The 56,973-nt window shown below is 74.0% G+C and carries 46 protein-coding genes, 5 tRNA genes, 1 other RNA gene and 4 pseudogenes (1 of these 56 only partly in view); 28 read left to right on the forward strand and 28 right to left on the reverse strand.

Features of this window, described 5'->3' with window-relative positions; all coding sequences use genetic code 11:
* Both QK440_RS01905 and ffs read right to left on the reverse strand, forming a co-directional pair.
* On the reverse strand, positions 1-1,338 hold a 1,338-nt coding region (locus QK440_RS01905; RefSeq protein ID WP_282791153.1), incomplete at its 3' end, for a DNA polymerase III subunit gamma and tau.
* A 73-nt stretch (positions 1,339-1,411) separates the two neighbouring features.
* An RNA gene (ffs, locus tag QK440_RS01910) (signal recognition particle sRNA small type) lies at positions 1,412-1,510 on the reverse strand.
* A 73-nt stretch (positions 1,511-1,583) separates the two neighbouring features.
* On the opposite strand from ffs, the gene QK440_RS01915 reads away from it, so the two are divergent.
* Positions 1,584-1,671: transfer RNA gene (locus tag QK440_RS01915), tRNA-Ser, on the forward strand.
* 273 nt (positions 1,672-1,944) lie between these two features.
* A complete protein-coding gene (locus QK440_RS01920) occupies positions 1,945-2,658 on the forward strand; it encodes a sensor domain-containing protein (RefSeq protein WP_282791154.1) in 714 nt (237 codons plus the stop codon).
* On the opposite strand, the gene QK440_RS01925 is transcribed toward QK440_RS01920, so the two are convergent.
* Positions 2,600-3,559 (reverse strand): DMT family transporter, encoded by a 960-nt coding sequence (locus tag QK440_RS01925; RefSeq protein ID WP_282791155.1) that lies wholly within the window; start codon positions 3,557-3,559, stop codon positions 2,600-2,602. The genes QK440_RS01920 and QK440_RS01925 overlap by 59 nt on opposite strands.
* A 248-nt stretch (positions 3,560-3,807) precedes the next feature.
* Between QK440_RS01925 and QK440_RS01930 the strand changes: the two genes are divergently transcribed.
* Complete coding sequence (locus QK440_RS01930) at positions 3,808-4,725, forward strand: LysR family transcriptional regulator (protein WP_282791156.1); 918 nt, start codon at positions 3,808-3,810, stop codon at positions 4,723-4,725.
* 54 nt (positions 4,726-4,779) lie between these two features.
* Here QK440_RS01930 and QK440_RS01935 read toward each other — a convergent pair whose 3' ends face one another.
* Positions 4,780-6,381: an ABC-F family ATP-binding cassette domain-containing protein gene (locus QK440_RS01935; protein ID WP_282791157.1), complete on the reverse strand. Its 1,602-nt coding sequence runs from the start codon at positions 6,379-6,381 to the stop codon at positions 4,780-4,782.
* A gap of 448 nt (positions 6,382-6,829) precedes the next feature.
* Here QK440_RS01935 and QK440_RS01940 point away from each other — a divergent pair, with 448 nt between their 5' ends.
* Positions 6,830-7,420 (forward strand): HhH-GPD-type base excision DNA repair protein, encoded by a 591-nt coding sequence (locus QK440_RS01940; protein WP_282791158.1) that lies wholly within the window; start codon positions 6,830-6,832, stop codon positions 7,418-7,420.
* Positions 7,421-7,546: 126 nt separating this feature from the next.
* Here QK440_RS01940 and QK440_RS01945 read toward each other — a convergent pair whose 3' ends face one another.
* Positions 7,547-9,097 carry a helicase HerA-like domain-containing protein gene (locus tag QK440_RS01945; RefSeq protein ID WP_282791269.1) on the reverse strand — a complete coding sequence of 517 codons (1,551 nt, stop codon included), beginning with the start codon at positions 9,095-9,097 and terminating at the stop codon, positions 7,547-7,549.
* 216 nt (positions 9,098-9,313) lie between these two features.
* Here QK440_RS01945 and QK440_RS01950 point away from each other — a divergent pair, with 216 nt between their 5' ends.
* Entirely contained in the window at positions 9,314-9,610 is a 297-nt protein-coding gene (locus tag QK440_RS01950; RefSeq protein WP_003999914.1) for a type II toxin-antitoxin system VapB family antitoxin, read from the forward strand.
* Between the two features lie 111 nt (positions 9,611-9,721).
* Positions 9,722-10,375 (forward strand): LytR C-terminal domain-containing protein, encoded by a 654-nt coding sequence (locus QK440_RS01955; protein ID WP_282791159.1) that lies wholly within the window; start codon positions 9,722-9,724, stop codon positions 10,373-10,375.
* Positions 10,376-10,495: 120 nt separating this feature from the next.
* Here the strand turns inward: QK440_RS01955 and upp are convergent, their stop codons facing one another.
* Positions 10,496-11,131, reverse strand: a complete 636-nt coding sequence (upp, locus tag QK440_RS01960; protein ID WP_282791160.1) for a uracil phosphoribosyltransferase — start codon at positions 11,129-11,131, stop codon at positions 10,496-10,498.
* Positions 11,132-11,329: 198 nt separating this feature from the next.
* On the opposite strand from upp, the gene QK440_RS01965 reads away from it, so the two are divergent.
* The 8 genes from QK440_RS01965 to QK440_RS02000 all read left to right on the forward strand — a co-directional run bounded on the left by QK440_RS01965 (position 11,330) and on the right by QK440_RS02000 (position 16,326).
* Positions 11,330-11,497, forward strand: a complete 168-nt coding sequence (locus QK440_RS01965; protein ID WP_282791161.1) for a hypothetical protein — start codon at positions 11,330-11,332, stop codon at positions 11,495-11,497.
* A gap of 214 nt (positions 11,498-11,711) precedes the next feature.
* The gene (locus QK440_RS01970; protein ID WP_282791270.1) at positions 11,712-12,263 is read left to right on the forward strand and encodes a hypothetical protein; all 552 of its coding nucleotides are present in this window, start codon (positions 11,712-11,714) and stop codon (positions 12,261-12,263) included.
* Positions 12,264-12,341: 78 nt separating this feature from the next.
* Positions 12,342-12,773, forward strand: a complete 432-nt coding sequence (tadA, locus tag QK440_RS01975; RefSeq protein ID WP_282791271.1) for a tRNA adenosine(34) deaminase TadA — start codon at positions 12,342-12,344, stop codon at positions 12,771-12,773.
* A gap of 105 nt (positions 12,774-12,878) precedes the next feature.
* Positions 12,879-12,963 (forward strand) — tRNA-Ser (locus tag QK440_RS01980).
* Positions 12,964-13,505: 542 nt separating this feature from the next.
* A complete protein-coding gene (locus tag QK440_RS01985; RefSeq protein ID WP_282791162.1) occupies positions 13,506-13,685 on the forward strand; it encodes a hypothetical protein in 180 nt (59 codons plus the stop codon).
* Positions 13,686-13,693: 8 nt separating this feature from the next.
* Complete coding sequence (locus QK440_RS01990; RefSeq protein WP_282791163.1) at positions 13,694-13,987, forward strand: Dabb family protein; 294 nt, start codon at positions 13,694-13,696, stop codon at positions 13,985-13,987.
* A 233-nt stretch (positions 13,988-14,220) separates the two neighbouring features.
* Positions 14,221-15,048 (forward strand): RNA polymerase sigma factor SigF, encoded by an 828-nt coding sequence (locus tag QK440_RS01995; protein WP_282791164.1) that lies wholly within the window; start codon positions 14,221-14,223, stop codon positions 15,046-15,048.
* A 243-nt stretch (positions 15,049-15,291) separates the two neighbouring features.
* The gene (locus QK440_RS02000; RefSeq protein WP_282791165.1) at positions 15,292-16,326 is read left to right on the forward strand and encodes an RNA polymerase sigma factor SigF; all 1,035 of its coding nucleotides are present in this window, start codon (positions 15,292-15,294) and stop codon (positions 16,324-16,326) included.
* A 466-nt stretch (positions 16,327-16,792) separates the two neighbouring features.
* On the opposite strand, the gene QK440_RS02005 is transcribed toward QK440_RS02000, so the two are convergent.
* Positions 16,793-16,993 carry a hypothetical protein gene (locus QK440_RS02005; RefSeq protein WP_282791166.1) on the reverse strand — a complete coding sequence of 67 codons (201 nt, stop codon included), beginning with the start codon at positions 16,991-16,993 and terminating at the stop codon, positions 16,793-16,795.
* Positions 16,994-17,166: 173 nt separating this feature from the next.
* Here QK440_RS02005 and QK440_RS02010 point away from each other — a divergent pair, with 173 nt between their 5' ends.
* From QK440_RS02010 to QK440_RS02020, 3 genes are all read left to right on the forward strand, one after another.
* Complete coding sequence (locus tag QK440_RS02010) at positions 17,167-17,631, forward strand: MarR family transcriptional regulator (protein WP_282791167.1); 465 nt, start codon at positions 17,167-17,169, stop codon at positions 17,629-17,631.
* A gap of 20 nt (positions 17,632-17,651) precedes the next feature.
* Complete coding sequence (locus QK440_RS02015; RefSeq protein WP_282791168.1) at positions 17,652-20,165, forward strand: MFS transporter; 2,514 nt, start codon at positions 17,652-17,654, stop codon at positions 20,163-20,165.
* Positions 20,166-20,385: 220 nt separating this feature from the next.
* Complete coding sequence (locus QK440_RS02020; RefSeq protein ID WP_282791169.1) at positions 20,386-21,204, forward strand: YceI family protein; 819 nt, start codon at positions 20,386-20,388, stop codon at positions 21,202-21,204.
* A gap of 148 nt (positions 21,205-21,352) precedes the next feature.
* Here the strand turns inward: QK440_RS02020 and QK440_RS02025 are convergent, their stop codons facing one another.
* The 7 genes from QK440_RS02025 to QK440_RS02055 form a co-directional block, all read right to left on the reverse strand.
* Positions 21,353-22,126, reverse strand: coding sequence for a TetR/AcrR family transcriptional regulator (locus tag QK440_RS02025; RefSeq protein ID WP_282791170.1), 774 nt, complete (start codon positions 22,124-22,126; stop codon positions 21,353-21,355).
* An 82-nt stretch (positions 22,127-22,208) separates the two neighbouring features.
* Positions 22,209-23,783 carry an MFS transporter gene (locus QK440_RS02030; protein ID WP_282791171.1) on the reverse strand — a complete coding sequence of 525 codons (1,575 nt, stop codon included), beginning with the start codon at positions 23,781-23,783 and terminating at the stop codon, positions 22,209-22,211.
* 207 nt (positions 23,784-23,990) lie between these two features.
* Positions 23,991-24,740 carry a response regulator transcription factor gene (locus QK440_RS02035; protein ID WP_282791172.1) on the reverse strand — a complete coding sequence of 250 codons (750 nt, stop codon included), beginning with the start codon at positions 24,738-24,740 and terminating at the stop codon, positions 23,991-23,993.
* A 439-nt stretch (positions 24,741-25,179) separates the two neighbouring features.
* A complete protein-coding gene (locus tag QK440_RS02040) occupies positions 25,180-25,557 on the reverse strand; it encodes an antibiotic biosynthesis monooxygenase (RefSeq protein ID WP_282791173.1) in 378 nt (125 codons plus the stop codon).
* Between the two features lie 196 nt (positions 25,558-25,753).
* Entirely contained in the window at positions 25,754-26,653 is a 900-nt protein-coding gene (locus tag QK440_RS02045; RefSeq protein WP_282791174.1) for a DUF2797 domain-containing protein, read from the reverse strand.
* A gap of 289 nt (positions 26,654-26,942) precedes the next feature.
* A tRNA-Arg gene (locus QK440_RS02050) sits at positions 26,943-27,015 on the reverse strand.
* Between the two features lie 282 nt (positions 27,016-27,297).
* Positions 27,298-27,388 (reverse strand) — tRNA-Ser (locus QK440_RS02055).
* A 405-nt stretch (positions 27,389-27,793) separates the two neighbouring features.
* Here QK440_RS02055 and QK440_RS02060 point away from each other — a divergent pair.
* Both QK440_RS02060 and QK440_RS02065 read left to right on the forward strand, forming a co-directional pair.
* Positions 27,794-28,249, forward strand: a complete 456-nt coding sequence (locus QK440_RS02060; protein ID WP_282791272.1) for an SSI family serine proteinase inhibitor — start codon at positions 27,794-27,796, stop codon at positions 28,247-28,249.
* 455 nt (positions 28,250-28,704) lie between these two features.
* Entirely contained in the window at positions 28,705-33,471 is a 4,767-nt protein-coding gene (locus tag QK440_RS02065; protein ID WP_282791175.1) for a PAS domain-containing protein, read from the forward strand.
* Positions 33,472-33,556: 85 nt separating this feature from the next.
* Here QK440_RS02065 and QK440_RS02070 read toward each other — a convergent pair whose 3' ends face one another.
* The 7 genes from QK440_RS02070 to QK440_RS02100 all read right to left on the reverse strand — a co-directional run bounded on the left by QK440_RS02070 (position 33,557) and on the right by QK440_RS02100 (position 41,138).
* Entirely contained in the window at positions 33,557-35,206 is a 1,650-nt protein-coding gene (locus QK440_RS02070) for a long-chain fatty acid--CoA ligase (protein WP_282791176.1), read from the reverse strand.
* Positions 35,207-35,568: 362 nt separating this feature from the next.
* Positions 35,569-36,120, reverse strand: coding sequence for a SigE family RNA polymerase sigma factor (locus tag QK440_RS02075; protein ID WP_190140154.1), 552 nt, complete (start codon positions 36,118-36,120; stop codon positions 35,569-35,571).
* Between the two features lie 194 nt (positions 36,121-36,314).
* The gene (locus QK440_RS02080) at positions 36,315-37,220 is read right to left on the reverse strand and encodes a DUF1906 domain-containing protein (RefSeq protein WP_282791177.1); all 906 of its coding nucleotides are present in this window, start codon (positions 37,218-37,220) and stop codon (positions 36,315-36,317) included.
* A gap of 52 nt (positions 37,221-37,272) precedes the next feature.
* Complete coding sequence (locus QK440_RS02085) at positions 37,273-38,439, reverse strand: lipid-transfer protein (RefSeq protein ID WP_282791178.1); 1,167 nt, start codon at positions 38,437-38,439, stop codon at positions 37,273-37,275.
* Positions 38,436-38,876, reverse strand: a complete 441-nt coding sequence (locus tag QK440_RS02090; protein WP_282791179.1) for a MaoC/PaaZ C-terminal domain-containing protein — start codon at positions 38,874-38,876, stop codon at positions 38,436-38,438. The genes QK440_RS02085 and QK440_RS02090 overlap by 4 nt, the downstream gene beginning before the upstream one ends.
* 377 nt (positions 38,877-39,253) lie before the next feature.
* Complete coding sequence (locus tag QK440_RS02095) at positions 39,254-40,270, reverse strand: OB-fold domain-containing protein (protein WP_282791273.1); 1,017 nt, start codon at positions 40,268-40,270, stop codon at positions 39,254-39,256.
* Positions 40,271-40,826: 556 nt separating this feature from the next.
* Complete coding sequence (locus QK440_RS02100) at positions 40,827-41,138, reverse strand: hypothetical protein (protein WP_282791180.1); 312 nt, start codon at positions 41,136-41,138, stop codon at positions 40,827-40,829.
* A gap of 604 nt (positions 41,139-41,742) precedes the next feature.
* Here QK440_RS02100 and QK440_RS02105 point away from each other — a divergent pair.
* Positions 41,743-42,756 carry a bifunctional DNA primase/polymerase gene (locus QK440_RS02105; RefSeq protein ID WP_282791181.1) on the forward strand — a complete coding sequence of 338 codons (1,014 nt, stop codon included), beginning with the start codon at positions 41,743-41,745 and terminating at the stop codon, positions 42,754-42,756.
* On the opposite strand, the pseudogene QK440_RS02110 reads toward QK440_RS02105, so the two are convergent.
* Positions 42,727-43,049, reverse strand: a pseudogene (locus QK440_RS02110) (hypothetical protein); the annotation flags it as partial. The gene QK440_RS02105 and the pseudogene QK440_RS02110 sit on opposite strands and share 30 nt — an antisense overlap.
* Here QK440_RS02110 and QK440_RS02115 point away from each other — a divergent pair.
* Both QK440_RS02115 and QK440_RS02120 read left to right on the forward strand, forming a co-directional pair.
* A pseudogene (locus QK440_RS02115) lies at positions 43,050-43,285 on the forward strand (UTRA domain-containing protein); the annotation flags it as partial.
* Between the two features lie 37 nt (positions 43,286-43,322).
* The gene (locus QK440_RS02120; RefSeq protein WP_349239259.1) at positions 43,323-43,670 is read left to right on the forward strand and encodes a hypothetical protein; all 348 of its coding nucleotides are present in this window, start codon (positions 43,323-43,325) and stop codon (positions 43,668-43,670) included.
* A 153-nt stretch (positions 43,671-43,823) separates the two neighbouring features.
* On the opposite strand, the gene QK440_RS02125 is transcribed toward QK440_RS02120, so the two are convergent.
* Together QK440_RS02125 and QK440_RS02130 are read right to left on the reverse strand one after the other, a co-directional pair.
* Positions 43,824-43,908: transfer RNA gene (locus tag QK440_RS02125), tRNA-Ser, on the reverse strand.
* 53 nt (positions 43,909-43,961) lie between these two features.
* On the reverse strand, positions 43,962-45,608 hold the full coding sequence (locus QK440_RS02130; RefSeq protein WP_282791183.1) for a trypsin-like peptidase domain-containing protein: 1,647 nt from the start codon (positions 45,606-45,608) through the stop codon (positions 43,962-43,964).
* A gap of 501 nt (positions 45,609-46,109) precedes the next feature.
* Between QK440_RS02130 and QK440_RS02135 the strand changes: the two genes are divergently transcribed.
* From QK440_RS02135 to QK440_RS02145, 3 genes are all read left to right on the forward strand, one after another.
* The gene (locus QK440_RS02135) at positions 46,110-46,970 is read left to right on the forward strand and encodes a glycerophosphodiester phosphodiesterase (RefSeq protein WP_282791184.1); all 861 of its coding nucleotides are present in this window, start codon (positions 46,110-46,112) and stop codon (positions 46,968-46,970) included.
* A gap of 53 nt (positions 46,971-47,023) precedes the next feature.
* Positions 47,024-47,668 carry an ATP-binding protein gene (locus tag QK440_RS02140; RefSeq protein ID WP_282791185.1) on the forward strand — a complete coding sequence of 215 codons (645 nt, stop codon included), beginning with the start codon at positions 47,024-47,026 and terminating at the stop codon, positions 47,666-47,668.
* 246 nt (positions 47,669-47,914) lie between these two features.
* Entirely contained in the window at positions 47,915-48,880 is a 966-nt protein-coding gene (locus QK440_RS02145; protein ID WP_282791186.1) for a DUF5926 family protein, read from the forward strand.
* A gap of 565 nt (positions 48,881-49,445) precedes the next feature.
* Here the strand turns inward: QK440_RS02145 and QK440_RS02150 are convergent.
* The 3 genes and pseudogenes from QK440_RS02150 to QK440_RS02160 all read right to left on the reverse strand — a co-directional run.
* Positions 49,446-50,267, reverse strand: coding sequence for a hypothetical protein (locus QK440_RS02150; RefSeq protein ID WP_282791187.1), 822 nt, complete (start codon positions 50,265-50,267; stop codon positions 49,446-49,448).
* Positions 50,268-50,321: 54 nt separating this feature from the next.
* Positions 50,322-50,906: pseudogene (locus tag QK440_RS02155) on the reverse strand (bifunctional DNA primase/polymerase); the annotation flags it as partial.
* 411 nt (positions 50,907-51,317) lie between these two features.
* Positions 51,318-51,452, reverse strand: a pseudogene (locus QK440_RS02160) (DNA primase); the annotation flags it as partial.
* Between the two features lie 616 nt (positions 51,453-52,068).
* Between QK440_RS02160 and QK440_RS02165 the strand changes: the two are divergent.
* From QK440_RS02165 to QK440_RS02175, 3 genes are all read left to right on the forward strand, one after another.
* Positions 52,069-53,598 (forward strand): PP2C family protein-serine/threonine phosphatase, encoded by a 1,530-nt coding sequence (locus tag QK440_RS02165; protein ID WP_282791188.1) that lies wholly within the window; start codon positions 52,069-52,071, stop codon positions 53,596-53,598.
* A 144-nt stretch (positions 53,599-53,742) separates the two neighbouring features.
* Positions 53,743-55,239: an aminopeptidase P family protein gene (locus QK440_RS02170; RefSeq protein ID WP_282791189.1), complete on the forward strand. Its 1,497-nt coding sequence runs from the start codon at positions 53,743-53,745 to the stop codon at positions 55,237-55,239.
* A 231-nt stretch (positions 55,240-55,470) separates the two neighbouring features.
* A complete protein-coding gene (locus tag QK440_RS02175) occupies positions 55,471-56,706 on the forward strand; it encodes an MFS transporter (RefSeq protein WP_282791190.1) in 1,236 nt (411 codons plus the stop codon).
* A 22-nt stretch (positions 56,707-56,728) separates the two neighbouring features.
* Here the strand turns inward: QK440_RS02175 and QK440_RS02180 are convergent, their stop codons facing one another.
* A protein-coding gene (locus tag QK440_RS02180) for a carboxymuconolactone decarboxylase family protein (RefSeq protein WP_282791191.1) crosses the window boundary here: on the reverse strand, positions 56,729-56,973 show its 3' portion. 352 nt of this gene lie beyond the right edge of the window; 245 of the gene's 597 nt are visible here — the last part of the coding sequence; its start codon lies beyond the right edge, outside the window; the stop codon is at positions 56,729-56,731.

A 56,973-nucleotide genomic window follows, 5' to 3' on the forward strand; every position in this document is an offset into this window, starting at 1 on the left:
GGGGCGAGCGGCGCGCACCGCGGCCCGCGCGGCGGCGGCACCGCCCCCGGGCGGGATCGGCGGCCCCACGGGCCCCGGCGGCGGGGCGCCGACGCCGGGCTGCTGCACCCCGGCGTGCGCCTCGGGCCCGGGGACGTACCCCATGGGGGGCGTCGAAGCGGGTCCCTGGGCCATGAAGTGCCCGCCCCGCTCCAGCCGGTCGAGCCGGGCCATGACGGAGCGCTCGTCGTCGTACGCGGCGGGCAGCAGCACGCGCGCGCAGATCAGCTCGAGCTGCAGCCGCGGCGAGGTGGCACCGCGCATCTCCGTGAGGCCCTCGTTGACGATGTCGGCGGCGCGGCTGAGCTCGGCGGCGCCGAAGACGCCGGCCTGGGCCTGCATCCGCTCCACGACGTCGGCGGGGGCGTCGATGAGCCCCTTCTCGGCCGCGTCGGGCACGGCGGCGAGGATCACCAGGTCCCGCAACCGCTCCAGCAGGTCGGCGACGAACCGGCGCGGGTCGTTGCCCCCCTCGATGACCCGGTCCACGATCTCGAAGGCGGCACCCCCGTCCCCCGAGGCGAAGGCCTCGACGACCGAGTCGAGCAGCGAACCGTCCGTGTACCCGAGCAGCCCGGTCGCCATGGCGTACGTCACACCGTCCTCGCGCGCGCCGGCGAGGAGCTGGTCCATCACGGACATGGAGTCACGCACGGACCCGGCACCCGCGCGCACCACGAGCGGCAGCACGCCGTCCTCGATGGCGATGCCCTCGTGCCCGCACACCTCGGCCAGGTACTCCCGCAGGGTGCCGGGGGGCACGAGCCGGAACGGGTAGTGGTGCGTACGCGACCGGATGGTGCCGATGACCTTCTCGGGCTCGGTCGTGGCGAAGATGAACTTCAGGTGCTCCGGGGGCTCCTCGACGACCTTCAGGAGCGCGTTGAACCCCGCCGACGTGACCATGTGGGCCTCGTCGATGATGTAGATCTTGTACCGGCTGCTGGCGGGCCCGAAGAAGGCCTTCTCGCGCAGGTCACGGGCGTCGTCCACGCCACCGTGCGAGGCCGCGTCGATCTCGATGACGTCGATCGACCCCGGTCCGTTCCGCGCGAGGTCGCGGCAGGACTGGCACTCGCCGCAGGGCGTCGGAGTGGGACCCTGCTCACAGTTCAGGCACCGGGCGAGGATGCGCGCGCTCGTCGTCTTGCCGCAGCCGCGCGGGCCGCTGAACAGGTACGCGTGATTGACCCGGTTGTTCCGCAGCGCCTGCTGCAGCGGGTCGGTTACATGCTCCTGCCCGATGACCTCGGCGAACGACTCCGGGCGATAGCGGCGGTACAGCGCGAGAGACGACACGCCTACGAGGTTAATGGCGCCCACTGACAACCCGGACCGCCCGAGGAGCCCGCGCCCCACCACGCGGCCGGGGAACGCAAACGCCCCCCACGCACCCGCCAGAGCCGACCTACCCTTGCTGCCTTCCGGCCCTGGGGGAGTTCAGTCAGATAGCGCCACGTGAGGGGCTGCCCCCCACCCTAGCGGATCCCCGCCCCCGGGAACGAGTTCGCTAGCACTCCTCAACGTCTTGTATTGTTTGCGGCGGAGGATTCGCCTAGAGGCCTAGGGCGCACGCTTGGAAAGCGTGTTGGGGGCAACCCCTCACGAGTTCGAATCTCGTATCCTCCGCCAGTGCCTCACCGGGCACGATGTCGAAGGGCCCCGCTGCTTGCAGCGGGGCCCTTCGTCGTTCTCCGCCCCAGTTCCCGGCCGCGTCCGGCCGCACAGGGGGGCTAGGTACACCCCAGGACGCCACCTCGCCCCATGCCCGGGCGGGCACCGGCGCAGGAGAGTGGAGTCGTCAGCACGGCGCGTCCCCCGCGGAGGCGTCAGCGCGGTCCGCCTTCGCGGACGCGTCAGCACGGCCCGTCCCCGCCGCCGAAGTACACGAAGCAGAGGCCCGTCATGTCCCTCAGCACCCTTTCCGCCTCCCCGGCCGCTCCGGGAGCCGTCGCCCGCCGGGTGGAGCCGCGGCCCGGCTTCTGGCGGGCGCCCGTCTCCCGTGTCACCTTCCGCGAGTTCGGCTACGCGCTCACCTCCCTGCCCTTCGCGATCGCCGGTTTCGTCTTCGCCGTCACGCTGTTCTCGCTGGGCACGGGGCTCGCCGTGACGCTGCTGGGGCTCCCTGTGTACGCGGCCATGCTGGCCGGGGCGCGGGGCCTCGGCGCGGTCGAGCGGCGGCGGGCGCGGGAGCGGCTCGGGCTGGAGGTCGCGGAGCCCGGGGCGGTGCGGGGGCCGGCGGCGGGCGGCGCGTGGGCCGGGGTGCGGGCGCGGCTCGCGGACGCGGCCGGGTGGAAGGCGCTGCTGTTCCAGCTCGTGATGTTCCCGTGGCGGGTGCTGAGCTTCGTGCTCGCGCTCACCCTGTGGCTGACGGGCTGGGCGGTCGCGCTGTTCCCCACGTACTCCTGGGTGTTCTCGCACTACCTGGACTGGCCGGGCTACCGCGTCTTCGACTTCACGACGTCCGGCGGCGAGCACCACGCGTACTACATCGAGTCGCCGCTCCAGGTCGCGGGCGTCAGCGCGCTCGGGGTCGTGCTCGTCCTGCTCACGCCCCTTGTCATCCGCGCGCTGAACAGCGTGGACCGGTCGGCGGTGCGCTCGCTGCTCGGGCGCTGAGGCACCGCGCGGACCCGTCGGCCCCCTCCGCGTCGTGCACGGCCCCGGGGGTGGCCGCCCGCCGGCTGAGCGCCACCCCGGCCAGCACCACGGCCATGCCCGCCACCACCCGGGCGCTCAGCCCCTCCCCGAGGACGAGGGCCCCGAGCGCGACCGAGACCACCGGCAGCAGGTAGCCGACGGTCGCGGCCGCGGTGGGGCCCTCGTCGGCGATGAGGCGGGAGTTGAGGTGGAAGGTCAGGCCGGTGCCGAAGACGCCGAGGACCACGACGGCGACCACGCCGGTGACCGTGGGCGAGGAGGCCTCGTGCGGGGCGGCGGGCAGGCCGAGCCCGGTCAGGCCGGTGGCCACGAGGAGCTGTGCCGCGGACAGGGCGAGCGGCGGGGTGCCGCGGTCGATGAGGTGGCGGGCCATGTACGCGAAGGCGACGGCGTAGCTGACGGCGGCGGCGAGCAGGAGCAGGGCCCCGGTGCTCGCGAGCCCCGTCTCGTGCCAGGGCGCGAAGATCAGCAGCGTACCGAGGAAGCCCAGGGCGAGCCCGGCGATCCGCCACGGTCCGAGACGCCGTTCGGTACCGAGGAGCAGCCCGATCACCAGCGACCACAGGGGCGTGGTGGCGTTCATGACCCCGGCGACGCCGGAGCCGACCGTCTGCTCGCCGATGCTGAAGAACAGGAACGGCAGGGCGTTGCAGAACAGGGCCGCCACGACCAGGTGGGCCCAGGTGCGGCGGTCGCGCGGCAGCCGCTGGCGGGCGGCGCCCGCGAGCCCGAGTAGCACGGCGGCGCCGAGCGCGCACCGGACGACGGTGACGTGCAGCGGGGCGAGACCGCCGTCGAGGGCGAGCTTGATCCACAGAAAGCTCGACCCCCACAGCAGGGCGAGGACGGCGATGCGCACGAGGACTCCCGTCGGTCGTCAGGTGATACGGCGATACGCCCCCCGGCCGCGCCCCCAGCCGCTCCCCCAGCCGTGCCACTCGGGGCGACCCGGCAGACGCAGCGCCTACAGCGCGCCCGACAAGGACGTGTACGCGGACGGGTTCGTAGGCGTACGAGTCGACGGTGCCGCCACCCGAGCTGTAAGACAAGCGAAAAGATGACGAGGCAGGGTTAAGCCCAGCTTCATTCGCCGCCTACGCTGGCGGCATGCTCGACACGCGGCGCATGCAGATCCTGCGGTCGGTCGTCACCAGCGGTTCGGTCACCGCGGCGGCCCGAAACCTGGGTTACACGCCCTCGGCGGTCAGCCAGCAGATGGCGGCCCTCGAGAGGGAGGCGGGCGTCCCCCTCCTGGAGCGGACGGGGCGCGGGGTGCGGCCCACGGACGCCGGGCGGCTGCTCGCGGAGTGCGCCGCGGCGGTCGGGCGGCACGTCGCCGAGGCCGAGACCGCGCTCGCGGATCTGCGCGCCGGGCGCACGGGCCGTATCTCCGTGCGCTACTTCGCCACGGCGGGCGCCCGGCTCGTCGCGCCCGCCCTCGCCCGGCTGCGGCACGAGCACCCGGGCGTCCACACGGAGCTGCGGCTCGCCGAGGACCCGCTGCCGGACGTGAAGGCGGGCCGCGCGGACCTGGGGCTCGTGGTGCGGCGGCACGACGCCCCACCGGTGGACGGCGTCCGGTTCGTCCACCTCCTGGACGACCGCTACCGCGCGGTGCTGCCCCGGGGCCACCGCCTGGCCGGACGGCGGGTGCTCGACCTCGCCGACCTGGCCGACGAGCCCTGGGTGGGCAGCGAGCTCCCCGGCCCCTGCCTGGACGCGGTGCTCGACGCCTGCGGGGCGGCCGGCTTCACCCCGGACTTCGTCGTGGACAGCGGCGACTACGCGACGGCCCGGGGCTTCGCGGCGGCCGGCGTGGGCGTGACGCTGGTGCCGGAGCTGGGGCTGCCCGCGTACGACACCGCCCCCGAGGCGGCCGAGGTGGTCGTGCGCCAGGTCACCAACCCCGAACCCGTGCGCGCGATCTGGGCGGCGGTGCGGGCGACGGCGCCGCCGAGCCCCCTCCTGACGGCGTACCTCGCGGCCCTGCGCGAAACGGCGGAGCGGGGCGCGCGCCCGCGCTGAGGCCCGTACACCCGCGCGTACGGGCCTCATGTGCGCCGTTCACGTCATGCGCGCCTAGTCGAGGGCCACCAGCTCGCGGTACTCCGCGCTCCACAGGTCCTCGGTGCCGTCCGGGAGCAGCAGGACGCGGTCGGGCCGCAGCGCGTCGATCGCGCCCTCGTCGTGCGTGACCATGACGATCGCCCCGGGGTACGTGCCCACGGCGGCGAGCACCTCGTCCCGGGAGGCGGGGTCGAGGTTGTTGGTCGGCTCGTCCAGGAGCAGCACGTTGGCACCGGAGTGCACGAGTCCGGCGAGGGCGAGCCGGGTCTTCTCGCCGCCGGAGAGCACCCCGGCCGGCTTGTCGGCGTCGTCGCCGCGGAACAGGAACGACCCGAGGACGCCGCGGACCTCCCCGTCGGTGAGGCCGGGCGCGGCGGCGGCGAGGTTCTCGCGCACGGTCGCCCCGCCGTCCAGGGTGTCGTGTTCCTGGGCGAAGTACCCGAGCCGCAGCCCGTGCCCGCGCACCACGCGCCCGGAGTCGGGCCGCTCCCGCCCGGCGAGCAGCCGCAGCAGGGTGGTCTTCCCGGCGCCGTTGTACCCGAGGACGACGAGCCTGCTCCCCCGGTCGACGGCGAGGTCGACGCCCTTGAGCACGGTCAGGTCCCCGTACGCCTTCGCCAGGCTCACGGCGCCGAGCGGCGTACGGCCGCACGGCGCGGGTTCGGGCAGCCGGATGCGGGCGACCTTCTCGGCGCGGCGCACCGGCTCGGTGGTGGCGAGCATGCGCTCGGCGCGCCGGTCCATGTTCCTGGCGGCGGTCGCGGTCGCGACGCGGGCCCGCATCTTGTCGGCCTGGGCGCGCAGGGCGGTGGCCTTGCGCTCGGCGTTGGCGCGCTCGCGGGCGCGGCGCCGGTCGGCGGCGGCGCGCTGCTCCAGGTAGGCGGCCCAGGTGGTGTTGTGGACGTCGAGGGCGGCGCGGCCCGGGTCCAGGTGGAAGACGCGGTTGACGACGTCGGCGAGCAGCCCGGTGTCGTGGCTGATCAGCACGAACCCGCCCTGGTACGAGGCGAGGTAGCCGCGCAGCCAGTCCACGGAGTCGCGGTCGAGGTGGTTCGTGGGCTCGTCGAGCAGCAGGACGTCGTGGCGGGCGAACAGCACGCGGGCGAGTTCCACGCGCCGCCGCTGCCCGCCGGACAACTCGCCCACCGGCTGCTCCAGGGCCCGCTCGGGCAGCCCGAGCCCCGCCGCGACGCGGGCGGCCTCGGCCTGCGCCGCGTAGCCGTCGCGGGCCTGGAACACGTCGTCCGCGCGGGCGTACGCCGCCAGCGCCGCACGCTCCGCGCGCGGGTCGGGCGCCGTCGCCAGGGCGGTCTCGGCGGCCCGCAGCGCCCGCACGGCCTCGTCGAGGCCGCGGGCGGCCAGGATCCGGTCGGTGACGGTGACCACCGGGTCGGCGGCGGCCGGGTCCTGCGCGAGGTAGCCCACCGAGCCGGTCCGCGTCACCGAGCCCGCGCCGTACGGGGCCTGCCCGGCGAGGGCTCTCAGCAGGGTGGTCTTGCCGGCGCCGTTGCGCCCGACGAGCCCGACGCGGTCGCCCGGGCCGATGTGGAAGGAGACTCCGGACAGCAGCGTCCGGGCTCCGACGTGAAGGTCGACATCACGTACAGAAATCATGGGATAACGCTCCGCACTGGCGAAAGGACACACGGGTGACGTGAAGGCGTGTGTCCTGGCTAGGAGATGCGGGGCGTCGACATGCGGCCAGGGTAGGCCGGGGGCGGCGTCCGGCGCACAGGATTTTCGGCGGGGCCCCTGGCCAGGGCGGCACGGCCCGGCGCGGCAGGTTCGCGCGCCACCGGACGGGCCCGGCCCGGGGCAGCGGACCAGGCGCGATGGATTAGGCGCAGCGGACCAGGCGCAGGGAGCCAAGGCACGCCGCGCGCCCTCGGCACTCCCATCCCGGCGCGAGGCCCCCGGCCACGCTCCCACCCCGGCGCACAAAGGCCGGACGACCCGGCACCGCTCCCGCCCGGCGCAAGGGCCAGCGCGGCGCCCACCCCCGCCCCGGCGCCCGGCGCTCCCCCGGCAGGCGCAGCACCACCGCCCGGGGGATCATCGCCCCATGGACAAGGACGTCACCCTGCGCCTCGCGCAGCAGGAAGAGGCCGACGCGCTGCTCAGCCGCAGCCCGCTCGCCGCGCTCGTCGGGATGCTCCTGGACCAGCAGGTGCCCATGGAGTGGGCGTTCGCGGGGCCGTACACCATCGCCCGGCGGATGGGCGCGGACGACCTGGACGCGCACGACATCGCCGCGTACGACCCCGAGGAGTTCGCCGCGCTGCTCGCCGAGAAGCCCGCCGTCCACCGCTACCCGGGCTCCATGGCCGGGCGCGTCCAGAAGCTGTGCCAGTACCTCGTGGAGCGGTACGACGGCGACGCGGCCCGCGTCTGGCAGGGCGTCCGCACCGGCGCGGAACTCCTCACCCGCCTCACCGACCTGCCCGGCTTCGGCAAGCAGAAGGCCCAGATCTTCCTCGCCCTCCTCGGCAAGCAGCTCGGCGTGCGCCCCACCGGGTGGCGGGAGGCCGCCGGGGCGTACGGCGAGGCGGAGGTGTACCGGTCGGCGGCGGACATCACCGGCCCGGAGACGCTGCACAAGGTCCGCGCCTACAAGCAGGAGCAGAAGGCCGCCGCCAAGCGCGCCAAGGAGTGACCCCACCGCCCGCAGACCGCCACCACGCCCGCCGAGCAGTGACCCCACCGCCCGCAGGCCGGGGCACGCTCGCAGGCCGGGGCACCGCGGCCGGACCGTACCCCCGCCGCGTGAGCGGACCGAGCGCTACCGCCGGCGCCGTGCCGTCCCGAAGACCGAGCGCGTGATCTCGCGGCCGAGCTGGGTCCCCACCGACCGCAGCAGGGACCTGAACATCCCGCTGCCCACCACCTGCTCCACGACGGAGCCCCCACCGGCCTCTTCCGTGGACGCCTTCCTCCTGGATGCCTTCCCCGTGGACACCTTCCCGGAGGCCCCCTCGGGCGCCGTCGCCTCGGTCGAGGCCGCGGGCGCCGCCTCCCGGGACGCGGCCAGGCGTTCGTACGCGGACTCCCTGTCCACCGCCTGCGCGTACCGAGCGTACAGCGGCGACTCCCGCACCACCCGCTCCAGCTCCTCCCGGGCCACCGGCCCCATCAGGGACTGCGGCGCCCGCAGCCGCGTGACCGCCACCGGTGTCGGCGCGCCCGTCTCGCCGAGCACGGTGACCACGGCCTCGCCGGTGCCGATCCCGGTCAGCGTCTCCTCCAGGTCGTACGCGGACCGCGGGAAGGTCCGCACCGTGGCCTTGAGGGCCTTCTCGTCCTCGGGCGTGAAGGCGCGCAGCGCGTGCTGCACGCGGCTGCCGAGCTGGGCGAGGACGTCGGCGGGCACGTCCTTGGGCGTCTGGGTGACGAAGAAGACGCCGATCCCCTTGGAGCGGATGAGCCGCACGGTCTGGGTGATCGACTCCAGGAACGCCTTGGAGGCGCCCTTGAACAGCAGGTGCGCCTCGTCGAAGAAGAAGACGAGCTTCGGCCTCTCCAGGTCGCCGACCTCGGGCAGGTCGTGGTGGAGGTCGGCGAGCAGCCACATCAGGAAGGTGGAGAAGAGGACGGGCTTGTCCTGGACGCCCGGCAGCTCCAGGACCGACACCAGCCCCTGCCCGTCGTCGGCCGTCCGCAGGAACTCGCCCGTGTCGAACTCCGGCTCCCCGAAGAAGTCCGCCATGCCCTGCGCCTCGAACGCGGTGAGCGCCCGCAGGATGACCCCGGCGGTGGCGGCCGACAGGCCGCCGACACCCTTCAGCTCGGCCCTGCCCTCGTCGGAGGTGAGGAAGGCGACGACGGCCCGCAGGTCCTTGAGGTCGACGAGTTCCAGGCCCTTGCTGTCGGCGTAGTGGAAGACCAGGTCGAGGGACTGCTCCTGGGTCCGGTTGAGCTGGAGCACCTTGGCGAGGAGCAGCGGGCCGAAGCTGGTCACCGTGGCCCGCACGGGGATGCCCGTACCGATGCCGCCGAGGGCGTAGAACGCGCAGGGGAAGCCGCGCGGCTGCCACTCCTGGCCGACGTCCCGGGCCCGCGCGGTGACCTTGCCGCCCGGCTCGCCGGGCGCGGCGATGCCGGAGACGTCGCCCTTGACGTCCGCGAGGAAGACGGGCACCCCTTGGGCCGCCAGTTGCTCGGCGACGAGCTGGAGGGTCTTGGTCTTGCCGGTGCCGGTGGCCCCGGCGACGAGCCCGTGCCGGTTGAGCGCGGAGAGCGGTACGCGCACCCGCGCGTCCGGGTGGCACCGCCCCTCCCACAGGAGCGCGCCGAGGTCGAGCGCGGGCCCTTCGAAGGCGTACCCGGCGGCGATCTCCGCGGCCCCGGCGGGCGCCGGGGAGGCGGCTCCGGACCCGTTCGGGCGGTTTCCGCCATCGGGTGTGGACGGCGTCGCTCGGCTCTCGCTCACTTCGCCCCCTGCTCCCGGCTGGAGAGTTCCCGGTTTGCCCTGCTTTGCTGCGGCATTTCCCAGGGTCGCACTCGGCCGCCGAGGCTGCGCCCGGAGAGTCTTGACCGGTAGGCTTTCCGTGTGATCTTCAAGCGCATCGGAAACGGCCGGCCGTACCCCGACCACGGCCGGGAAAGCACCCGGCAGTGGGCGGACGTCGCGCCGCGCCCGGTCCGCCTCGATCAGCTCGTGACGACCAAGGGCCAGCTCGACCTGGAGACGCTGCTCGCCGAGGACTCCACGTTCTACGGCGACCTCTTCGCGCACGTGGTGAAGTGGCAGGGCGATCTGTACCTGGAGGACGGCCTGCACCGCGCCGTCCGCGCCGCGCTCCAGCAGCGCCAGGTCCTGCACGCCCGCGTCCTCGAACTGGACTGACGCCACCCGCCGCGCGGGCCCGCGTGGACGCGTTGGCCCTTTCGGCTGGACTGCGCGTCCGGCAATGATCATCTAGTAGGCATCGCAGCCGGGCGGCACTACGCTGCGCCCATGAGCATGCTCACTCCCCCCGGCATGGGCGGCAAGTACCGCATCACGGGGGACAAGTACCCGCGTATGCGCCGCCCGAGCGGCCGCCGCAGGCTCGTGCTCGCGGCCGTCGCGGCCCTCGCCGCGGTCGGCCTCATCGGCTGGGGCACCCTGCAGCTCATCGACGTCTTCACCGGCGGCGAGGCGTCCGCGGCCGGGACGGCCACGGGCGCCGCGAAGGCCGGGGACTGCGCCGGACGCCCGGAGAAGAAGGCCCCGCCGCTGCCCGAGCCGCGCCGGATCACCGTGAACGTCCTCAACGCCACCCCGCGCGGCGGCCTCGCCAAGGAGACCGCCGACGAGCTGAAGAAGCGGGGCTTCACCATCGACAAGGTCGCCAACGCCCCCAAGGCGTACGACAAGAAGGTGCGGGGCCCCGGGATGGTGCTCGGCCCCAGGTCCGCCGCCGACACCGCCCTGCCGGTGCTCGCCGCGCAGCTCGCGGGCGCGGAGCAGCGCACCGACGCCCGCAAGGGCACCACGGTCGACCTGATCATCGGCAACCAGTTCAAGGCCCTGGCCGGACAGCGCGACGCCGCCCGGTCCCTGGCCGCGCTGGCCACGTCCCGGACGGCGTCCGCGAAGCCGTCGTCGGCCGACGGCAAGCACTGCTGAGGCGGCCCGCACCCGAGGGGGGCCGCACCCGCGGAAATACCCGGGGGTCCCGGGCACGGAGAGGCCGCGCCCGCGGAGCCACCCGGCGGTCCCGTACGCGGAGGGACCGCGGCCGCGGTCCTACTCGGCGGTCCCGTACATGCGGTCGCCCGCGTCGCCCAGGCCGGGCACGATGTAGCCGCTCTCGTTCAGCCGCTCGTCCACCGCGGCCGTCACCACCGTCACCGGCGTGCCCGCCAGCTCCCGCTCCATGACCTCGACGCCCTCGGGGGCCGCGAGCAGCACCACGGCCGTCACGTCGTCCGCGCCGCGCTTGATCAGCTCCTGGATGGCCGCGACCAACGTGCCGCCCGTGGCGAGCATCGGGTCGAGGACGTACACCTGGCGGCCCGAGAGGTCCTCCGGCATGCGCGTCGCGTAGGTGGACGCCTCCAGCGTCTCCTCGTTGCGGATCATGCCGAGGAAACCGACCTCGGCGGTCGGCAGCAGCCGCACCATGCCGTCGAGCATGCCCAGACCGGCCCGCAGGATCGGCACCACCAGCGGCTTCGGGCTCGACAGCTTCACCCCGGTCGTCCGCGTGACCGGCGTGTCGATGTCGACCTGCTCGGTGCGCACGTCCCGGGTCGCCTCGTACGCGAGCAGGGTGACCAGCTCGTCGGCCAGGCGCCGGAAGGTCGGGGAGTCGGTGCGCTTGTCGCGCAGCGTGGTGAGTTTGTGCGCCACCAGCGGGTGGTCGACGACGTGGATCCGCATTGTTCAACAGTAACCGGGCGAAGCGCCCCCTCCGTCCCCGCGGCCCGCCCCGCCCAGGGGGTTCCGCCGCGCTCCTCCCGGGTGCCCCGTGGGTCCCTCACGCCCCTCGCGTCCCGCACGGGGCCTCGTCCGCCATCCGCCCGCATCAACCGCCCCGCCCGGGGGAAGGTGATCGTACGAACTGGGGTGGTGTGGCCGATGCCCGAGCGGGAACCGCGTGAGTCCGACGCCGAGCGCCGACGGCGCCGTGCCCAGTTCCTGCGCGAGCTGACCGAGGCGCGCGAGCTGCGGGAGCGGGTGACTCCGCGCCGCGCCCGGGCGGCCCGGCTGCGACAGGCGATGCGCATGCGTACGTTCCGTTGGTAGCGGCCGAGGGGTGCCACGCGTCGGCACGGCCGGGAACAGCGCGGAAACAGCATGTGATTCGCAACGCGACGCGGACACAGCGGCCCGAAGACCTCTCCTGAAGCCGTTGTTTCTGCCACGATTCCGAGTGGGCGGGGCTCGGCACAGCACTCCCGCCCCCGACGTCCGCCGGGGGGATCCCCAACCGGCGCCTATGAACAGTGGGAGAGTCACGGTGTACTTCGCCGCACTGCTCGCGCGCACCGAAGACGGGTGGGAAGCGAGCGACACGGAGCTCGACGATGTGGAGACCCTGTCGGATCTGACCGACCTGGCCCGCGAGGCCGCCGCCGAGTCGGGCGGTGCCGACGACGAAACAGTGCTCGTCTTCATCGAGCAGGAGGACGCGTGGTTCGGCGTCGTCCGCGTGGACGGCGAGGACGACCCGCGCATCTACGTCTCGGACGCGGCCGCCGCCGCCCGCAGCGCCTACGGCGAGATCCTGCTCACCGACGAGATGCTGGGGCGCGACCCGGACGACGCCCCGGACGACCTGGACGCACTCGACCTCGACGGCACGGAGGACGGCGACGACGGCGACAGCCAGGAGGAGGACGAGACGGCCGTCGGGGGCGAGACCCTGCCCGCCGGACCGCTCGGCGACCGGGGCATCCTGAGCGACCTCGGGGTGCCGGAGAAGGATCTGCTCGCCCTGGAGAGCGGCGACGCCCTCAACGAGATCGCCGACATCCTCGGCGCCGCGGAGGTCCTCGAAGCCGTCCGGTGATCACCCGCGCGCGGGGTCGGTTAGGTTCGCCGTGTGACACATCTCCCCGATCCGGTACGGGACCGCTGGCGGGCGCCCATGCGGCTCGCCCTGGACGAGGCCGAACAGGCCGTCCGGGGCGGTGACGTGCCCGTCGGCGCCGTCGTGCTGTCCCCGGACGGCGAGACGGTGCTCGCCCGCGGCCACAACGAGCGCGAGGCGGCCGGCGACCCGACCGCCCACGCCGAGGTCCTCGCCCTGCGCCGCGCCGCCGCCGCGCTCGGCTCCTGGCGGCTGCCCGGCTGCACGCTCGTCGTCACCCTGGAGCCGTGCGTGATGTGCGCGGGGGCACTCGTGCAGTCCCGCGTCGACCGCGTCGTCTACGGCGCTCGCGACGAGAAGGCCGGCGCCACGGGCTCCCTCTGGGACCTCGTGCGCGACCGGCGGCTCAACCACCGCCCCGAGGTCGTCGAGGGCGTGCTCGCCGACGACTGCGCGCGGCTGCTCACCGCCTTCTTCCGGGACCGCTGACCGGGGCCGCCGACCGGGGTCCGGCGGAGCCCGGCCGGGGCCGGTGCGGAACCCGGCCGGAATCGGATTTCGGAGCACGGCCCACCTTGGGCTAGGATCTCTCCCGGTAGCGTGTCCGAGCGGCCGAAGGAGCTCGCCTCGAAAGCGAGTGTGGCGCAAGTCACCGAGGGTTCAAATCCCTCCGCTACCGCTCTTCGCACGAAGGCCCCGTCCATGCGGACGGGGCCTTCGTCGTGTACCGGGCTGGTCGTCGCGTGCCGTATTCGTGGTCGCGTGCCGTAGTCGTGTGCCGCGTGTGCCGTACTCGTACTCGGACTCGCACGCGGACAGGGAAGCGCCCCGGCGCCGCCACGCGCGCGGGGGCGTCCAAGAGGCCGGGGGAAGCGGCCACGGGGGTCGGCCGCCTCCCCCGATGAGGGCCGGCACTCCCAAGTCCGCGCCGCCACCGGGGGAAGAGGCGGCCGGACTCCGCAGTGGAGACCGGTCCCGGGCCCGTGGGCTCCTGCCAGATCCCCCGGGCTCACCCCCCATCCTCCGCCCGGAGCGGGCGCGCGGCCGCGGGCGAAGGACCCGCCCGCCGGGGCCGTTGGTCCTCAAAAAATCCGATCAGTCAGCACCGCGTTAGACTCGCCCGGCAACAGGCGGCACCCGCGCGGCCGCCGGGGGCGGCGCCGGCGCGCGGACACGGCACGACGGGGGGAGCGGGATGAGCCGGCACGGGGAGGGCACAGCGTGAAGGACCCAAAGAAGCTCCTTCTCTTCGTCGTTGTGGTGTTCGTCCTGTACGTGATCATCACGGACCCGGCCAAGGCCGCCGACTACGTACAAGTGGGCTTCGAGGGCATCTCGAACGCCGCCAAGGCCATCGGCGACTTCATGACCTGGGTCGCCAACGGGGGCAAGGACGACTAGGAGCACCTGTGATCCGCCATCTGGTCCTGTTCAAGCTGAACGACGGCGTCGAGCGCGACGACCCGCGCGTCGTCGCGGGCGCCAAGGCCTTCGAGGAGCTCGGCGGCCTCGTCCCGGAGCTGGAGTTCTGGGAGTGCGCCTGGAACATCTCCGAGCGCCCCATCGCGTACGACTACGCCATCAACTCCGCCGTCGCCGACCAGGACGCGCTCCGCCGCTACCTGGAGCACCCGGCCCACCAGGCGGGTGTCGCGCTCTGGCGCGAGTTCTCCACCTGGGTCGTCGCCGACTACGAGTTCTGACCCCCGCGCACCCCTGCGCTCCCCCCGCGCGTCGCGTCTCCAGCGGCCCCGCACCGTCGAGGTGCGGGGCCGCTCGGCGTCGTGCCGCCGCCCTGTCCCCGGGCGGCCCGCACCCTCGCGGCGTCCAACACGGAGTTATCAGGTGCTTGCACACAGTGCACATGTCTTGTGATGCTATGACCGCTTTTGACGGATGAGTTGACCGAGTTGATCGGGTTGACCGATGCGAAGGGGTGGCGTTGACCTTGCCGGCCAGTTCCGTGCCCGAAGCGCCGCCCGCGAAGGGGCCTGCGAGCACCCGGGGCGCCGACACACGGGCCCTCACCCAGGTCCTGTTCGCCGAGTTGAAGGACCTGCAGCCGGGCACCCCCGAGCACTCCCGGGTGCGCGCCGCGCTCATCGAGGCCAACCTGCCGCTGGTGCGGTACGCGGCCGCGCGCTTCCGCAGCCGCAACGAGCCGATGGAGGACGTGATCCAGGTCGGCACCATCGGGCTGATCAACGCCATCGACCGGTTCGACCCGGACCGGGGCGTGCAGTTCCCCACGTTCGCCATGCCGACCGTCGTCGGCGAGATCAAGCGGTACTTCCGCGACAACGTGCGCACCGTGCACGTGCCCCGGCGGCTGCACGAACTGTGGGTGCAGGTCACCGGTGCCACGGAGGACCTGACGACGTCCTTCGGCCGGTCCCCCACGACCGCCGAGATCGCCGAGCGGCTGCGGATCAGCGAGGAGGAGGTCCTCGCCTGCATCGAGGCCGGCCGGTCGTACCACGCCACGTCCCTGGAGGCCGCGCAGGAGGGCGACGGGCTGCCGGGGCTGCTGGACCGGCTCGGGTACGAGGACCCCGCCCTCGACGGCGTCGAGCACCGCGACCTCGTCCGCCATCTGCTCGTACAGTTGCCCGAGCGGGAACAGCGCATCCTGCTGCTGCGGTACTACAGCAACCTGACCCAGTCGCAGATCAGCGCCGAACTCGGGGTCTCCCAGATGCACGTGTCAAGGCTGCTCGCGCGGAGCTTCGCGCGGCTTCGATCCGCAAATCGGATCGAGGCGTAACCGCTTCGGGTGGAGCGGCTTCCGGGCCGTTCCCGACGCACCACCGCGTACAGAAGGCCGGGACCCTCTCTTTCCTGCGTGTACGTCACCCTCACTTGTCGACAAGTCACTACAGCGCGTTGCCGACATGTGACATTCTGCTGGAACCGCGTTTGCCGCAGCTCCGGCTCCGGTATGCAGGTGGAGGCTGCGCTCCTTCCTGAGGGCGCAGGCCGCGACCGTCCGCGACCTCAAGGGGGTGGCATGTCCGCAGACCAGGGCAGCTCCAAGGTGCTCACGCTTGCGCTCGAAGGCGGCGAGAGCGCGTCGGCCTCGTCGTCCTCGTCGTCCTCGACGTCTCCGCTCTCGGCGTGCTCGTCGTTCTCGTCCGCACCCGACGCGCTGCACGGCCCCGGTGCCGGTGCCGCGACGGCGCCGGAGGCGGGTGTCGCGGTGGCGCCGGAGGCCGCTGTCGTGATGGTGCCGGAGGCCGTCGTCGTCACGGCGCCGGAGGCCGCTGCCGTCACGGTGCCGGACGGCCTCGACACCCGCACCCTGTCCCGCTCCCTCTTCCTGCGGCTCGCCGCGCTCGACCAGGACAGCCCCGAGCGCGTGTACGTCCGAGACACGCTCATCGAGCTCAACCTGCCGCTGGTGCGGTACGCGGCCGCGCGCTTCCGCAGCCGCAACGAGCCGATGGAGGACATCGTCCAGGTCGGCACGATCGGGCTGATCAAGGCCATCGACCGGTTCGACTGCGAGCGCGGGGTCGAGTTCCCCACCTTCGCGATGCCGACCGTCGTCGGGGAGATCAAGCGGTTCTTCCGGGACACGAGTTGGTCGGTGCGGGTGCCGCGCCGGCTGCAGGAGCTGCGGCTCGCGCTCACCAAGGCGAGCGACGACCTCGCGCAGCGCCTCGACCGGTCGCCGACCGTGCCGGAGCTGGCCGCGGTGCTCGGCGTCTCGGAGGAGGACGTCGTCGACGGCCTCGCCGTGGGGAACGCGTACACCGCGTCCTCGCTGGACTCGCCCGCGCCCGAGGACGACGGGGGCGAGGGGTCCCTCGCGGACCGGCTCGGGTACGAGGACTCCGCCCTGGAGGGCGTGGAGTACCGGGAGTCGCTGAAGCCGCTGCTGGCGAAGCTGCCGCCGCGGGAGCGGCGGATCATCATGCTGCGGTTCTTCGCCAACATGACGCAGTCGCAGATCGGCGAGGAGGTCGGGATCTCGCAGATGCACGTGTCCCGGCTGCTCACCCGCACGCTGGCGCAGCTCCGGGAAGGGCTCATCTCCGACTGAGCCGGCCGTCACCCAGGGCGGCGTCGTTTGTTCGCCCGCCCTGGGAACGTTTCGCGGTGCTTGCTCTGTCGCGGTGCGTTCTCTGCCGCAGTTCGCTCTCTGTCGCGGTGCGTTCTCTGCCGCAGTTCGTTCTTTGCCGCGGTGCGTTTTTACCGGTCCCGCGCCGGGGCTTTGGGCTGCCCGTCGTCGTTGGCCGGGGTCGCGCCGCCCTCCCCCGTGCCGTCCTTCCCCGTGCCGTCCTTCCCCGCGCCGTGCTGCGCCGCCCCGTGCCCCGGCGGGGCCGCGGCGGTATGTCCGTCCTCGCCGTCATGTGCGCGGGGCGGCTCCCCGGTGCTCGGCGCCCCCGTTGCTGTGCTGCGGGCGGACATACCGCCGCGTCCCCTCGCGTTTCGTCCGCGGCTGCCGCTGTGTGGGTCTCGATGCCGTTGGTTGGCCGGTTCTCTGCGGTGCTTGGCTCGTTCTCGTACTACTTGAGGGCCAGCCAGGCCACTGCTGCCACGATCACGATCGCCGCGACGACGCCGATGATCAGGCCGATGCGCGGGCCCGCGGGCGCCGCCTGCTGGGGGGCGCGGCCCTGGGGGGCCTCGTCGACGAACGCGCGGAACATCTGGGTGGAGCCTGCGGGGTCGTGCTGGCCCTGCGGGGCTTGGGGGTTGTGTGCCATGGGGCAGGACCCTAGCGAATCCCGGGTGGTCCGCCCAACCCCCTGCTGACCGGCGGCTTTACGGGCGGTGGGCCTGAGCTTTGCCAGGGTTTTAGCGGAGTGGGGCGGATTTAGTTTGCCTGTGGCAACCAACTGCTTTTATCGTTGCCCTAAGCAACGAAAGAGAGGGTGCCGTGGCCGCTCAGCGTCAGTACGAGGAGCTGGCCCGCCAGCTCAGCGCCATCGGAGCCGTCAAACGCGACCTCGCCCGGAGCCTGCCGTACGACTGCCCTGCGGGCTCGGCGGCCGTCCTGACGCTGCTGAGCCGCTACGGCGAGATGCGCATGAGCAGGCTCGCGGAGCTGCTCGCCGTGGACATGTCGGTGACCAGCCGGCACGTCGCCCACGTCGCCGAGCGGGGCTGGATCGAACGGTCCCCCGACCCCGCCGACCGGCGCTCGCGCATCCTGCGCCTCACCGCCGCCGGGGTGCGGCAGATGGAGGTGCTCTCGGAGTGCACGACGAACGTGCTCTCCGAGCGGCTGAGCGACTGGTCCGACGACGAGGTCGGCCAGCTCATCGCGCTGATGGCCCGGCTCCGCGCCAGCTTCGGCGAGTGCCGGCCGCGCCTGGCACCCACGACCCGTACACCCGCGTAAGAATCAGGAAAAGGAACCCCATGGCAACATCCACACCGTCCGGTGTGCGGGGCAGCCATGCCAAGCACGGGGGACATCAGCACAGCAGCGCGCCGATGACCCACCGCCAGATCATGGAGGCGCTCTCCGGTCTCCTGCTCGGCATGTTCGTCGCGATCCTGTCGTCGACGATCGTCTCCAACGCCCTGCCCGAGATCATCGGCGACCTCGGTGGCGGACAGTCCGCCTACACGTGGGTCGTCACCGCCGCCCTGCTGTCGATGACGGCCAGCACGCCCCTGTGGGGCAAGCTGTCCGACCTGTTCAGCAAGAAGGCGCTCGTCCAGATCGCGCTCGTGATCTATGTGCTGGGGTCCGTGGTCGCCGGGCTCTCGCAGAACGCGGGCATGCTCATCGCCTGCCGCGTGGTGCAGGGCATCGGCGTCGGCGGTCTCTCGGCGCTCGCGCAGATCGTGATGGCCGCGATGATCTCGCCCCGGGAGCGCGGCCGTTACTCCGGCTACCTGGGCGCCACCTTCGCCGTCGCCACCGTCGGCGGCCCGCTGCTCGGCGGCGTCATCACCGACACCTCCTGGCTCGGCTGGCGCTGGTGCTTCTACGTGGGTGTGCCGTTCGCGATCATCGCCCTGATCGTGCTCCAGAAGACCCTGAAGCTGCCCGTCGTGAAGCGGGACGTGAAGGTCGACTGGGCCGGCGCGCTCCTCATCACGGCCGCGGTGAGCCTGCTGCTCGTCTGGGTCACGTTCGCGGGCACCGGCTCCGGCAAGAAGTACGACTGGCTGTCGTGGCAGACGTACACCATGGTCGGCGGCGCGGTCGTGCTCGGGCTGCTCTTCCTGCTTGTGGAGTCCCGGGCCAAGGAGCCGATCATCCCGCTGCGGCTCTTCCGCAACCGGACGATCACGCTCGCCTCGGCGGCCTCGCTGTTCGTGGGTGTCGCGATGTTCGCGGGCACCGTGTTCTTCAGCCAGTACTTCCAGTTGGCGCGCGGCGAGTCGCCGACCATGTCCGGTGTGCTCACCATCCCGATGATCGGCGGCCTCTTCGTCTCGTCGACCGTCTCGGGCCAGCTGATCACCAAGACGGGGAAGTGGAAGGCCTGGCTGGTCAGCGGCGGCGTGCTGCTCACCGCGGGGCTCGGGCTCCTCGGCACCATGCGGTACGACACCCCGTACTGGCACATCGCCGTGTACATGGCCCTGATGGGTCTCGGCATCGGCATGATGATGCAGAACCTCGTGCTGTGCACGCAGAACCAGGTGGCACCGGAGGACATCGGGGCCGCGAGCTCCGTCGTCACCTTCTTCCGGTCGCTCGGTGGCGCCATGGGCGTCTCCGCCCTGGGTGCCGTGATGTCCACGCGCATCACCGACTACGTGAAGGACGGCCTCGCCGACCTCGGTCCGAAGGCCGCGCAGTTCGGCCACGGCGGCACCGGCGGCGGTGGCATCCCCGACCTGGACAAGCTGCCCGAGCCGCTGCGCACCGTCATGGAGAGCGCGTACGGGCACGGCATCGCCGACGTCTTCCTGATCGCGGCGCCCATCGCCTTCGTCGCCTTCCTGATCACCCTGTTCATCAAGGAGGTGCCGCTGCGCTCCGCCGGGGCCCTGCAGCAGGCCGCGGAGCCCGCCCCGGCCGCCGCCGGTGACGCGGCCGCGCCCGTCGTCGAGCAGCCCGTGCCCGCCGCGGTCGCCGCGACCGCCGAAGGTGCCACCGCCCCGCAGCAGGCGGCCGTCCAGGCCTCCGCCGGGGGCGAGCCGCCCGCGGTCGGCGGGATTCCGGTACGCGGCTTCGTGCGCGGCGCCGAGAGCGCGCCCGTGCCCGGGTCCGCGGTCACGCTGATCTCGCTCGGCGGCCGGCAGGTCGGGCGCTCGGTCGCCCGCGCCGACGGCTCGTACGCCGTGGACGCCCCGGGCGCCGGGTCGTACGTCCTGATCGCCTCCGCCGACGGGTTCCAGCCGCAGGCCTCGACCGTGGTGGTCGGTGACGAGCCGCTCTCCTACGACGTGCTCCTCAGCGGCACCAGCGGGCTCAGCGGTGTCGTGCGCAGCGCCGAGGGCAAGCAGCCGCTGCCCGGCGCCATGGTCGTCGTGACCGACGTGCGCGGGGACGTCCTCGCCACCGGGGCCTCCGGCGAGCAGGGCGAGTTCACCTTCGGCGAGCTGGTCCCGGGGACCGTGACCGTCGCCGTCAACGCGGCCGGGCACCGCCCGGCGGCGCTGCCCGTCGAGGTCGGCGCCGTGGGCGTCACCCGCGTCGAGGTCGAGCTGCGGGCCGGCGCCCGGGTGCTCGGCACCGTGCGGGCCGCCGGCGGACCGCTGGCCGACGCGCGGGTCACCCTGGTGGACGCGGCGGGCAACGTCGTGGCCACCGCGACCACCGGGACGGACGGGGCGTACGCCTTCACCGACCTGGACGGCGGCGACTACACCGTCATCGCCGCCGGGTACCCGCCGGTGGCCACCACGCTCGCCGTCACCGGCGAGGGCGTGGAGGACCACGAGATCGAACTCGCCCACCCGGGCGAGTGACCGGACCCCGCCCCCGGCCGCGTACGAGCGGACGCGGCCCGGGGCGGGCCAGGCCCCCGGTACGGCGGCGACGTGTACGGCAGGGGACGGCCGGTTCGCCGCCGCCGGGGGCCGAACGCGTGGGTCACACACCCACCTCGACCAACGATCAGCAGACTCCGCGACGGGCACGGGTCCCGCGGGAGCGGCGCCCGCCCGGGCGCACAAGGGGAGAAGGCTTATGGGGATCAGCGCGCGGATTTCGACACGGGACGGCTGGGCCGTACCGCACGCCGTCGTGACCGTCACCGACATGACGGGGGCGCAGGTGCTGCGCGCGGAGGCGGACGCGGAGGGCGTGGTGCGCGACACCACGGCCCTGGCCGCGGGCCCGTACACCGTCATCGTGACCGCCGTCGGGTACGCGCCCGCCGCGGCCACCGCCCTGGTCACCGCCAGCGGGCGCGCCGAGGTCGGCACCGTCGTGCTCGCGCGGGCGGGCGGCAACGAGCTGCCGCCCCCCGGGCCGTGGACCGTCGACCCCGCCCACTCCTCCGTGGGCGCGGTCGCCCAGCACCTGGGGATCTCCAGCGTGCACGGGCGGTTCACCGCCTTCTCGGGCCGGGTGGAGGTCGCCGAGGACGTCGCCAAGTCCCGTGTGGAGGCCGTCATCCGGGCCGACTCCATCGACACCGGCAACAGCATGCGCGACGACCACCTGCGCGGCCCCGACTTCCTGGACGTGGCCGCCCACCCGGAGATCACCTACCGCTCGACGGGCCTGGAGCCCGCCGGGACCGACCGGTGGACCGTGCGCGGCGAGCTCGCGATGCGCGGCGTCGTCCGGCCCGTGGACCTCGACCTGACCTACCTCGGCACCGGCGCCGACCCCTGGGGCGGCACGCGTGCCGCCTTCCGCGCCACCGCCGAGCTGCGGCGCGAGGACTTCGCCATGAACTACAACCAGGTCCTGCGCGCCGGGATCGCCGCGATCGGCACGACGCTGAAGGTGGAGCTGGACATCCAGGCGGTACGGGGCGAGGTGCTGCCGGGGGCGTAGCCGCCCGCGTGCGCGTACGGCGGCGGGGCCCGGCGCGAGATGGGGCCCGCGTACAACGGGAGGGGCCCGGCACGGACGAGCGTGCCGGGCCCCTCCCGCGTACGGGCTCGCGCGCGGGGCGTACGGCTCCCGGGCGGCGCCTACGGGCTCAGCGGCGGGCGAGCAGGCTCTCGATGCCCGCGATCAGCAGGTCGAGCGCGGCCTCGAAGTCCCGGTCCCACATCGCGTCGACGGACTCCTCGCCGCGGGACTCCATCAGCTCCCGGGCGCCGCGGACCGTCTCGTCGTGCGCGAGGCCCTGCTCGACCGTGCCGAGCGCCTCGCGGAAGTACTCCTCCGTCGTCATCCCGGCCTCCGCGGACCGGGCGCTGAAGTGGCCCTGCATGGTGCCGTACCCGTACACGAACTGGAACACCGCGGCGATCGCGCCGTTGCGCTCCCGGGGCGCGAGGCCGGTGTTGCGCACCGCCTGCTGCACGGCCAGGGAGTACCGCCGCCAGTTCGGCCCGATGTTCAGGAACCGGCCCACCAGCGGCGACACCCAGGGGTGGCGGATCAGCAGCGCCCGGTACTCCGCGGCCAGGGAGCGCAGTTGCTCGCGCCACGCGGACGGGTCGGAGCCGGTGTCGGGCAGGCGCACCTCGGCGCCCACCGCGTCCAGGGCGAGCTCCAGGAGGTCGTCCTTGGTGTCCACGTACCAGTACACGGACATCGCCGTGACCTCCAGCTCGGCGGCGAGCCTGCGCATGGAGAACCTGGCGAGCCCCTCCGCGTCGAGCAGCCGGACCGTCGCCCCGGTGATGCGGTCCCGGTCGAGCCCGGACGGCTGGTCGCCCTTGCGGGCGGCACCGCGCCGCGCCTTGCCGTCCAGCCAGACGCTCGCGCGCGCCGGTCGACTCGCGCGGTCGGCTGCCTTCACCATGGCGGACCTTCCTGGTACGGATCCTGTTGCCGACGGGCCCGGGCGGGTCCGTCGGAGCACTCCGGCGCACCGGCCCCCGATGCTATGCGGACGGCCGGCCCGCGGGACCGCAGGCGTGCTGCTCCTCGTCCGGGGCGCCGGGCTCCGGCGTGCGCTGTCGCCCTGAGTCTGCCCGCTCGGCCCGCCACAGCAACGCCGCCGCGAGGGCGCCGCCGAGGAACACCGCGACCGCGCCCACCAACTGGCTCGTCTCAAGGCCCGAGGAGAACGCGTCGGCGACCCGCTGCCGCTCGGCCGCCGAGCCCGCCGCCGCGAGGGCAGCGGGGAAGGACGCGGCGGAGACCGCGGCGAGCGCCGAGAAGCGGGAGCTGAGGACGGCGCCGAGCACCGCCACGCCGAGGCCGTTGCCGAACTCGGCGAGCGTGCCGTTGACGCCCGCGCCCACCCCGGCCTTCTGCGGCGGTATGGCGCTCATGATGGCGTTGGCCATCGCGGGCATGGCGAACGCGATGCCCGCGCCCATGACGACGAGGCCCGCGAGCATGCCCGCGTAGTCGTGGCCGCCGAGCACCGCGATCACCGCGAGCCCACCGGCCAGCATGGTCATGCCGACCAGGATCGTGGCCGGGCTGCCCAGCCGGGCGTGCACGCGCGCGCCGATGCCCACCGTGTTGAGCACGACCACGCTGACCGCGAGCGGCGCGGTGCGCAGCCCGGCCTCCAGCGGCTCGTAGCCGAGGACGAACTGGAGGTGCTGGGTGAGCAGGTAGAGCGAGCCGCCCATCCCGAAGGCGACGAGGATCGCGCCGGTCACCGCGCCGACGAACCTCTGGTCGCGGAAGAAGTGCATGTCCAGCATCGGGTACGGCACCCGCAGCTCCCACCACGCGAACGCCGCGAGGACGGCCGCGCCCACGCCCGCCGCCACAAGCACCCGCACCGACGTCCAGCCGTGCGTGGGGCCGGAGATGATCGCGTACACGACCGCGCCCATGCCGACCGTCGAGAGCAGCGCGCCGGGCAGGTCGGGGCGGTCGCCGAGGGGGTTCCTGGACTCGGGGACCAGCTTGACCACGGCCGCGACACCGAGCAGCGCCACGGGGATGTTGACCAGGAAGATCGCGCCCCACCAGAAGTGGTTCAGCATGACGCCGCCGATCAGCGGCCCGGCCGCGAACCCGAGGGAGTTGACGGTCGCCCACAGGCCGATCGCCTTCACCCGCTCGTCGTCGTCGAAGATCTGCACGACGACCGCGAGCGTGGTGGTCATCAGCAGCGCGCCGCCCACCCCCATCCCGGCCCGGGCCGCGATGAGCTGCCCGGACGTCTGCGCCAGGCCCGCGGCGAGGGAACCGGCCCCGAACAGCACGAGGCCCGCGGTGAGCATCTTCTTGCGGCCGTAGCGGTCCGCGGCGCTGCCCGCGGTGAGCAGCAGGCCGGACTGGACGAGCGAGTACGCGTTGATCATCCACTGGATGTCGGCCGACGCCGCGTCGAGTTCCCGGGTCAGCGAGGGGATGGCGACGCTCAGGACGGTGTTGTCCAGCAGCACGGTGAGCTGGGCCAGGCAGATGACGCCCAGGATCAGCCAGCGCCGCGGGTGCCGGCCGCTCGGTGCGGCGGCCGACCCGGAGGGCCCGGCGGTGGTTGCCGTCATACGGGCTCCTTCGCTTCTACGGTGTACGGGACGGGGTCGTCGTACACCGTAGAGGAAGCGCCATACACCGTACAAGGGCGGGCGGGCCAGGTGTGGCCTCGAGGGAGGGGCGGGCCCTGGCTTCGGCTTCGGCTTCGGCTCCGGCTTCGGCAGCGGCAGCGGCAGCGGCAGCGGCAGCGGCAGCAGGCGTGCGAGACCCGCCCGGGATCAAGCCGCGGAGGCGGCGGGTTTGATCAGGTACCCGGCGCCGCGCCGCGTGTGGATCATCGGCTCCCGCCCGGCGTCGATCTTCCGGCGCAGATACGAGATGTACAGCTCGACGACGTTGGCCCGGCCGCCGAAGTCGTAGCTCCACACCCGGTCGAGGATCTGCGCCTTGCTGAGCACGCGCCGCGGGTTGCGCATCAGGTACCGCAGCAGTTCGAACTCGGTGGCGGTCAGGTGGATGGGCTCGCCGCCGCGGGTCACCTCGCGGCTGTCCTCGTCGAGGGTGAGGTCGCCGACGGCGAGCACGGAGTCGGAGCGCCGCCCGGGCACAGCCCCGGTCCGCCGGATCAGCCCGCGCAGCCGCGCGACGACGTCCTCCAGGCCGAACGGCTTGGTCACGTGGTCGTCGCCGCCCGCCGTGAGCCCGGCGACACGGTTCTCGGCGGTGTCCTTGGCCGTGAGGAACAGCGCCGGCACCCCCGGCAGCTCCCGCCGCAGCCGGCCGAGCACGGAGAGACCGTCCATGTCGGGCAGCATCAGGTCGAGCACGACGACGTCCGGCCGGAAGCTCCGCGCGACCCGCACGGCCTCCGCGCCGTCACCGGCGCTGCGGATCTCCCAGCCCTCGTAGCGCAGCGCCATGGACAGCAGCTCGGTGAGCGACACCTCGTCGTCCACGACGAGCACGCGGACGGGACTCCCGTCCGCCCTGAGCAGTTCGGTACGCCCCTGGGGCGAGATCGTGGTCATGCCCTCAGCGTGGGCACGGGTCGTGAGAGGGGGCTTGGGGGTGCCTGTGAATTCCCTGAGAACCCTGGCCCCTGGGCCTTGAGCGGGCCCCTTGCGCGGGCCTCGCGCGGGCCTTGCCGCCGCTGCGCGGCGTGTCCGGTGGGCGAGCCGTTGCAGCTCACTTGGCTTACAGGGATGCGGCGCCTCCAGCGCCGGAGAGCTCCGGCCCGCCGGGCCTCTACGGATGCGGGCGCGTCCGGCGCCGGAGAATTTCAGCCCGTCCGGCCTCTACGGCTGCGGCGCATCCGGCGCCGGACAGCTCCGGCCCGTCCGGCCCACGCGGAAGCAGCACCCCCAACGCCGGAGAATTTCAGCCCGTCCGGCGTTTGAGGACGAGGCGCGGAGCGCCGATGAACCGGGGGTCCAGGGGGCGTAACCCGCTTCCTGCCCGTCCGCGTCCTCATATCCCACCGCCGTCTCCCCTCGACGCCCCGCGCGGCCCGCCGCGATAGCTCCGCTCCACCGTCCCCACGTGCACCGCGTACTCCTCGTACCACTCCGCCCGCCCCCGTCTGCGCGCCTCCCGGTGCTCAGGGGCGTCGCGCCAGGCCTTCACCGCCTCCAGGTCCCTGAAGTACGCCACGGTGATCCCGAGCCCGCCCGGCGTCCGTGCCGAGTCCGCTCCGAGGAAGCCGGGAACCGTCGCCACCAGCTCCTCCATACGCCGCGCGGTCTCCTCGTAACCGTCGTCCGCCGAGGTGCGCAGGGACGTGAACACCACGGAGCAGTAGGGCGGTTCGAAGGGACCGGCAGGACCTGTCGTCACGTGATCAGTCATGGCACCCACCGTCACGGACGACCCGACCGCCTGTCCAGCGCAGCCGCCACTCCTTGCCGAACGGGCAGCCACTCTTGACCTTCCGGTCAGCGAACAGGCCGAACCCCGCCCCGACGAGCCCCCAGACACACCGGCCCCACCCCCGCACCCACACCCACCCCCAGCCCCATCCCCGGCCCCCTCACCCTCATCCGACTCAGAACAACCCACCCTGCACAGCAGGCACCCCCCGCACCGGAACCGTCATCCCCGAGCCCTCACCCTCACCCCCACCCGGCAGGGCCTCCAGCCGCCACCCGCTCAACACCCGCCCGTCGAGCACCACCGCGCCCCCGCCCCGCGCCGCCAGGTGCAGGTCCGGCCCGGCGGCAGCGACCAGCGTGCCCGTCACCACGCCACCGTCCACGAGCTCACTCACCACCCCCGTCACTTCCGCCCCGCCGTCGGCGAGGCCGAACACCCCGGCGTGGTCCACGACGTCGCACGGCAGCCGCTCCAGCGACTCGGGCCACCCGCCGAGCCCGTCCGCGCGGCGGTGCAGCTCCGCCAGCTCCCGCGCCCGCTCGGCCCTCTCCGGCAGCCGCGCCCGCAGGGCCCGCTTGCGGGCGTACGGGATTTGGTCCGGCACGCCGAGCGCGACGCGCAGCAGCTCCTCGGTACGGCGCGCCGCCATGAGCGGGCCGCGCCCCAGCAAGCAGTACGCCACCGCGCCCTGCTCCAGGAGCCGCGCGCCGCCCCGCGCGACCCCGGTGATGCCCACCTTCACCAGGCCGGGGCCGAACCACGCCACGTACACGTGGTACGGCCGCGGGTCGTCGGCGAAGGTGTCCGCCGCGACCGAGTGCGCCCGGTCGACGCGCGCGCAATCCTCACACTGACCCCGCGTGGCCCGCCCCGCCACCACCGCACCCGCCGGGCACGGCGTCCACCGCCCGCCGCGCCACACCCCGAGACACCGGCGCTCCCCGCGCGCCCGGAAGGCCAGCGCGGTGCCGTACGCCAGCACGCTCTCGCGCCGCCCCCGTCCGGGCCCGTACCAGCCGAGGGCAGGCCTGCCCTCCGCGTGCCACCGCACCCCCGTGCACCACCACGTCATGCAACCGAGCATGACGCACCCCACTGACAACGCCGCCCGCGCCGGACACGTACCGGGTACGCGCAGGAGGGTGACGGCTGGGGCTACATCACCTACCGCGGCACCAAGGGCCACGTCCCCAACGCCTGCGTCATCCCCGCCGAGTAACCCACCCCGCGCCACGGCCGGTCCCGGCCCCACGGCCCGGGGCCGGCCGTGGCGCGGGCGGCTGCCGGGGCTGCTGTGCGGCACTGCCGTAAACCCGGAAACGCCAGAGGCCCCGGATCTCTCCGGGGCCTCTGGTCTGCTGTGCACTCGGCAGGATTCGAACCTGCAACCTTCTGATCCGTAGTCAGATGCTCTATCCGTTAAGCTACGAGTGCTTGTTTTGTTTTTGTCTTCGCTTCCCGGCCCTTTCGGCCCGCTCGCGGCGACAGGAAGAACATTACATGACTGCCGCCGCCATGTGAAATCCATTAGCTCCACCCCTTGTGACCTGCGAAAACGCCGTCGGAGGGGGAGTGGGCCTGCGGCGTCGGGCGGCTGGGGGACGGGCCCGGGGCGTGGCCCGGGTGAGGCGCACGTCGTGTCGTGTGGCGGGAACGCCGGAGTCGTGGAAACACCGAAGCCCCGGTCCAGTGGACCGGGGCTTTGGTGATCAAGTGCGGAGGCGGAGGGATTTGAACCCTCGATGGGCTTTAAGGCCCAAACCGCATTAGCAGTGCGGCGCCATAGACCGGACTAGGCGACGCCTCCAACCTGACACCCACGCGAGCGTGAGTGCGCGTGCAGATGATGACACAGCCAGGGGTCACGTCACCAATCGCGGCCTCCACGGTACTAGCCGGGCGCCCTGGAGGGCAAAGCGCTGGGCGGGCCGCAACGTCGCGCGGCCGGGGGCGTTAGAGGAGGCGGTAGGCGCCCGCCCTTCCGGCCGGCGCGAGCCGAACCGCGCACCCCGAGGGAGACCCCGTGAAACCCGTCATCGAGCGCCGCCCCTTCCGCACCACCACCACCGCCACGCGCCGCACCACGGCTGCGCCCCGCGCCACCGCCGGGCCCCGCGACATCGCCACGCCCCACACCACCGCCGCACCCCGCGCCACCACCACCGCCCCCCGCGTCGCCGCCACACTTCTCGCCGCCGCCTCCCTCGTCACCCTGGCCGCCCTGCCCGCCGCCGCCCACACAGCCTCCCCCGGAGCGCCTGCCGACCGGGGCACCCGGGACCACCTCCCCCTCCTGGACCACCTGCCCGCCCAGGGCGGCGTATGGGACCACGCGGCCGGCCGGGACCGGCTGACGGTCACCTTCTCCGAGGGGAGCGGCACGGCGGCCAGGACGTACAAGCTGGAGTGCCGGCCGGCGGGGGGCAGTCATCCGTCGGCACGGGCCGCCTGTGAACGGTTGGAGCAGCTCGCGAGCGAGGGGATCGACCCCTTCAAGCCGGTGCCGCGCGGTGCCATGTGCACCCAGGTGTACGGCGGCCCGCAGACCGCCCGGGTGACGGGCACCTGGAAGGGGCGGCCCGTCGACGCCTCGTTCCGGCGCACCGACGGGTGCGAGGTCGGGCGGTGGAACACCCTGGTCCCGGTGCTGCCGTCCACCCGCGCGTGACGGGGCACCGTGGCCGCGGGCCGCGACGCCGGCCGGCGCGGACGGGCCCGGCCGCGCCACCACGCGCGCGGGGTGGCCTGCCCCGCCGCCCTCCCGGGCCGGGCCGCCCGCCGTCGGCATCCACGCGCGCGGGGCGGCCCGTCGCGGCGCGCGCTGTGCCGTTTCTGTGAAGGGCTTCGGCAGAGGCCCCGGCCAGCGCCTCGGGAGGGGGACCGGCCAACTCCTGGGCGGAGTTCCGGGCTGGCGCGCCGTCGGGCCGTCCCGCGACCGGGAGCGGCCCGGCGTCCGCACAGCTTCTGCGTGCGGTCTCCCTCTCACGGCCGCACATCCGGCTCATCCGGCGTCGCGCCCGCAACCGCTCCCCGTAGACTTCCCTCCCGTGACATGCCGCGGGCCGCGGGGCAAGATGGCCTCGGCGATCGGCAAGATGCGGTAACCAGGGAGGAAGCGTCGTCGTGAGCAGCAGGCCATCCCGAGGCGCTGCTCGCCTCGCAGCCATACTCGACGCGCTCCCGGACGCGCTGGTGCTCGTCAACGCCAACGGGACCGTCATCAACGCGAACGCCATCGCGCTCGAGGCCTTCGAGGCGCCCGGCACCGCGCTCGTGGGGCGCGGACTGCTCGACCTGCTGCCGGAGTTCGACTCCCGGCTCATCCCCGGCTCCATGCGCCGTCCGGACTCGACGGACGAACGCGGACGGACCAAGCCGAAGCGGATGATCGCCCGCCGGACCGACGGCACCGAGTTCCCCGTCGAGGTCACCAGCTCGAACCTGGAGGACAGCCGGCACGCCTACGACGAGCGCTACGGCCACGGCGGATACGGCGGCGGCTACAGCGGCGACGAGATGCTGATGATCGTCGTACGCGACCTGTCCGGCGCGCTCAACACCGAGGCCGAGCTGGCACGTTCGCGGCGGCAGACCGAGATGATCCTGCGGGCCGCCGCGGAAGGCGTCGTGGGCACGGACACCGACGGCCGGGTCGTGCTCGTCAATCCGGCCGCCGCCCAGATACTCGGCTTCCGGGCGAGCGACCTCGGCGGCCAGGAGCTGCACCCCCTGGTCCTGCACTCGCGCGCCGACGGCGAGCCCTTCCCGTACGAGGAGTCCCCGCTCGCGGACACGCTGCGCTCCGGGCGCAAGCACCGCGTGCGCAGCCAGGTGCTGTGGACCAAGAGCGGCGAGAAGGTCGCGGTCGACCTGACGACGGCTCCCGTGCGCGACGGCGACCAGCTCGTCGGCGCGGTCATGACGTTCACCGACCGGCGGCCGTACGACGCGCTGGCCGAGAAGTACGAGGCCGCCGTCGCCCGGCACGCCGAGGAGCTGCGGGAGGCCGCCGAGCGCCGCGAGGAGGAACTCGCGGCCGAGCAGGAGCGTTACGCGGCGCTCGCGGAGCGCGAGAAGGACCGGCACGAGGAACTCGCCGAGCGCGAGCAGGAGCGGTACGAGGCCCTCGCCGCCCGGCACCGGCAGCTCGTCGCCGTCCTCGACCGGTCCCTGCGCGGCCCGCTGGACGAGCTGCGGCGCGAACTCGCCGCGCTCGCCGCCGACGACGCCGGCCAGCTCTGGCCGGAGGCCAACCAGGTCCTGCACCACCTGTCCGCCGGGTACGCGCGCATGACGACCCTCGTGGACGACGTCCTGGGCTTCCAGCGCCTGGAGGCGGGCGAGGAGGCGCTGTCCCGCGCGGCCGCGCCGCTGGACGCCGTCGTCGCGGCGGGTGTCGACGGCGCCGTCGAGCTGATCGGGCCCGGCCGCATCCAGTTCGCCGTGCACGCGCCACCGGTCGAGGTCCACGTGGACGCCCGCCGGCTCGCGACGGCGCTCGCGCACCTGATCGCCGACGTGGCCGGCATCGACGCCACCGGCAACACGCGCGCGGACGCCGTGGCCTCGCGCCCCGAGGCCGCGTCCGGGTACGTCGACTCGACCGTGGTCGTGGCGGCCGCCCAGCGCGGCGAGGTCGTCCGCATCGAGGTACGCGGACCGTACGACGGCGGGGACCCCGTCCACGGCCCCGTCGTCCGCGGCATCGTGCGCGCGCACGGCGGCGTGCTCCAGACGCACGAGGTGCCGGGCACGAACGGCAGCGCGTACGTCCTGGAGGTGCCGATCGGCGAGGGCTCCGGGGAGGCGGCCGAAACCGCCGATGCCTCCATGAAGAGCCCTGGCCCGGCGGCCACCGGCCTGGTGCCCGAGCAGGCGTCGGCCCCCGGGGGCGGACGGCGACGGGCCCGGCGCTCCTCGGTGGACTCCTTCCTGGACAGCGGTGTCGCCGGTGCGGCGGAAGCCGACGACACGGAGGGCACGGGCTTCCCGAGCCCCGCTCCCGAGGCCGCGACCGGCGCCCCTGGGGCTGCCGGTACGGGTGGTTCCGCCGGCGCGGGCACGGAGTCCGGCCCCGGCGGCACCGGGCGGCGCAGGCGCCGTGCCGTGGCGCACGGCCCCGTCGAGACCGACCCGGCCCCCGCCGCGGACGCGTCCGGCGGTACGTCGGGGGGCACCGGTCGGCGCCGGGGGCGGCCGAGCCCTGCCGAGGGTGCCGTGATGACGGCGGCCGAGCACGCCGCCGGGTCAGCCGCGCTCGGCGAAACCGTGCCTCCCCAAGGCGTGCCCTCCCCGACGGTGCCGCCCCAGGGTGAGCCGGTGCCTTCGGGACGGCGTGCCCGGCGGGCGGGTGAGCCGCAGGCGTTGGCCGCGCTGCCGTCGGGGACGGGAGCCGCGCCGGAGGTGAGCGGCGGGCTCGTGGCCGGGCACGGTGAGGGCGCCGACGCGCCGCGCCCCGGTGGCCGCCGGGCCCGGCGCGCGCTGGCCGCAGCCCGGGAGCGGGCCGCGGCGGAAGAGGCGTCCAACAGCCGGGTCTTCGCGCTGCCCCCGGCCGAGGCGGACCGTGAGGCGGGCAGCGAGGCGCAGGCAGGCGCGGAGCAGGTCGGCGGCGCACCGGTCGAGGACGCGCACGGCGACGGCACTGCCGGGCAGAGCGGTGCCGTACCCGGCGCGCACGTCCCCGGGGCACCGGGGACCGGTGGGCAGCCGGTGAGGGCTCAGCGGATGAGGGCCGCCCAGGGCGGCGGGGCCGCACCGGAGGCCGGATCCGCGCAGGGCGGCGGCACCCCCGCCGCCGCGCCTGGGGCCGGTGTGCCGGGCGGGGTCCCCGGTGCGATGCCTGGTGCGATGCCGGGTGGGACGGGCAGGGCGCCCGGTGGGGCACCTGGCGCTGGTGCGATGCCTGGTCGGATGCCGCAGGGCGCCACGCACGGTGCTCAGGGCGGGTCCCCGCAGCTCGGTGCGGCGCAGGGAACGGTGCCGCGAGGCAACGCCGCCCAGGGCGGCGCCCCCCAGGGCGGGGCCGCGCAGCCTGCGCCCGCGCAGACAGGGCGACCCGCGCAGACAGGGCCCGTACAAGCAGGGTCCGTACAGCCAGGCTCCGCGCAGGTCGGCGCCTCGGTGAGCGTTCCCGCCGGAGTGCAGGCCGGGCTGCGGGCCGGGGTCCGGGCAGCGGTGCCCGCACAGGGCGGCGGACCCGCCGGGGCGCCCGGTGCCCTGCCCGCCGCGGCGCCGGGCGGCATGCCCGTCACCGCGCCCGGTGGCCTCCCCGTACAGCAGGACGACACCGGTCAGCACGCCCTGGCGACGCACGACCCCGCGAACGACCACACCCCGCCGCAGCCGCACCCCGCGCAGCCCATGGGCCTGCCCGCGCAGGCGCAGCCCCAGTCGCCCACCGGGCGGCGGCGCGCCCGGCAGACCCCGCCGGCCACCGACGCCCCGGCAGGAACCGCCGCCCCGCAGGGCACGCCCGCACCGGGCACCCCGGCGGGCGGCAGCCCCGCGGCGGGCGCCCCCGTACCCGGCCCCGCCGGAGGCATGCCCGCGGGTGGCACCCCGGCAGGCGGTACACCGGCCGGGAGCACCCCAGCGGGGGGCACGCCCTCCGCGCTGCCTCCGCACGCCGGTGCGACGCCTCCGCACGCCGGTGCGACGCCGCAGCCGGGCGCTCCGACGCCCTCCCAGGGCACCGCGTTGCCACCCGAGCGCGACCCGCGCGCGCGTGCCGCGCAGCCGCTGCCCGCCGAGGCCGCGCCCGTCGACCCGAACTCCACACAGGGCCGCGCGTTCAGCGTGCGGACGCTGGGGCAGGGCGTGCCGTTCGGGCGCCAGCCGCAGCCGCCCGTACAGCCGCAGGCCCCCGCGCAGCCCGCCCAGGGCGGCTCCGGCCGTCGGCGCAAGCTGGCGACGCCGCCCGAGCCGGGGGCCGAGGAGCGCCCGGAGGGCGCGGGCCGTCCGCACCACCCGCAGGCGCCGCAGCCCGCGTCGCAGCCGCTGCCCCAGTCCCGGCTCTCGCCGGGCACCCCGGGCACGGAGGGCACCGGACGCTCGTACGCGATCGGCGCGCCGGACAAGAACGCCGCCGAGGGCCCCGAGCCGCTGGACGGCCCCGGCGGCGCCGTCGAGGTGGCGAACCAGCCGCAGCCGCGGCCCATGGACGACGAGCTGCCGCCCGAGCCGCTGGACAACCCGCGCCGGCTGCTCGTCTGGCCCGCGCCGGACGTCACCACGCAGCAGGCGCTCAGCGACCGCGGCTACCGGCCCGTCATCGTGCACTCGCGCGAGGAGGTCGACGCGCAGATCGCCGCGTTCCCCGCGGCCCTGTTCGTGGACCCGCTGACCGGCCCGATCACGCGGACCGCGCTCCAGTCGCTGCGCCAGGCCGCCGTCGCCGCCGAGGTGCCGGTGCTCGTCACGGCCGGGCTCGGCCAGGCCTCGCGCGAGGCCGCGTACGGGGCCGACCCCGCCGTCCTGCTGAAGGCCCTCGCGCCGCGCGACAGCGAGCAGCACCCGCCGCGCGTCCTGCTGATCGAGGAGCACGAGGAGATCGCCCTCGCCCTGACGGCGACGCTGGAGCGGCGCGGGATGCAGGTCGCGCGCGCCGAGAGCGACGCGGACGCCGTCACGCTCGCCGCGCAGACCCGGCCGAACCTGGTGGTGATGGACCTCCACCAGGTACGCCGCCGCCGCGCGGGGATCATCGACTGGCTGCGCGCCAACGGCCAGTTGAACCGTACGCCGCTGGTCGTCTACACCGCCGCCGTCGACGAGACCGACCTGCCGAAGCTGGCCGCGGGCGAGACCGTGCTGTTCCTCGCCGAGCGGTCCACGAGCAGCGAGGTGCAGACCCGGATCGTGGACCTGCTGGCCAAGATCGGCACCAACTAGCGGCCCGCCCGCGTACGGCCTGCGCGGCTGCGGACGGCCTGCGCGGCTCCGGGCGTACGTCACGGCCCCGGGCCGCGCCCGTGTGTCAGAGGCGCGTCACCGTCAGCTCGCCCTGGGCGTACTGCCTGCGCAGCACCTTCTTGTCGAACTTGCCGACGCTGGTCTTCGGCACGGCCGGCAGGATGGCCCAGCGCTCGGGGAGCTGCCACTTGGCGACGCGGGTGGCGAGGAAGTCGCGCAGGGTGGCGTAGTCCGCGGTGGCGTCCTCCTTGAGGACGACGGTGGCGAGGGGGCGTTCGCCCCACTTCTCGTCGGGGACGGCGACGACCGCCGCCTCGGCGACGTCCGGGTGGCACATCAGGGCGTTCTCCAGCTCCACCGAGGAGATCCACTCGCCGCCGGACTTGATGACGTCCTTGGCGCGGTCGGTGAGGGTCAGGAAGCCGTCGGCCGAGATGACGCCGACGTCACCCGTCTTCAGCCAGCCGTCGGAGCTGAACTTGTCCGCGGGGCGGTCGGGGTCGCCGTCCGGGCCGCCGTAGTAGGCACCCGCGATCCAGGGGCCGCGGACCTCCAGCTCACCGGCGGACTCGCCGTCCCAGGGGAGGTGGCTGCCGTCGGGGCCGACGAGGCGGGCCTCGACCCCGGCGGGGAAGCGTCCCTGGGTGAGGCGGTAGGCGAACTCCTCGTCGGTGCCGACGACCCGCGCGGGCGGGTGGGCGACGGTGCCGAGCGGCGACGTCTCGGTCATGCCCCAGGCGTGGCAGACCCGCACGCCGAGCCGGTCGAAGGCCTCCATGAGCGAGGGCGGACACGCGGAGCCGCCGATGGTGACCTGCCGCATGCAGCTCACGTCGCGGGGCTTGGCGGTGAGTTCGGCGAGGAGGCCCTGCCAGATGGTCGGTACGGCCGCCGCGTGCGAGGGCCGCTCCGTCTCGATCATCTCGGCGAGCGGCGCGGGCTGCAGGAACCGGTCGGGCATCAGCATGCCGATGCCCGCCATGAAGGTGGCGTGCGGCAGGCCCCAGGCGTTCACGTGGAACTGCGGCACGACCACCAGGGTGGTGTCGGCGTCGGTCAGGCCCATGGACTCGGCCATGTTGACCTGCATGGAGTGCAGGTAGATGGAGCGGTGGGAGTAGACGACGCCCTTGGGCTCGCCGGTGGTGCCGGAGGTGTAGCACATGGCGGCGGCGCGGCGTTCGTCCAGCTCCGGCCAGTCGTAACGCGTCGGCTTGTCCGCGATCAGCTCCTCGTAGTCGTGCACGCGGACGTGGGAGCCGTCCAGGAGGGAGCGGTCGCCCGCGCCGGAGACGACGACGTGCTCGACGCTCGGCATGCGGTCCAGGAGAGGCGCGAGCAGGCCCAGCAGGGAGCCGTTGACGATGATGACGCGGTCTTTGGCGTGGCCGACGATCCACACGAGCTGTTCGACGGGCAGCCGCAGGTTGAGGGTGTGCAGGACGGCACCCATGCAGGGGGCGGCGAAGTAGGCCTCGACGTGCTCGGCGTTGTTCCACATGAAGGTCGCCACCCGCTCGTCGCCGGTGACGCCCAGGTCGTCGCGGAGCGCGTGGGCGAGCTGCGCGGTGCGGGCGCCGATCTCCCGGAAGCTGCGCCGCTGCGGGGCGCCGTCGCCGGTCCAGGTCGTGACCTGTGAGGCCCCGTGCACGGTCATCCCGTGGTTCAGGATGCGGGTGACGGTCAGCGGTACGTCCTGCATGGTGCTCAGCACGGCGTCCTCCCGATGGGCGCGCGGCAGGGGCGGCCGGGCGTTCCCCGGCGCTCTACCTGGCAGTAGCCCAGATTCTTGCCGCATACCGAGCGGTATGTCACTACCGCGGGAGCACATCGCGGCAAATTGCACGGCGCGGAGGACTGCCGGAGAGGTGGCCGCCGGAGAGGTGGCCGCCTGGGTGGCGGGCGCACCGAGGGCTGCGGATGCGGCGGCCCCGCCCCGCACGGGGCGCGGGAGCCGGGAAGGGCGCGGTCCGGGCGCGGGCCCAGCGGACCGGCATGGGCTCAGCGGACCGGCATGGGCTCAGCGGAAGGCATGGGCTCAGCGGACCGGCGCGGGCCCAGCGGACCGGCGTGAGCTCAGCGGACCGGCGTGAGCTCCGGGTCCTCGCGGAGCTTGCCGAGCGCGCGCGACACCGCGCTCTTGACCGTGCCGATGGACACCCCGAGCACCTCGGCCGTCTGCGCCTCGCTCAGGTCCTCGTAGTACCGCAGGACGACCATGGCCCGCTGCCGCGCCGGCAGTTTCATGATCGCGCGCCACATCGCGTCGTGCAGCGCCTGCTGCTCGGCCGGGTCGCCGGCCGGCACGGTCTCCGGCTCGGGCAGCTCGTCGCAGGCGAACTCGTCGACCTTGCGCTTGCGCCACTGCGACGTGCGCGTGTTCAGCAGCGCCCGGCGCACGTACCCGTCGAGCGCCCGGTGGTCCTCGATCCGGTCCCAGGCCACATACGTCTTGGTCAGGGCCGTCTGCAGCAGGTCCTCGGCGTCGCTCGGGTTCGCCGTCAACGAGCGGGCGGTGCGCAGCAGCACGGGCTGGCGGGCCCGGACGTAGGAGGCGAACGACGGGTAGGCGGAAGGGCCCGCGCCCCGCGTCGCGGCCGTCGAGGCGCTGGTGCACACGGACACCATGGATGCGGTCATGGCTCCACGCTAGAAGCGACCCCTACACCTGCGGATCGGCCGCAGGTCCCGAAGGCGCCTCCGCCTCAGGTTGTACGAGGGGAGGTAGCCCCACCTCCTGTAGGTGGAGGAGGCGGAGCATACCCCTGGGGGTTCGACCCTGAGTCGGGTGAAACCGCTTGCCGCGACGCGTTCCCGGTCGCTCAGCCGAGTTGCGCCACCGGCGCGTGGACGAGGTTGCGGTCGATGCGCATCGTCAGACCGCCGTGCCGCTCCTTGACGTTGCCCGCGTACTGGTGGATGCGGCGCGCGGGGTGCCACGCGTTCCGCGGCAGCACCGGCTCGCCGTAGAGGTCGGGCCGCTGGTTCCACCGCGCGAACCACATGACCGACGGCAGGTCCGCCACCCCGGCCCGGCGCGCGGACTCCATGTGCCGTACGCCGGAGTCGGCACTGCTGTAGAACCCGGGTACGTAGCCTTCGCTGCGCACCTCGCGGTTCCACGCCCGTACGAAGGTGAGCGTGGCCCGGGCGCACTTCTTGTTCCGGTACGCGTACGCCTCCATGTCGAGGTAGAGCGGACTGTCCTGGCCGAAGCCGAGGGCCTCGGCCCGGCGCACCGCGTCCTGCCCCTCGCGGGCCCCCTGCCCGCCGGGGTCGCCGCCCATCCGGACGTGCTGCTTGTTGCGCGCCCGTACGCAGGGGGACTGCGAGCCGACGTACAGCGGCAGCACCTTCCAGCCCATCTCGTCCACCTCCTCCACCCAGGCGGGGGTGAGCCGCGGCTGCTTCGGGCAGGCCCGGCCGCGCCCGCCGAAGTACACGCCCACCGCGCGGTAGGGGGAGGCGAGCCAGCGCCGCATGGCGCCCGCCGACGGCGTCATACAGGTGTCGAAGCCCCGGCCGCGGAAGACGGTGGGAGCCGCGCCCTCCGGGTCGAAGTCCAGGTCGGGGTCGTCCGGATCCAGCTCCGGATCGGGTTCGGGGTCGGCGGGCGCGGCGGCTCCGGGCACGCGGGCGGGGCCCTGGGGCGGGGCCGACGTGTCCAGGGCCAGCGTCGCCAGGGACAGGGACAGGACAAGACCAGTGATCAGCTTCCGGTGGCGCATACGGCGAGTCAACGGGCCGGGCCGCGCGCGCGGTCCGGGACACGCGCCCCGTTCAGCCGTCCGCCGTCAGAATCAACCCCGAAGTGGGGACACCGGTGCCCGCCGTCACCAGCGCGTGCCCGGCGCCGGGTATCTGGTTCACGGCGGTGCCGCGCACCTGCCGTACGGCCTCGGCGATGCCGTTCATCCCGTGCAGGTACGCCTCGCCGAGCTGCCCGCCGTGGGTGTTCAGCGGGAGCCGCTCCCCGGCGACGAAGGCCGCGGCCTCACCCGGCGCGCAGAAACCGAACTCCTCCAGCTGCATGAGCACGAACGGCGTGAAGTGATCGTAGAGGATGCCCACGTCGATGTCCCCGGGCGTGAGCCCGGAGGTCCGCCACAACTGCCGGGCCACGACGTTCATTTCGGGCAGCCCGGTGAGGTCGTCGCGGTAGTAACCGGTCATCTGCTCCTGCGCGCGTCCCGCCCCCTGCGCGGCGGCAGTGATCACGGCGGGCCGGTGCGGGAGGTCGCGCGCCCGCTCCGCGCTGGTCACGACGAGGGCCTGGCCGCCGTCCGTCTCCTGGCAGCAGTCCAGGAGCCGCAGCGGCTCCACGATCCACCGGGAGGCCGCGTGGTCCGCCGGCGTGATCGGCCGTCCGTGGAAGTACGCCGCCGGGTTGGTCGCCGCGTACTTCCGGCCGGTGACGGCGACATGGCCGAACGCCTCCGGGGTCAGGCCGTGGACGTGCAGATAGCGCTGGGCCGCCATCGCCACCCAGGACGCGGGGGTGAGCAGCCCGAACGGCAGCACCCAGCCGAGCGCGACCCCCTCCGCCGACGGCTCGCGGTGGGTCACGCCCGCGCCGAAGCGGCGGCCCGAGCGCTCGTTGAACGCCCGGTAGCAGACCACGACGTCGGCCACCCCGCCCGCCACGGCCAGCGCCGCCTGCTGCACGGTGGCGCAGGCCGCGCCGCCGCCGTAGTGCACGCGGGAGAAGAACGACAGCTCGCCGATGCCCGCCGCCTGCGCGACCGTGATCTCGGGGCTCGTGTCCATCGTGAAGGTGACCAGGCCGTCGACGTCGGCGGGCGTGAGCCCGGCGTCCGCGAGCGCCGCCCGCACCGCCTCCACGGCCAGCGTCAGCTCGCTGCGCCCGGAGTCCTTGGAGAACTCCGTGGCCCCGATCCCGACGATCGCCGCCGCGCCGCCGACGCGGTCCCCGGCCCGCACGCTCATACGGCGTCCTCCGGGCTCGCCGGGGCCACCGGGCCCGCCGCCGGTGCCGCCTCCGGCAGGGTCAGGGTCACGGTGCCGGTGACGTGCTTGCCGATGCCGTTGGCGCCGATGACCCTGACCGTGACGGTGACGCCCGGGGCGCCCGGGTGCGCGGGGCCCCCGGGGCCCCCGGGGTCGACCCGCTCGACGGTGCCCGACAACACCATCGTGTCACCGGGGTAGTTGGGGGCGCCCAGCCTGATCGCCACCTTCCGGAGGGTGGCGGTGGGCCCGAAGTGGTCGGTGAGGTAGCGGCCCACCAGGCCGTTGGTGGTCAGGATGTTCATGAAGATGTCCGGGGAGCCCATCTCCCGCGCCAGCTCCGTGTCGTGGTGCACGTCCTGGTAGTCCCGCGAGGCGATGGCGCCCGCGACGATCAACGTGCGGGTGATCGGCACCTCCAGCGGGGGGAGCGTGGCTCCGGGGCGGAGGGGGTGGCGGTTGTCGGGTGTATGGGGGTCGGGCGTGCGGGGTTCCGTCGTACGGAGGCCTGGCGTACGGGGGTCGGGCGTGCGGGAGCCTGATGTGCGGCTGCCTGGTGGGGGGCCGTCGGGGGGGGGGCTGTCGGGCGTGGGAGTGCCCGGCGTGAGAGCACCGGGCGTGGGGCCGTCCGATGTGGAGCCGACGGACGTGGGGCCTTCGGGCGCGGGGCCTTCGGGCGCGGCACTGTCCGGCGTACGGCTTCCTGAGGTGCGGTCACCTGACGTGCGGCCCCCTGACGTAGGGCCCCCTGACGTGGGGCTGCCCGGCGCGCGGTGCCTCGGCGTGTGTCCCATCAGCTCGCGGCCCCCGTCACCTGCTCCAGGGGCCGGAACACCGGTAGCACCATGTCGTCCTCCACCCGCTGGAACTCAAGCCGCACCGGCATCCCGATCCGCACGGCCCGGCAGGGCACCCCCACCACGTTGCTGACGATGCGCACGCCCTCCGCGAGCTCCACCAGCACCACCGCGTAGGGCGGGTCGAAGGCGGGGAACCGGGGGTGGTGCATCACCACGTACGAATGGACCGTGCCCTCGCCGGATGCCTCCACCGTGTCCCACCCGGGCGCTCCGCAGGCGTTGCACCCCGGCAGCCAGGGGAAACGCAGCGTGCCGCAGGCGAGGCAGCGCTGGATGAGCAGCCGGTGCCGGGCCACGCCCTCCCAGAAACCGGCGTTGTCCCTGTTCACCACCGGGCGGGGTCGGCCGCCCGGCCTGCCCGACCGCTCCCGCGTGGGCTCCCGGCCCGGCCCTTCGCCTCGGGCCTTCCGGGCGGCCGTGCCCGCCGGGCCTCGCCGCGCCGGACGGTACTTGAGGATGCGGAAGCGGTGTGTCCCCGCCACCCGGCCCCCCGCGCGGACGGCCATCCGGGTCGTCACGAAGTACCCCGTGCCGAGCTTGGTCGTCTTGCGCTCCGACACCGACTCGATCACCACGTCGAAGGTGATCTCGTCGCCCGGTCGCAGCGGGCGCAGATACTCCTGCTCGCAGTCGGTGGCGACGACCGAGGTGCACCCGGCGTCGTCGAGGAGCGCGAGCAGGTCGTCGTACGCCTCCGAGCGGTCGGCGTGGCCCGACAGGCCGCCCATCGTCCAGACCTGGAGCATCGTCGGCGGGGCGATCGCGTCCGGTCCCTCGTACGCCGGGCTGGTGTCACCCAGCGCCTCGCACCAGTGCCGGATCATCGGCGCGTTGACCAGGTCCTTGCCCCGTCCCGCCACCACGGCGGCCCGGCCCTCGTACGCCTTCAGCCGCCCGTACAACGGGTCTGCCTCCGCCGCGCCGGTGACGCGCCCCGGCTCCCCGGGCACGGTCACCCGGCCTGACTCCGGGGACACGGCCGGGCCGCGCGGCCCCACTGGTTTCTCCGGCGCTTCTGGTTCCTCTGGCGCTGCCGACCCCTCCGGCGCTGCTGGTCCCTCCGGCACCTCTGGCCTTTCCGGCTTCTCCGGCGCCTCTGGCCCCGCTGATCCCTCAGGTGCTGTCGCTCCCTCTAGCGCCTCTGACGCCTCCGGCACCTCTCGCCCCGCGGATGCCTCTGACCCTGCTGATCCCTCAGGCGCCGTTACTCCCTCTGGCGCCTCTAGCGCCTCTGACACCTCTGGCGCCCCTGGCGCCTCCGCTCCCGCTTCCGCGCCACCCCTCGTGCTGTCCCTCACCGTGGCCCCCTCCGCCGCCCCGCCCGATCACAGCCGCGAACCCACCCGGGCCGTTACGCGCACCGGTTTCTGACTGTCCGTCAGCTACCCGGCAGGTGTCAAGAAGGTCCACACACAGCTGCGCGGCGGTACCCGAGGTACCGCCGCGCAGCCGTCACATCACCCCATGGAGCAGGCCCCGAGGATCACTCCCCGACGAGGCCCCGGCTCACCACAGTTCGCTGAAGTTGACGGCGACGTTCGCGTTGGTCTGCTCGATCGCCGTGAACGCCGAGCCGTTCACCTGAGCGGTGTTGCTCTGATTGGACGCGCCGTCGCCGACCGCCTGCTGCTGCGTCGTCGACGAGTTCCCGTAGTTGTCGCCCCCGACACCGCTGCCGACGACGCCCGCCACCCCCGCGTTCGATCCGTTGTCCGCGAACGAGCCGGCGTCAGCCGTCGCGACACCCGAGAAGAGGGTGACGGCCAGCGGCACGGCGGCGACGGCGGCGAGGGCGCGGGCGGTACGGATGCTTGCCATGTCTATTCCTCCAGAATGGGAGGCACTCACCGGCGGAGCCGGACGGCACCTCAAGTACGGCTGGTTCCCAGGCAGTTGGCCGACCACCTCGGAGATCTGCACGACGTCGCGAGACCAGAGTTGCCCACCGAATCCCCGCCGAACCACCCCGGACGCCACGATTCCCTCGCAAGCGTGATGACAAGTCGATAAACACGCTTTGCACCACTGAAGCCCCAGCTCGACCCCTTGACCCCGGGCAAACCCAGGCGCCACACGGGCTGAAGCGTTCCGCTGGAAACCCCGGCAAAGGGGGCGCCCCCTCCACGCGCCCTCTTTCCGGGCCGCACGCCTTCCCATCTTCGAACGCCAGTACGAAACTGATTCCATGGCCTCCACCGACCGCCATGCCGAAGACGGACCGCCCGAGGAACCGGCCACCGCGGACCCCACCACACCCGAGTCGGGCGCACACACGACAAGCGCACATGTGTCTGACACACCTGCGTCCGGCGCACCCGAGTCGAACGCACACAAGACCAGCACACCCAAGTCGGACGCATACGAGAGAGGCACACCCGCGACCGGCACACCCGAGTCCAGCACACCCGCGACCGGCACACCTATGTCCAGTGCAACCGAGTCCAACGCCACCGTGTCCAGCGCAACCACGTCCAGTACACCCGCACCAGGCGCCCACACCCCGGCCGCACACCCGACCCGGAGCCCCCGCCCCCGCGCCCGCCCCCGGCCACAGGCGCGCCCGACCGGCAACCGCCGTACGGCGACCCTCGCGCTGGCCCACGCCCTGACCGCCGCCGAGCGCGGGCTCGCCGTCTTCCCGCTGTCCCGCACCAAGCTCCCGGCGCTGCGCTCCCCGCACCACGACGACCCGAGCCCGTCGCCGTGCCACGGCGAGTGCGGGCGCCTGGGCCACGGGGTGTACGACGCGTCCACCGACCCGGCGCGCGTCCGCGAGCTGTTCGCCGCCGTGCCCTGGGCCCCGGGCTACGGCATAACCTGCGGCCTGCCGCCGTACCACCTGATCGGCATCGACCTGGACACCAAGTCGGGCACCGACGCCCCGGCCGCGCTGCGTGCGCTGGCGCTGCGGCACCTGTTCACCATCCCGGAGACCGTCGTCGTCGCCACGCCCTCCGGCGGTCGCCACCTCTGGCTGTCCGGGCCGCCGGAGGTCGTCGTGCCCAACTCGGCGGGCCGCCTGGCCCCGGGCATCGACATCCGCGGCGCGGGCGGCTACCTCGTCGGCCCCGGCTCCCGCACCGACCGCGGCGTCTACAGCACCGTCGCCGGCACCGGCGGGCTGCCCCCGGCCCCGTGCCCGCCCGCCCTGCTCCGGCTGATCGCGCCCCCACCCCGCCCGCGCCCGTCGGCACCCCCGCGCGCGGGTGACCCACAGGATCCGCAACAGGGCCAGGGGCTCGTCCAGTTCGTCCTCGCCGCCCACGAGGGGCAGCGCAACACCCGCCTCTTCTGGGCCGCTTGCCGCGCCTACGAGAACGGCATCGGCGAGGCCCTCGAAGGCCCCCTCACGGACGCGGCCCTCCGCATCGGCCTCACCCTCCGGGAGGCACGCTCCACCCTCGCCTCAGCGGCCCGCCTGACCGGCCACACCTGACCCCCACGCGTACGACCCCACGACAAAGGGGCGCCCGGAAACCTCCGGACACCTGCCCGCCTCAGGAGAGTCATCTCCCTCTTGTCCTGCGAGCCACGTGTCGCCGCTTCGGCCACCTGGTCATCGCGACCGGCGACCGGCCTGGCGTAGTGCCGGGTTGTGACGCTCGCGTTCGAGTGGCCGAGCCGGTGGGCAGCGGTCATCGCCCCGTACCGGTCAGCGACCCAAGTGCCGTGCGAGGCGCGCAGATCATGCGGAGTGACGTCGTTGAGACCAGCCGTCGAGACGGCGGGGGCGTCGTGAATCGGATGGCCGTCATCGGGACTCCGTCAGCCATGCCGTGGAGCAGCCCGAGCCAAGGCAGGCGACCGCCGAGGAGGCGTCGCTACTCGGGATTCAGAAGGCCGCCCTCGTCACGCCTATCCGGTGGACGTACTACAGCGACGAAGGCCGGCCCGTGGAGACGGCGGACATTGTCGTGCCTGCGGCACACCGCGAGATCGTCTACGAGATCCCGATCGATCACTGATCGTTCACCCCACACGGGACTCGCCGGAGCAGGCATCATGACGTGCGTGGGGATCGACGTGGAACTGCACTCGGCTCGGCCGGTGCGCGACTGGAAGAAGGCGCGCCGGACATTCCTGCGAGGGTGTTACGGCCACGGCGACGCGTTGGCCGACGCACTGGGATCGCTTCACTGTCTCGGCGTCCGCGGTCGGCTTCCCGCCGTCGATCCCTACGGGGATACGGTGATGAACGAGCAGGAAGCGGCAGCAGCCCTCAGCGAGTTGCCGGGCCTGAGCGAGCAGTGCGCGGACGAGCGACAACGCGCGGCACTGGATGACCTCGCTGCGGTACTGGAACAGTGCGTGGCCACCCCGGGCAGCTACGTATGGTTCGCGGGCGACTGATGCGCAGGTGCCGGGCGTTCATCGCGGTGCCCCCGGCGCGCCCCTTCCGTGCCCGATCCAGCGGGAAACTGCGGGGAAGCACGGTGACGAGCGGGCAGCGTGCAGCACAACGGCCCCCGACCATATGACCTGGTCGGGGGCCGTTCACATGTGCGGTGGGTGTGGGATTTGAACCCACGGTGGCTCGCACCACGACGGTTTTCAAGACCGTTCCCTTAGGCCGCTCGGGCAACCCACCCCGCGCCGCCGCCGCGTGTTCGGGCGGGCTGGCGCGGGGTCAAGAGTAGCGGGTCAGCTGTCGCCCTTGCGTGCGCCCAAGGTCACATCGACCGTGCGCTCCTTGCCGTCGCGCTCGTAGGTGATCTTGACCGTGTCGCCCGGCTTGTGGGTCCAGATCTGCCCGATCAGGGTCGGGCCGCTGTCGATGACCGTGTCGTCCAGCTTCGTGATCACGTCACCGGACTTCAGGCCCGCCTTGTCCGCCGGGCCGTCCGGCTCGACGGCGGGGCCCGAGCCGCTGGCGCCGCGGTCGGAGATCACGGCGCCCTTCGACGCCTCGGCCAGGGAGACCGAGGCACCGATCACCGGGTACGTGGCCTGGCCGGTCCTGATGAGCTGCTGCGCCACGTTCTTCGCCTGGTTCACCGGGATCGCGAAGCCCAGGCCGATGGAGCCGGACTGGCCGCCGCCGAGGCCGCCGCTGTCGGCGGGCTTGATCGCGGAGTTGATGCCGATGACGGCGCCGCGGGCGTCCAGGAGGGGTCCGCCGGAGTTGCCCGGGTTGATGGACGCGTCGGTCTGCAGGGCGCTCATGTACGAGCTCTTGTTGCTGGCGCCGTCGCTGGACGTCACCGGGCGGTTCTTGGCGCTGACGATGCCCGTGGTGACGGTGTTGGACAGACCGAAGGGCGCGCCGATCGCGATCGTGGAGTCGCCGACGGCGACCTTGTCGGAGTCCGCCAGCGGCAGCGGGCGCAGGTCCGCCGGCCTGTTCTTGAGCTTGATGACCGCGACGTCGTACCCCTCGGCGCGGCCCACCACCTCGGCGTCGTACTTCTTGCCGTTCGAGAACGTCGCCGACAGCTTGCCACCCTCGGCGGCCGACGCCACCACGTGGTTGTTGGTGAGGATGTGGCCCTGCTGGTCGTACACGAAGCCGGTGCCCGTGCCGCCCTCGCCGCTGCCACTCTGCGCTTCCAGGGTGACGACGCTCGGCAGCGCCTTGCTCGCGATGTCCGCGACCGAGCCCGGCTCGCGCTTGAGGTCGGCCGGGGCCTCGGAGGCGGAGACCGTGGTGGAGTCCGTCCCGCTGTCCTCGTTGCGGTCCGCCGCCCAGAAGCCGATGCCGCCGCCGACCCCGCCCGCGACCAGGGCCGCCGCGAGCACCGCCGCGACCAGGCCACCACGGCGGCGGCCGCTCGGCTTCGGCGCGGACGGCTGCTCGGCCGTCCAGGAGGTGCCCCACCCGGAGCCGCCGTCCTGCGCGTACGACGGCACGGCGGGCGGCGGGGGCGGCGGCCAGGCGCCCCCGGACGCGGCCACCGACGCGGGCGCCGGTGCGTGCGCGCCCGATGCGGGGGAGCCAGGCACGGGGGAGCTCGGCGCGTGCGCGCCCGTGGTGTGTGCGTACGGGTCCGGCACGTGCGGCGCCGCAGCCGGGGGCTCGGCCGGGGCGGACCCGGGCACCGCGTCCCGCGGCGCCTGCTCGGGTGCCGGGCCGGAGGCGCCCTCGGACCCGCCCGCGGACGCCTCGGGCCCGGAGGGGGTCGCCGCGGCGGAACCGGAACCGGAAGCGGAACCGGAACCGGACGTCGTAGGGGGAGCCGCGGTCCCCGAGGGCGTCGACGCGGTGGGGGCGGGAGCAGCGGGAGTGTCCACCGGCACAGGAGGTGCGGACGGGGCCGGGGGGACCGCAGTGCCCTCGTTCTCGGTGCTCACAGCTTTCTTCTCCTCGGTCCACGCTGTCGTACTCGGTCACGGCCAAAGATCGGCCCGGGGCGCACAGCTCGGGTACCCGGTCAACCGCTGTCAACCGTTCAGTCGTCCCCAGTCAGCTTTTCCCATGGGCTGTCAGCCCACCATAAGCCGACGCTGTGCGTTCACGACGGGCGAAACCGCCGCATTCGGAAGGCCTCGGCAGGCCTCGGAAGACTTCGGAACCCTTCGGGAGCGCCCGGAGGGTCCCTGTGGGCCTCCGCGGCACTGTGGGCGCCTCCGGAGGCTCACCCACAGGTTCACAGCCGAGTCATAGAGAGAGCTGAAGACAAGGTGAGAGGAAGCTGAGAAATCCCGGCACCGCCGCACACGGCCCGGGCCCCGCCCCCGCGTACACGACCCTTGCCCACCCCCACCGCACGCGACCGCCCCACCCCCACCGCACACGACCGGCCCGCCCCCGCCGACAGGCCCCGACCACCGGGACGGTGGCACGATGACGCGGTGACCCACGCACGACAGCACCTCATCCAGGTCGTGGCCCACCGAGGAGCCTCCGAGGACGCCCCGGAGCACACGCTGGCCGCTTACAAGAAGGCGGTCGACGACGGCGCCGACGCCCTCGAATGCGACGTCCGGCTCACCGCGGACGGGCACCTCGTCTGCGTCCACGACCGCCGCGTCAACCGCACCTCGAACGGCCGCGGCGCCGTCTCCGCCCTGGAACTCGCCGATCTGGCCGCGCTCGACTTCGGCTCCTGGAAGAACCGCGAACGGGCCCGTGCCGAGGGCCCGCACGCCGACGGCCTCGACGCCGAGGCGCCCGACTGGGAGGAAGGGCCGGCCCGCGAGGACACCTCCGTCCTCACCCTGGAGCGCCTGCTGGAGCTCGTGGCCGAAAACCACGCCTCCGGGCGCCCCGTCCAGCTCGCCATCGAGACCAAGCACCCCACCCGCTGGGCAGGTCAGGTCGAGGAGCGCCTGCTGCACCTCCTGAAGCGCTTCGGCCTGGACTCGCCCCCCGCGGAGGGTCCTTCGCCGGTACGGGTGATGAGCTTCTCGGCGCGCTCCCTGCACCGCGTACGGGCCGCGTCGCCGACACTGCCGACCGTCTACCTGATGCAGTTCGTCTCGCCGCGCCACCGCGACGGACGGCTGCCCCAGGGCGTACGCGTCGCGGGACCGAGCATCCGGATCCTCCGCAACCACCCTGGGTACGTCGACAAACTCAAGCGCGCGGGCCACCAGGTCCACGTGTGGACGGTGAACGAGCCCCGGGACGTCGAGCTGTGCGTCCGGCTCGGCGTCGACGCGATCATCACCAATCGCCCCAGGCACGTCCTGTCCCAACTGGGCCGCGCGTAGCGCCCGTTACAGGGAGTGCACCGGCGCGTTCGCTCCGTGTTCGATCGTGTCGAGTGCGTCACCATCCCCGCCGTGGCCGGTTTCCGGTCCAGTCCATTGGGGCATCCACTCCGTGGCGTGGGGCAAAGGAGGTCTCGGGGGTGGCGTTTGTGGTGGCACGGGAAGTGCCCACGTCGTCGAGCATGGCCGTACCCCATGGTCCTGCGGGCGTGGGGGAAGCCAGACACCGGATGCGCGATCAGCTTCGCGTCAGCGGGGTGTCGGAGTCGGTCATCGACGACGCCGTACTGATCCTGTCGGAACTGCTCAGCAACGCCTGCCGGCACGGCAGGCCCCTGGGCAGGGGGCTGAGCGACAGCCCGCAGGACGGTGACGGCAGTGGCGACGGAGACGTGCGTGCCGCCTGGCGCGTCGACAAGGCGGGACGTCTGACGGTCGAGGTGACGGACGGCGGCGGCCCGACCCGCCCGGTCCCGGCCACCCCGTCGGTCACCGCCCACGGCGGCCGCGGGCTGAACATCATCACCGCGCTCGCCGAGTCCTGGGGCGTACGGGACGACGCCCGCGGCGAGGTCACCGTGTGGGCCCTCGTGCACTCCGGCCACCGCCACGAGGACTTCGCTACGCGCGTCGCCGCGCCCTCGGCGTCCGCGATAGCCGAGCTGGGCCTCACGGACCCGTTCGACGACGGAGACTGACGGGCCTTGCGGGGCCTTGCGGGGCCTGACGGGTTCGACGAGGTCCGGCGGAACCTGAGGGGCCCGCGCCAGGGACGAGGGCTGAGGACCCGCCGGGCATCCGGCGGCGCCCACGTCGTACGGGCGCCCGTCCCGCCCCCGTCGTACGGGCGCCGCGGCCCGCGCCCGCCGCGCCGAGTCGCCCCACCGGTGAGCGGCTAGGCTCGCGCCCGTACGCAAGCGAGCCGTAACCGGGAGACACCCACGATGGCGAAGAAGCGCCCGCAGACCAAGGGCAAGCAGCCGCAGCTCAAGGACCACGAGGTCCCGGTGGTCGGCGCCAGGGAACCCTGCCCCTGCGGTTCGGGCCGCCGCTACAAGGCCTGCCACGGCCGGGCCGCCGCGCACGCGGTCACCGAGCTGGTGCAGCGCCCCTTCGAGGGGCTGTCCGGCGAGTGCGACTGGGTGGCGCTGCGCGAACTGGTGCCCGCCGCGACCGTCGAACTGACCCTGAAGGACGGCCTTCCCGAGGGCGTGCCGTCCGTGACCCTCGCGACCGTGCTGCCGATGGCCTGGCCCGCGCTGCGCCGCGAGGACGGCTCCGTCCTGCTCGGCCTGCAGAACGACACCTCGTCCGGCGACATCAGCCGCGACCTGGCCGACACGCTGCGCCGCGCCCTCACCACGGAGCCGGGCCGGCCGGTGACGGCGCGCCGGGCGCCCGCCGACGGGCCGCGCCTGCAGGACGTGCTCGACGACAAGGCCCCCTTCGAGCCGGTCGTGCACTCCGGCTTCGAGTTCTGGGTCCCGGACGCGGAGAACGCCTCGGCCGAGGTGACGGCCTCCCTGGAGCGCGCGAACGCCGCCGCCATCCCGACGGTCAAGCTGTCCGGGGTCGACTCGGCGTACTGGTGCGAGACGCCGGAGAAGAACCACCTGCGCTGGGTCATGCCGCACGCCGAGGAGCAGCTCCTCGACGCCTTGGCGCGGCTGAGCGCCGCCGGTGCGTCGAGCCTCGGCGAGGGCACGCGCCTGGTGGGTTCCTTCCGCGCGCACGGGCTGACCGTGCCGGTGTGGGACCTGCCGAGCGGTGTGGGCGCACAGGACGTGGAGAAGCCCGCGGCGGAGTTCGCCGAGCGGCTCGCCTCGGCGCTCGCGGTGACGGAGCCGCTGACACCGGAGGAGCGGCGCGCCCGTGGCGGCCTCACCAACCGCCAGGTGACCCTGAGCTGACCGCCAGGTGACCCAGAGCTGAGGGTTGCCGCGAGCTGAGGGGTGCCGCGCGGGGCGGCCTTCCCGCCCGCGCGCGCTGTTTCCGCCACGCGTCCTCCGCATGCGCCGCCCGCGCCACCCCCTGTTCGTCCCGCGTTCCGGGCCGTCGAAGGTCATCCGGCCGCGCCCCCGCGCCGGATTCCGAACGGCGGGCGGCGCGGCGTATGCACAACGGACAGCGTGCGGCACCACGGGGAAGGCACGCCCTGGAGCGGTGCCCGGGTCGCCGCCCGGCCCGGGCCGGGGCGCCGCGTGCGTGACCAGGCCGGGACCGGCCCAGGACCAGGCGGGCGCCGGGTGGCCGCCCGGCTCCGTCCCGCTCCTCCACAGCGCCCCACCGGCCCGTCGGGCCGCACGCGTGACTCCTGTCACAACTCCCGTTGGACACAGGCGAATCCCTGTCCGGATAACTGAGATCGAATTTGCCAAGCGCCGATCTCTTGTTACCGTTCAGGTAGCCCGGTTGCTGGTGCATCCCCCGTCGCCAGCAACCGGGCGCTTCCATGCCCGGGAAGAAGTCGCGCGCTCAACTGCCTTGCGGTCCCGGGGAGTTGCTTCCTGAGCGCAGCAGGAGCGCGTCGCCGCTCTCCGTCGCGAACTCCGCGACCGCCGTGTAGTGCGCCGCCGGACCCACCGTGCGCTCCTTGGGTGTGTCGCACGCCCCCGGCTCGTCGTCCGCGCCCACCACACAGTGCATCTGCACGGTGCGCCCGTGGGGGCCCATCATGCTCAGGACCGCCGTCAGGTCCTCTCCGGTGGCGTTGCGGTAGTAGGTACGCGCCCAGGTGTCGGCGCCCTGGGACAGGACGCAGGTCTGCGCCTCGACCCCGTCGGGGGAGGAGAGTTCGGGCCCGCAGCGGGCGAGGGTGTCGGGTGCGGCGAGTGTGCCGGATGCGCCTGGGGTGCCCTGCGAGCGGGACGGTGACGACGGCGACGTGAGTGACGACGACGGCGGCGATGACAGTGGCGAGGACGGTGACAGTCCCCCGGACTCCGAGGCCCGGTGGCGCTGCCCCTCCCCCTCCTCCGGCCCGGCGCTCCCCGCTCCGCTGCTGCCCGCCGTACCGCCGCCGTGCGACCCGTCGCCGGCCGGCCGGGCACCGGCCTTGGCATCGGCCGAACCGACGCCGGCCCCCGTCTCCCCGTTCGCCGCGCCCGCCATCGCGTTATCCGCGTTAGCCAGGTTCTCAGGGGTCTCCGGGTTCTCCGCCCCGGCACGTCCCGGTCCGGCGGGGGTGTCGTCGAGTACGGGCCCCGCCGCCGCCCCGGCGAGCGGCAGCAGCGCGGCGGCGGCCACGCTGCCCAGGAGCACGAGCAGACGGTGGTTGACGGCCGGGCGCGGGTGCATGGGCCGAAGATAACGACCCTGGGCACCCGGTCCCGCGCCGCGCGCCCGTTTCCCTCAGAACTCGGGCGCGCTCACACCCGTATGAGTGAGCGCGTCGACCACGGCGTCCACGACGGTCTCGACGTCCGGCACCCAGGGGGCCGCGGAGCCGGGGGCGGGAGCGGTGGCCGCGGCGGTGGCGCCGCCCTTGCCCGGGCGGCGGAGCGCGGGGCCCGGCAGCGGGGCCCGCTCCCAGCGCACCTGGCCCTGGCCCGTCTCGGACGGGGGCAGCGGGATGTACCCGCCCTCTCCGTGGAAGCGCAGCGAGCCGGGCACCCGGTCCTTGGCGTACAGGAGCTCGCCCAGCCTCTCCATGGAGTACGGCGCGACGAGCACGAAGTAGCGGGCCGAGGTGGCGACGACGGGACCGAGGCGGACGCCCGCGAGGTCGAGCGCGGCGAGGGCGCGCGCGCCGGCCGCCGCGGGCAGGCTCACGGCGCACGGGGCGCGCCCGCCGGTGGCGAGGAGGATCGGCGCGCCGGGGCGGTTGGTCCACCACCAGCGGACCATGCGCTCGTCGGTGGTGGCGGCGAGCAGCCCCGGGTCGAGCGGGTGGGCGCCTGGTACGACGCACTCCGGGTCGGGACAGGCGCACCGCGCCGGGCCGCCGCCGAGCCCGGGCCCCTCCGGCCGCGCACCGGCGAAGCCGTCATCCCCGGAAACACCGGTGGCACCAGGGGCGCCGGGGGCACCGGAGCCGGGGGCCGCCGCGCCGGGGTCCGTCGCGCCGGACCTGTCCCGGTCCGCCGGGCCCGCCGCGTCCCCGTCCGTCGCCGAGCCGGGGAAGTACCAGGTCACCACGGTGGAAGCGGGGCGGTTCGCCGCCCTGCGCCGCGCGGCCCGCGACCGGCGCTTCCCGCCGCGCTTGCCCTTCTTGCCCGCGTCCTTGCTGCCGCGTGTGCCGGCCGGGCGGCCGTCGAGCCGGTCGGTGCCGTCGAGTCCGTCCGTGTCGGCGCGCCCGCCGAACACCGCTGGGGTGCCGAGGGACTGCCTGCTCGGTCCGTCGATGCCGACGCCGGGCAGCACGGGCCAGCGCCATGCCGTCGCGAAGGTCAGGGCCGCACCGATCAGAGGGGGACTCTGCTCAGACTTCCTCCCGATTCGCCAGGACAGGAGCCTGCGTCGCCTTCCGAGGATCTCGCGCATGAGCGCTCGTTCCTTTCCGTTACACGCAGAGGGACACTTCGGGCCACATCACACCATGGGTGGATCTCTATCACTGTGTGTACGAGGTGCGCGTACAAGGTGCAGCAAGGTGCGTACAAGCTGGCGCGCCACTCCCCAGCCTGGGGCATGGGGATCCCCTAGGGGCTGAGCGTTGGCGTGGCGTGGGGTGGCGGCGCCTGGCGTTTGCCGTCCCGCGTATTACTGGCCCCCGGTGCCACGGGAGGATGGGGCGCGGTCGCCGTGGGTTAAGACGTCCGGGTCCGGCGGCAGGTTCCGGGCGTGGCACAACTGCCCCCGGCCAGCCCCGGGCCACCACTGGAATCCGTACCCAGCACGGCCGCTGTGACGCTCCTTCGAACAATGTCAGTCGACCGCAATATGCCGTTCACTGCAACAGTTTTGAGCCAAGTTTTCAAGATCATTTCTAGATCACGGAATTCACGGAGGTCACATCTGACACCAGGAATCCCGGCAGGACAATGCTGGACATCCCCTCACCGGTACGTGTAGATGTGGAGGCATTGCTAGCGGCGCAGCATGACAGGGGGTTTGCGATGCTATTGAGCAATACGCACTGGCCGGAAAGCGGCCAGCCATGAACGCCCCGCACCCGCCGAAAGTGGCCGGAATCGATTCCACTGTTCCCCCACCGGCGCACACTGCCCCGCCCGCCTCTCCCGTCCCGGCGGCCCCCGGAGCCACGGCAGTACGGGGAGCACCCGGCGCCCTGATCCAGGACCGCCTCGCCGGCTGGGTCTCCGACCTGACGACCCTGCACGAGCTCACCGAGCGCCTCTCCCGCACCACCACCCTCGACGACGCCCTGCACGAACTGCTGCGCGCCGGAGCCGCCCTGGCCGGCGCCCGCCGCGGCCTGGTCGTGGTGGAACCCGCCGACGGGCACGGCCCCGACACCACCGTCGGCCTCGGCTTCGCCCGCGCCGACCTCGGGCACCTGGAGACCGTGCCGCGCACCGCCACCTCGTACGGCAGGCTCCTGGACGCCGGCGCGGCCACGGACGGGCCCGGTGTCGCCCGGCCCCGCGCCACCGAGGCCCCCCGGACCGGTGTCTCCGCGACCGGCGTCTCCGGAACCGGCGCCCCCGTGTCCGGCGCCCCCGGGACCCATGGGCTCGCCCCGCCCGGTGATCTCGCCGAGGTCGTCGAGCCGGACCTCTTCGCCGACGACGCCCTCGACCCGCGCCACCGCGAGGTCGCCGCCCGCCTCGGCTACGCCGCGAGCTACGCGCTCCCGCTGGCCACCGCGACGGCGGGCGCCCTCGGCGCGGCCGCCTGGCACTACGACGAGCCCGCCGAGCCCACCGCCCGCCAGCGCCACCTCATCGGCCTGTACGTCGGGCACGCCGCCGAGCACGTGGCCCGCCTCGTCGAACTGACCCGCGCCCGCACCACCGTGGCGACCCTGCGCGAGGAACTGCTGCCCACGCGCCTGCCGCGGGTCGCGGGCGTGCAGCTCGCCGCCCGGCGCCGCACCGGTGCGCGCGGCGGCGGCGACTGGCACGACGCGCTGCCCCTGCCCGACGCGGCGCTCGGCCTCGCGGTCGGCTCCGTCACCGGCTCCGGGCCGGGCGCGGTCGCCGCGACGGGACGGCTGCGCGCGAGCCTGCGGGCGTACGCGGTCATGGAGGGCGAGGACCCCGTCGCCGTCCTGTCCGACCTGGAGCTGCTGCTGCGCCTGACCGAGCCCGCGCGGTCGGCGACGGCCCTGTTCGCGTACTGCGAGCCCGCGCTGCGCAAGGTCGTCCTCGCCGGGGCGGGGCACAGTCCGCCGCTGCTCGTCGGGCAGCGGCGCACGGAGTTCGTGGAGACCTCCCTGTCCGCGCCGCTCGGCATGCTCGCCTGCTGGGAGGCGCCCAGCGTCGAGATCCGCCCGGAGCCCGGGGAGACGCTGCTCCTCTACACCGACGGCCTGCTGCGCCGCACCGGCGACCCCACGGACCGGGCGTTCGCGCGGCTGCACGCGGCCGCCGCGAGCGTGCCGAAGGCGGCCCGCCAGGACCCCGGCGCGATCGCCGACCACATCCTGGGCACCGTCCTGCCCGACGGGCTCGACGCGGGCGACGGCGAGGAGGACGTGGTCCTGCTCGCGGCCCGCTTCGCGTAGCGGTGCCGCCGAGGGCCCGGCATCGCAGAGAGGTGCCACAGGCGGGGCCCTCTTTCGAGTGGTGGCCTCCTGACCCGCGTGAGCCTTCGGTTCCACTGTGTGAGGGGTCTTCTGCCTCTGGACCCCCTTCCGTACGGCCGTACGATGAAGGGGCTCGTTGTCGTACATAGGAGGCAGACCGTGTCGGACGCGCTCAATCCGGAGACTCCGGAAGAGACCGAAGAAGAGCCGATCAAGCAGCGCAAGAACGGCCTGTACCCGGGTGTTTCCGACGAACTGGCCGCGAACATGAAGTCCGGCTGGGCCGACACCGAGCTGCACGACCTGGAGCCGGTCCCCCAGGCCGGGCACACCGCCGCCCGCCGTGCCGCGCTGTCCGCGCGCTTCCCGGGCGAGCGCCTGGTCGTCCCCGCGGGCAACCTGAAGACCCGCTCCAACGACACGGAGTACGCCTTCCGCTCCTCGGTCGAGTACGCGTACCTCACGGGCAACCAGACCGAGGACGGCGTCCTCGTCATGGAGCCCACGCGCGACGGCCACCGGGCGACGATCTACCTGCTCCCGCGCTCGAACCGGGAGAACGGCGAGTTCTGGCTCGACGGCCAGGGCGAGCTGTGGGTCGGCCGCCGCCACTCGCTCACCGAGGCCGAGCGGCTGTACGGCATCCCCGCCTCCGACGTGCGCGAGCTGCCCGGCGCGCTGCGCGAGGCCACCGGCCCGGTCCGCGTCGTGCGCGGCTACGACGCCGGGATCGAGGCCGCCCTGACCGACAAGGTCACCGCCGAGCGCGACGAGGAACTGCGCGTCTTCCTCTCCGAGCTGCGCCTGGTCAAGGACGAGTTCGAGGTCGGCGAGCTGCAGAAGGCCGTGGACTCCACGGTGCGCGGCTTCGAGGACGTCGTGAAGGTCCTGGACAAGGCCGAGGCGACGAGCGAGCGCTACATCGAGGGCACGTTCTTCCTGCGCGCCCGCGTCGAGGGCAACGACGTCGGCTACGGCTCCATCTGCGCCGCCGGTCCGCACGCCACCACCCTGCACTGGGTGCGCAACGACGGCCCGGTCCGCTCCGGCGACCTGCTCCTGCTGGACGCCGGCGTGGAGACGCACACGTACTACACCGCCGACGTCACCCGCACCCTGCCGGTCAACGGCCGCTTCAGCGAGCTGCAGCGGACCATCTACGACGCCGTGTACGAGGCCCAGGAGGCCGGGATCGCCGCGGTGAAGCCGGGCGCCAAGTTCCGCGACTTCCACGACGCCGCGCAGCGCGTGCTCGCCGAGAAGCTGGTGGAGTGGGGCCTGGTCGAGGGCCCGGCCGAGCGGGTCGTGGAGCTCGGCCTGCAGCGCCGCTGGACGCTGCACGGCACCGGCCACATGCTCGGCATGGACGTCCACGACTGCGCCGCCGCGCGCACCGAGACGTACGTGGACGGCACCCTGGAGCCGGGCATGTGCCTGACCGTCGAGCCCGGCCTGTACTTCCAGGCGGACGACCTGACGGTGCCGGAGGAGTACCGGGGCATCGGCGTCCGCATCGAGGACGACATCCTCGTCACCGAGGACGGCAACCGGAACCTGTCCGCCGCGCTGCCGCGCCGCTCCGACGAGGTCGAGCGCTGGATGGCGGAGCTCAAGGGCTGACACCGCGTGGCGCGGACGGCACCGTCCGCACCACGCCGCCGCGAGCGGTCCGCGTGACGGCTCGTACGCCGTTCGTACGCCCCTCGCGTGCCCGTTCCCGAGCGCCGGACAGGCCCTGCCTGTCCGGCGCTTCGCGCTGTTCCGGGAGGGGACACGGCCCGTGAAGTGGCCCAGGAACAGGCGCCGGGAATGGCCCACTTGAGGGGGCCACCGCGTCCCTAGGGTCGGGGCATGACGACTCCCCGGCTCCTCCCCGCCCGCGGGCCCCTGCGGCTCCTCGCGCTCGCGCAGTTCGGCAACTCCGTGGGCGACGGCGCGTACTACGTCACCTCCGCCCTCTACTTCACGCACGTCGTCGGGCTGTCCCCGGCGCGGATCGGGGCCGGGCTGACGGTGGCCTGGGCGGTCGGCTCGGTCGTGGGTGTGCCCCTGGGGCGGCTCGCCGACCGGCGCGGCCCGCGCGGGACCGCCGTCCTGCTCGCCCTCGCCACCGGCGCGGCGGTGGCGTCGTTCCTCGTCGTCCGCGGCTTCGTGCCGTTCGTCCTGTCCGCGCTCGTGTACGCCACCGCGCAGTCGGGCCTCTCGGCGGCGCGGCAGGCGCTCCTGGCGGGGCTCGTCGCGCACGAGGAGCGCACGGGCGCGCTCGCGCACCTCCAGGCCACGTTGAACGCGGGCCTGGCGGTCGGCGCGGCGCTGGGCGGGGTCGCGCTGCACCAGGGCGACCGGGCGGCGTACCTGGCGGTGTTCGCCCTGGACGCGGCCGCCTTCGTGGGGTGTGCGGCCGTGCTGCGGCGGCTGCCCGCGGTGGCGCCGGCCCCGGCGGTGCCGGGCGACAGGCTCGCCGTCCTCAGGGACCGCCCGTACGTGGTCCTGACCCTGCTCAACACCGTGCTGCTGCTGCGGATGCCGCTGCTCAGCCTGGGGATCCCGCTGTGGCTCACCGAGCGCACCCAGGCGCCCGCCTGGCTGGTCTCCGCGCTCTTCGTGCTCAACACCCTGGGCGTGATGGCCTTCCAGGTGCGCACCGCGCGGTCGGTGTCCGGCCTGCCCACGGCGGTGCGGGCCCTGCGCCGGTCGGGCGTGCTGATGCTGGTGACGTGCGCGGTGTTCGCGCTGTCCGCGCTGGACGCCGGGCCGTGGGTGGCGGCCGCGGTGCTCGTCGCCGGGTCCCTGGTGCTGCTCGCCGCCGAGATGCTCCAGTCGGCGGGGTCCTGGCAGATGGGCTTCGACCTGGCCCCGGCCGGGCGGATCGGCGAGTACCAGGGCTTCTTCGGCACCGGCGTCACCGTCGCCCGCACGCTGGGCCCGCTGGTCCTGACCGCGCTGCTCGTGGAGTGGGGCACTCCGGGGTGGCTGGTCCTGGGCGGGGCGATCCTCGTGGCGTCGTACGCGATGGGGCCGGTGGCGCGGTGGGCGGAGCGGGCCGGGGGCACGGGGGCGCCGTACCCCGCGCCCGCGACCGCGTAGGGCGGGGCACGGGCGCCGCGGCTCAGCCCTGGCGCTCGTCCGTGCCGGCCACCTTCCCCGTGGCCAGGGCGATCCGGTTCCACGTGTTGATCGCGAGGATCAGGGACAGGACCTGGGCCAGTTCGCCCTCCTCGAAGTGGGCGGCGGCACCGGCGTACACCTCGTCCGGGACCCCCGCGCCGGCGACGCGGGTCACGGCGTCGGTGAGGGCGAGCGCGGCCTGCTCCTTGGCGGTGAAGAAGTTCCTGGCCTCGCCCCAGACGGCCA

Source organism: Streptomyces sp. CC224B, assembly GCF_030010595.1.
GTDB lineage: Bacteria > Actinomycetota > Actinomycetes > Streptomycetales > Streptomycetaceae > Streptomyces > Streptomyces longispororuber.

What these genes read in the sequence shown, in the direction of transcription:
- QK440_RS01920 (WP_282791154.1), top strand. Translation starts at nt 1,945, where the DNA reads ATGTCCCTCAGCACCCTTTCCGCCTCCCCGGCCGCTCCGGGAGCCGTC.
- QK440_RS01930 (WP_282791156.1), top strand. Translation starts at nt 3,808, where the DNA reads ATGCTCGACACGCGGCGCATGCAGATCCTGCGGTCGGTCGTCACCAGC.
- QK440_RS01935 (WP_282791157.1), bottom strand. Translation starts at nt 6,381, where the DNA reads ATGATTTCTGTACGTGATGTCGACCTTCACGTCGGAGCCCGGACGCTG.
- QK440_RS01940 (WP_282791158.1), top strand. Translation starts at nt 6,830, where the DNA reads ATGGACAAGGACGTCACCCTGCGCCTCGCGCAGCAGGAAGAGGCCGAC.
- QK440_RS01955 (WP_282791159.1), top strand. Translation starts at nt 9,722, where the DNA reads ATGAGCATGCTCACTCCCCCCGGCATGGGCGGCAAGTACCGCATCACG.
- upp (WP_282791160.1), bottom strand. Translation starts at nt 11,131, where the DNA reads ATGCGGATCCACGTCGTCGACCACCCGCTGGTGGCGCACAAACTCACC.
- QK440_RS01965 (WP_282791161.1), top strand. Translation starts at nt 11,330, where the DNA reads ATGCCCGAGCGGGAACCGCGTGAGTCCGACGCCGAGCGCCGACGGCGC.
- tadA (WP_282791271.1), top strand. Translation starts at nt 12,342, where the DNA reads ATGCGGCTCGCCCTGGACGAGGCCGAACAGGCCGTCCGGGGCGGTGAC.
- QK440_RS02000 (WP_282791165.1), top strand. Translation starts at nt 15,292, where the DNA reads ATGTCCGCAGACCAGGGCAGCTCCAAGGTGCTCACGCTTGCGCTCGAA.
- QK440_RS02005 (WP_282791166.1), bottom strand. Translation starts at nt 16,993, where the DNA reads ATGGCACACAACCCCCAAGCCCCGCAGGGCCAGCACGACCCCGCAGGC.
- QK440_RS02015 (WP_282791168.1), top strand. Translation starts at nt 17,652, where the DNA reads ATGGCAACATCCACACCGTCCGGTGTGCGGGGCAGCCATGCCAAGCAC.
- QK440_RS02020 (WP_282791169.1), top strand. Translation starts at nt 20,386, where the DNA reads ATGGGGATCAGCGCGCGGATTTCGACACGGGACGGCTGGGCCGTACCG.
- QK440_RS02025 (WP_282791170.1), bottom strand. Translation starts at nt 22,126, where the DNA reads ATGGTGAAGGCAGCCGACCGCGCGAGTCGACCGGCGCGCGCGAGCGTC.
- QK440_RS02030 (WP_282791171.1), bottom strand. Translation starts at nt 23,783, where the DNA reads ATGACGGCAACCACCGCCGGGCCCTCCGGGTCGGCCGCCGCACCGAGC.
- QK440_RS02035 (WP_282791172.1), bottom strand. Translation starts at nt 24,740, where the DNA reads ATGACCACGATCTCGCCCCAGGGGCGTACCGAACTGCTCAGGGCGGAC.
- QK440_RS02040 (WP_282791173.1), bottom strand. Translation starts at nt 25,557, where the DNA reads ATGACTGATCACGTGACGACAGGTCCTGCCGGTCCCTTCGAACCGCCC.
- QK440_RS02045 (WP_282791174.1), bottom strand. Translation starts at nt 26,653, where the DNA reads ATGACGTGGTGGTGCACGGGGGTGCGGTGGCACGCGGAGGGCAGGCCT.
- QK440_RS02075 (WP_190140154.1), bottom strand. Translation starts at nt 36,120, where the DNA reads ATGGTGTCCGTGTGCACCAGCGCCTCGACGGCCGCGACGCGGGGCGCG.
- QK440_RS02080 (WP_282791177.1), bottom strand. Translation starts at nt 37,220, where the DNA reads ATGCGCCACCGGAAGCTGATCACTGGTCTTGTCCTGTCCCTGTCCCTG.
- QK440_RS02085 (WP_282791178.1), bottom strand. Translation starts at nt 38,439, where the DNA reads ATGAGCGTGCGGGCCGGGGACCGCGTCGGCGGCGCGGCGGCGATCGTC.
- QK440_RS02100 (WP_282791180.1), bottom strand. Translation starts at nt 41,138, where the DNA reads ATGGCAAGCATCCGTACCGCCCGCGCCCTCGCCGCCGTCGCCGCCGTG.
- QK440_RS02105 (WP_282791181.1), top strand. Translation starts at nt 41,743, where the DNA reads ATGTCCAGTGCAACCGAGTCCAACGCCACCGTGTCCAGCGCAACCACG.
- QK440_RS02120 (WP_349239259.1), top strand. Translation starts at nt 43,323, where the DNA reads ATGACGTGCGTGGGGATCGACGTGGAACTGCACTCGGCTCGGCCGGTG.
- QK440_RS02145 (WP_282791186.1), top strand. Translation starts at nt 47,915, where the DNA reads ATGGCGAAGAAGCGCCCGCAGACCAAGGGCAAGCAGCCGCAGCTCAAG.
- QK440_RS02150 (WP_282791187.1), bottom strand. Translation starts at nt 50,267, where the DNA reads ATGCACCCGCGCCCGGCCGTCAACCACCGTCTGCTCGTGCTCCTGGGC.
- QK440_RS02165 (WP_282791188.1), top strand. Translation starts at nt 52,069, where the DNA reads ATGAACGCCCCGCACCCGCCGAAAGTGGCCGGAATCGATTCCACTGTT.
- QK440_RS02170 (WP_282791189.1), top strand. Translation starts at nt 53,743, where the DNA reads ATGAAGGGGCTCGTTGTCGTACATAGGAGGCAGACCGTGTCGGACGCG.
- QK440_RS02175 (WP_282791190.1), top strand. Translation starts at nt 55,471, where the DNA reads ATGACGACTCCCCGGCTCCTCCCCGCCCGCGGGCCCCTGCGGCTCCTC.